Source organism: Erwinia sp. TECH1 (assembly GCF_054057575.1).
The window spans coordinates 1-57671 of the sequence record NZ_JBSRZK010000001.1 but is presented as its reverse complement, the minus strand read 5'-3'; the positions used below and the strand labels follow the sequence as shown (position 1 = coordinate 57671).

Here is a 57671-nt window from a genome sequence, read left to right as displayed (position 1 = left end):
GGTGATTAAGCGCAATCTGCTGCTGCTGAACCGGGGTTCGGCGGAAGAGCTTCAGGATCACAGCTGCGCTATTTTGCAGCCGTCATCCTGATTGTTATCAGACCGGAGTATTAGCCTGCTCCGGCTCATCATCCGCATATTCCGCCGTGGCTATCCAGGCGGCGCAGAACAGCGTCAGACGCGCGAAAAAGTAGAAGAAAGCCATCAGGCCAAGCACGGAGCCGAACGCCGCGCCGGAAGGTGAAGAAGCCAGCTTCGGCAACGTCATGGTCATAATGGCTTTAATCACCTCAAAGCCGATAGCGGCGAGCAGCGTCCCGCGGAACAGCGCCTTTTTACGCGGCTGGTGGCGCGGCAGGCGCCAGAAAATCCACAGAAACAGCAAATAGTTCGCCAGGATAGAGATGGTCAGGGCAATGGTGGTCATCGCCGGGCGCAGCCATTCGATACCGTCCAGCCCCAGCGCCCGCACAATGGCGTCCTGCGCCGCACCAGCGACCGAAGTCAGCATGATGGTAATAAACAGCGCCAGCACCAGGCCTATCAGCGAGATAAAATCGCGGGTGTATTTGAAGTAAATCTTTTCTTTATCCTGCTGGTTACGTTCCCAGACGTCGCGCGACTGCGCGCGGACGGCTTCGCGCAGGTTGCCCATCCAGCTGATGCCGGAATAGAGCGCCACCAGCAGGCCGGTGATCCCCACGGTAGTGCGCTGCTCGACGGCCGTTTTCACGCTGTTTTTCAGCGTAGTGGCCAGCGTAGGATCGCTGATGCTGTTAACCATTCTGTCGATCAAATCCGTCAGCAGATCCTGATTGGAAGCGAGTACGAAACCCACACCCGCAAACGACACCATCAGAATGGGGATCAGCGAAAGAAAAGAAAAATAGGTGATCGCCGCGCCAAACTGGCTGCCCATGCGGTCGGTAAAGCGCTCCCCGGCGCGGATAAAATGCGCCACCGCCGGAATAGCCTGAAACCAGCTTACCAGACGGGAAACGCGCGTAATCGACTTATCAACGGTTTGATTGCCGGTTTTGATATTAATCAGCGGCTTTTCCGCTTTTTTCTCTTCGGGTTTATTTTCCTTCATGGATCCTTCTTCATATCCTTCAAGTGCATGGCGTAAAACAAATTATAGCCGGACGCTCAGGCAACGTAGTTTTTCATTGCCTGGGTCAGCCATTCCATAAAGACCTGAACCCGACGCGTCAGGTTGCGGCGATGGGGATAAATCAGCGAAACGGGCATCGGTTCGGCGCGAAAATGCGGCAGGATCTCGACCAGCTTTCGCTCGGTCAGCGCCTGTTTTACGCCGCGTTCCGGCACCTGAATAATGCCCAGGCCGGCCAGACAGGCGGCGCGATAGGTTTCCGTGCTGTTAACGGTTACCGTTCCACCGGTTTGAATATAGCGGCTATTTTTACCGTCAAAGTATTCAAAGCCCGTCGGCTGCACGCCAATCTGCTGGCTGTAGTGCACCATCGCGTGCGAGACGAGATCGTCCGGCGTGGCCGGCGTACCAAAACGCGCCAGATAGTCAGGGCTGGCGCAGTTAATCAGCGTCAGCTTACCCAAAGGCCTGGCGATCAGGCCGGAACTTTCCAGCACGCCGACGCGCACCACGCAGTCAAAGCCTTCCCGCACCACGTCCACGCGTCTGTCGCTGCTGCTCAGCTCCAGTTCGATGCCGGGATAGTGCTGCATAAAATCCGGCAGCAGCGGCAGGATATAGTCGCACGCCATGCTGATGGGCATATCCACCCGCAGCTTGCCGCTTAGCGTGGCGGGATCGTGCTGGAACAGCGAATCCATTTCATCCAGCGTCGCCAGCACGTCGCGGCAGCGTTCGTAATAGATCAGGCCGTCCTGCGTCAGCTGGACGCGCCGCGTAGTTCGGTGCAGCAGCCGCACGCCCATCGCGTTTTCCAGCGATTGCAGCTGCCGCGACAGGCTACCTTTAGGCAATCCCATGCTGTCGGCAGCGCGGGTGAAGCTCTGAAGTTCAGCGACCCTGACGAAAACCTGCATTGCGTGAATTTTATCCATTTATCCGCCCATTGTTGCTTATAACGAAACAGTGATGCGTAGCCAGGACCATTTATAGATCGCTTTGCGAGCAATATCCTGTTTTTTATCCACAGCGGAACCTACGGAGCGAGAAATGAGCCATAAAATTGCGGTTATTACCGGCGGCAGCCGGGGTTTAGGCAGAAACGGCGCGCTGAAACTGGCTGAAAAGGGCGTTGACGTGATTTTTACCTGGCGCAGTAAAGAACAGGAGGCGCAGGCGGTCGTCAAGGAAATTGAGGCGCTGGGCGCCCGTGGCGTCGCGCTACAGCTGGACGTCGGCGACAGTCAGGCCTTTCCCGGCTTTGTCAGCGAAGTGCAAAAACAGCTAAAAGCGATCTGGCAGCGCGACAGCTTTGATTATTTATTAAACAACGCGGGCACGGCGCTGCATGAGCCTTTTGCGTCGACCACGGAAGCGCAGCTCGAGGCTTTGGTTAACGTCCATTTTAAAGGGCCGTTTTTTCTGACGCAGCAGCTGCTGCCGCTGATAGCCGACGGTGGGCATATCCTTAATGTCTCCAGCGGCCTGACGCGTTTCAGCCAGCCTGGCTCCGGAGCGTATGCGGCGGTAAAAGGTGCGATGGAAGTGTTAACGCGCTATCAGGCGAAAGAGCTGGCGGCGCGGGGCATTCGCGTCAATATCCTGGCACCCGGCGCTATCGCAACGGACTTCAGCGATGGGCGAGTACGCGACAATCCGCAAATTAATGCGTTTATCTCTTCCGTCACGGCGCTGGGTCGCGTGGGGCTGCCGGACGATATCGGCAAGGCGATCGCCATGTTGTTCAGTGACGAAAGCGCCTGGATCACCGGACAGCGCATCGAGGCGTCCGGCGGCATGTTTCTCTGAGGCGTTTCAGGCCGGGAAGCGTCGCGCCTCCCGGCTTTAGCCTCAAAGACGGATCGTGCCGTCTATGACCGTGACCGTCTGGCCGCCAATCCAGGCTGTGCCCGACGCCCAGCTGACGCTCAGGCGACCGGCGCGCTGTAAGGCCGTGCCCTGACGCACGCGGTAATCCAGCTCCACGCCCTGCGCCTGCAGGTAGCGGGCGAGACAGGCGTTGGCGCTGCCGGTCACGGGATCTTCGCACAGCGAGCCGTGCTCCATCAGCAGGCCGCGCACCTCATACTGTTCCGCTACGCCCTGCAAAGGGCCAAACGGCATCACGCCGGTCACGCGGGCTTTTTTCAGCAGCCGTTCAAATTCCGTAACGTTGGGTTTGATCGCCAGCACCGCTTCGGCGGAAACCATTGGCACCAGCAGAAAACGAATGCCCATATCCGCAATCATTACCGGCAGACGGGTTTCTATCGCATCGGTGTTTAACGCGCTGCCCAGCGGCGCCTCGTTAAATTCCGTCAGCGTCGCCTCCGGGGCGGCAAAAGCCAGCGCGCCGTCGTCGGCAATTTTAACCTTTACCAGCCCCAGCTCGCACTGCTGCACAATCTGGCCCGGCTTCTTCAGGCTAATACCGGATTCCAGCAGCGCATGGGCCGTACCGAGCGTTGGGTGGCCAGCGAACGGCAGTTCGCCGTCCGGCGTAAAGATACGCACCCGGTAATCGGCGGCCTCGTTGGTTGCCGGCAGAACAAAGGTGGTTTCCGATAAATGCGTCCAGCGGGCCACGGCCTGCATCTGCTCTGTGCTGAGATCCTCGGCCGCCATGATCACCGCCAGCGGGTTGCCGTTTAAAGGCGAAGAGGTAAAAACATCAACCTGTTTAAAAGCGCGTAGCTGCGTCATCTGTCTCTCCTTTCCATTAATTTTCTTTGACAATATCAGGAATTTTCCCGGTCGGGGTGCTGAAGAGGTGCTATTTTCAGGTTAAGGAGCGCCGTTATCAGTTCACGCTGTAACAGGTAGCCTAAACCCGAACAAAAAAGTGACGGAAATATGCTGAAAATACTGGGGCGTGCATCGTCTATCAACGTCCGTAAAGTCCTGTGGGCCTGTGAGGAACTGGGTATCGCCTCTGCACGCGAAGAGTGGGGCGAAGGCGCCAGATCGCCTCAGGAGGCCGAATTCAGGGCGCTTAATCCCAACGCATTAATGCCGGTTATTCAGGAAGGCGATTTTATATTATGGGAGTCCAACGCCATCATTCGCTATCTGGCAAACGCTTATGAAGGCGGCTGGCTCTACCCACAGGAACCGCGCGCGCGTGGACGGGTCGATCAGTGGATTGACTGGCAGGCCACCGAACTGAATACTTCCTGGCGCTATGCGTTTATGTCGCTGGTGCGGCATTCCCCCGCCCATCAGGATCCGCGCCTGCTGGCCGCCGCCTGTAAAGGCTGGAACTACACGATGGCTATTCTTAATCAGCAGCTGGAAAAAACCGGCGCTTTTGTCGCGGGTGACGCGTTCTCGCTGGCCGATATCCCGATTGGGCTGTCGGTGAACCGCTGGTATGAAACGCCGATGGAGCATCCCGAGCTGGCGGCGGTGCGCGCCTACTACGAGCGCCTGACGAAGCGTAAGGGCTACGCGCACTGGGGACGCAACGGGATGCCGTAACGGCTCAGGCTATGCCGGGCGGGATGCCGCTCATCTCGCAGGCCAGCTCGCCGGTGCGCTTCAGTGCCCAGGTATAGCGTTCGTCAAAGTGGTAGCAGCAGGTCAGCCGGATCGCGCTGTTGCAGCGGTCGCTCAGCGTATAGAGCGCGCCCGGCGTCAGGCAGATTTTCTCCTGCAGCAGGCGGTGGAACAGATCGATGCAGTCGATCTGGCCCGGCAGCTCGACCCAAAAGATAAAGCCGCCGCTGGGCAGCGTCGCTCTGGTGCCCTGCGGGAAATGCCGGGCGATCAGGCCGCGCGCCTCATCCATTAACGTGGCATAGCGGCGACGCATGGTGCGAAGATGACGATCGTAGCCGCCGGATTCCAGAAACAGCCCAAGCGTTTCGCTCAGCAATTTTGATTCCGTCAGGGAAGAAACCGACTTAAGCCGCGCCAGCGCCTGGGAAAAACGTCCCGCTGCTATCCAGCCAACGTGAAAATCGGGCGCCACCGTTTTAGTGAAGCTGGCGCAGTGCAGCACCCAGCCATCCGTATCGAAAGCCTTTACCGCTGGCGACAGCGGCCAGCAGAATTGCAGCTCGTCATAAAGCCCATCCTCGATCAGCGGCACCTGATAATGGTTAACCAGCTTCGCCAGCCGCTTTTTATCCTCCAGCCGCATGGTGCAGCCCAGCGGATTTTGTACCGTCGGCATGGCTACCAGCGCCTGAATGCGCTGCTCACGCAGCACCAGCTCCAGCGCGTCCAGCGACAGACCGTGCTGCGGATCGGTAGGCAGCTCCAGCACCTTCAGGCCCAGGCTCGCCACCAGAGGGAAGAGGTAGAAATAGGTGGGCGTTTCCAGCCCGATGCAGTCGCCGGGCTTGGTGACGGCGCGCAGAGCCAGCTGTAGCGCCTCCATACAGCCGTGCGTCAGCGTAATATCTTCGGCGGTGAGCATCATGCCCAAATCCGCTACGCGCCGGGCGATTTCACGACGCAGACGCTGGCTTCCCGGCGGCAGCGCGTAGCGGCCGATCAGCCCAGGTTCGCGCCGCAGCAGCGAAGCCATAATGCGGCTGATTTTCGCCGTCGGAAAGAAATCGCTGTTTTGCGGGCAGGCCAGCGAAAGGTTGATATAGTCCGGATGGTTTTGCGCCGCAAAGACGGTATCGATCAAATCGAGCTTCTCGCTGCCGGGCGTGCGCACCTGTGACTGGTGGCCGTTGCGCGCCCTTAACGAAGGCAGCACGCCCCGGACATAGTAGCCGGACTGGGGACGCGCTTCGATCAGTCCGCGATCTTCCAGTAGCCGATAGGCCGTCAGCACGGTGTTAACGCTGACCTGATGGATAGCGGCGCAGCGGCGCACGGCGGGAAGGCGGCTACCCGGCAGCCAGGTGCCGTTGTGAATGGCTTCCGCCAGCGTTTCGGCCAGCTGGTGATACAGCGTCTGCTCTTGCGGATCGATAATGGACACAGTCACGTCTCCGGCTAATGGGTACAGTTAATCGATAACAAGGATTGTGCTCATAACAATAGTGGATTTCTGAATCTGTTACCATCATCGCAGACGCCTTACCATGTTCTTCTCATTCACTTGCAGGAGAGCGGCCATGCTCGATCCCTCTTTTTTCAGCTACGTTACCGTTATGTCGATCACGCCTGGGCCGAACAATCTGATGCTTGCCACTTCCGGCGTTAATTTCGGGATGCGCCGCACCGTGCCGATGATGTTCGGCATCACGCTGGGCTGCGCCTTGCAGATAGCGATCGCCGCGCTGCTGCTGGACAGCCTGCTGCTGTGGATGAGCGCCATTCGCCTGCCTTTAACGCTGCTGGGCTGTGCCTATCTGCTGTGGCTGTCGTGGAAGATTTTCCGCGCGGGCGCGCCGGAACTGCGGGAAAAAGCGAGGCCGCTGACGCTGCTGGGCAGCGCGCTGTTTCAGGTGGTCAATCCAAAGGCCTGGCTGATGGCCACCAACGTAGCGCTGATCTATTCCGCCAGCAGCGGCATCCTGCCGATCATGAGCGGTTTCGCCGCGCTGAATCTGCCCTGCATTTTGGTCTGGGCGATGATGGGCGACAGATTGGGCAGGCATTTGCAGGTGGCGTGGAAGCTGCGGGCCTTTAACAGCGTGATGGCGCTGTCGCTGGTGGCCACCATCGGCTGGATGCTGGCAGAGGTGTTAAAGCCATAAAAAAGGGCGGCCCGAAAGCCGCCTTCTGTTTTAGTCGCCGACTTCGCCGCCGCCTTGCTGCGACGGCCACTTCCAGTCCCGGACTTCCGGGATATCCTCGCCGTATTCACGCACCCAGGCGTGATGAGCCGCCAGCTTCTCCTGAAGCTTATCGAGCACGTCGGCGGCTTTCTCCTGTAATCCCGGCACGCGCAGGATCGCTTCCTGCGCCAGGTGGTAACGATCCAGCTCGTTCAGCACCGTCATATCGAAAGGCGTGGTGGTGGTGCCTTCTTCGTTAAAGCCTCTGACGTGGAAATTCGGATGATTATTGCGCTGGTAGGCCAGGCGATGGATCAGCGCCGGATAGCCGTGGAAAGCGAACACCACCGGCCTGTCGCGCGTAAAGATCGCATCAAAATCCTGCTCTTCCAGCCCGTGCGGATGCTGGTCACGGGTTTGCAAAGCCATTAAATCCACCACGTTAACGACGCGAACCGACAGATCGGGCAGATATTGCCGCAGCAGATCGACGGCCGCCAGCGTTTCCATCGTCGGCACGTCGCCCGCGCAGGCCATTACCACGTCCGGCTGTTTGCCTGGCTTCTCGTTGCCTGCCCAAGGCCAGATCCCCATGCCTTTCTCACAGTGCGCGATAGCCTCATCCATGTTCAGCCACTGCGGCTCCGGCTGCTTGCCGGCGATGATCACGTTAATGCGGTCCCAGGTTTTCAGGCAGTGATCGCCGACCCACAGCAGAGTATTGGCATCCGGCGGCAGATAAACGCGAACAATATCGGCTTTCTTGTTGATAACGTGATCGATAAAACCGGGATCCTGATGGCTGTAGCCGTTGTGATCCTGTCGCCAGACGTGCGAGGAAAGCAGGTAGTTAAGCGAGGCGATCGGCTCGCGCCACGGCAGCTTGCGGGAAACCTTCAGCCACTTGGCGTGCTGGTTGAACATCGAATCGATAATATGAATAAAGGCTTCGTAGCAGTTGAACAGGCCGTGGCGACCGGTTAACAGATAGCCTTCCAGCCAGCCCTGACACTGATGCTCGCTGAGGATTTCCATTACCCGCCCATCCGGCGCCAGCTGCTCGTCGTAATCGCGGATCTCCTCCATCCAGGTACGATTAGTGACGTCAAAAACCTTGCTCAGCCGGTTAGAGGCGGTTTCGTCCGGGCCGAACAGACGGAAGTTATCAGGGTTATCGCGGAAGATAGCGCTCAGATAGCTCGCCAGCACGGCGGTAGACTGCTCCTGCGTGTCGCCAGGCTTATCGATTTTTACCGCAAATTCCCGAATATCCCGCGTTTTTAACGGTTTGCGCAGCCGGCCGCCGTTGGCGTAAGGCGTCGCGCCCATGCGCTTTTCGCCCTGTGGCGCCAGCGCCTGCAATTCGGGTTTAAGCCTGCCTTGTTCATCAAACAGATCGTCAGGCCGGTAGCTTTGCAGCCAGTTTTGTAACAGCTGGCGATGCTCGTCGTTTTCCCGACATTCGGAAACCGGCACCTGATGCGCGCGCCAGAATCCTTCCACCTTTTTGCCGTCCACCGTTTTTGGGCCGGTCCAGCCTTTCGGGCTGCGCAGAATAATCATCGGCCATGCCGGTACGCTGTCGCCGGTGTGGCCCTGACGCGCCTGCTGCTGGAAGTCACGGATGCGATCGAAAGCACGATCCAGCGTGTCGGCCATCAGACGGTGCATTTTTTGCGGGTCGTCGCCGCTGACAAACAGCGGTTCATAGCCGTAACCAGCGAACAGCTGCCGCAGATCTTCATCGCTGCTGCGGCCAAGCAGCGTAGGATTGGCAATTTTGTAGCCGTTCAGATGCAGGATCGGCAGCACGGCGCCGTCCCGCGCGGCGTTTAAAAACTTAGTGCCGTGCCAGCTGGCCGCCAGCGGGCCGGTTTCCGCTTCGCCATCGCCGATCACGCAGGGCACGATAAGATCCGGATGATCGAAAGCCGCGCCAAAGGCGTGCACCAGCGAATAGCCCAGCTCGCCGCCTTCATGGATGGAGCCGGGCGTTTCCGGCGCCGCGTGGCTGGGAATGCCGCCGGGAAACGAAAACTGGCGGAAAAGATGCTGCATGCCCTGCGCGTCCGCGCTGACTTTTGGGTAGATTTCGCTGTAGGTGCCTTCCAGCCAGGTATTGGCGACCATGCCTGGCCCGCCGTGGCCGGGGCCGCAGATATAAAGCAGGTTGAGATCGCGCTGGCGAATAATGCGGTTCAGGTGCGCATAGATAAAGTTCAGGCCCGGCGTGGTTCCCCAGTGCCCCAGCAGACGAGGCTTGATATGTTCAGGCTGCAGCGGCTCGCGCAGCAGAGGATTAGCCATCAGGTAAATCTGCCCGACTGAAAGATAGTTAGCGGCGCGCCAGTAACGGTCAAGCAGCGCTAATTCAGTCTCGGTAGCGGAATGGGGTGAAGAGGTGTCCATCAGCTGCTCCTTTTAAATGAGTCAGCTAAAAGCATAGACGCCTGGGGGAGTTGTGCAGGAAGCGGCAAAATGCGCGCGTAAAAAAGGCGGGAGATCCCGCCTTCAGGCTTTACTATTTACCGATTACGGCTGCGGCCACCGCCGCTTCGTCATTGGCCGCGGTAAACGGCGTGTAGTCGAGCTGCAAAACGCGGCTGGTTTCCGCCAGCTGGTGCTCGGTTGCCGCCACGTTGCCGTTCAGCTTCTGGCCGTAAGAGGGCACTATTGCTTTCAGCTTTGCCTGCCATGCCGACGTCGCCATCTGCTCAGCGAACACTTTGCTCATCAGATCGATCATGATAGGCGCGGCCGTGGAAGCACCCGGCGAGGCGCCCAGCAGCGCGGAGATGGTGCCGTCCTGCGACGTGACGACCTCCGTGCCCAGCTTCAGCACGCCGCCTTTCTGCGCGTCTTTCTTGATAATCTGTACGCGCTGGCCCGCCTTAACGCGACGCCAGTCCTCTTTTCTCGCCTCCGGGAAATAATCCCGCAGCGCCTGGCAGCGATCGTCATCGGTCAGCATGACCTGGCCAATCAGGTATTTCACCAGGTTAAAGTTATCCAGCCCGACGTGCACCATTGGCTTAAAGTTCGACGAGGTCATGGAGCCGAACATATCCCACAGCGAGCCTTGCTTCAGGAACTTCGTCGAGAAGGTGGCAAACGGCCCGAACAGCAGCACCTGCTTGCCATCCAGCATCCGCGTATCCAGATGCGGCACGGACATCGGCGGCGCGCCAACGGAAGCTTTGCCGTACACTTTGGCCAGATGGCGCTTCACGATCTCCGGGTTTTCGCTTACCAGGAACTCGCCGCCGACCGGGAAGCCCGCATATTCTCTGGCTTCTGGAATACCGGTCTGCTGGAGCAGCGTCAGCGCCGCGCCGCCCGCGCCGATAAAGATATATTTCGCGCGAATGGTTTTCCGGCGGCCGTTGTTTTTCAAATCGGCCACGGTCACGTTCCAGCTGCCGTCGCCGTTGCGCTTAAAGCCGCGAACCTCATGGCCGGTTTCCAGCGAAAAATGCTGGTTTTTCTGTAGCGATGCCACCATCTGGCGCGTGATTTCGCCGAAGTTCACGTCGGTGCCGGTGGTGATGCGCGTGGCGGCAACGCGATCTTTGTCGTCACGTCCTTCCATCAGCAGCGGTGCCCACGCCCTGATTTGCTCCGGGTCTTCTGAATACTCCATACCGCGAAACAGCGAGCTTTTCTGCAGCGCCGTAAAGCGTTTCTTCAGGAACGCCACGTTGTCGTCGCCCCAGACAAAGCTCATATGGGGAACGGTGTTGATAAAGCTGCGTGGATTGCGCAGGACGCCTTTCTGGACCAGATGGGACCAGAACTGGCGCGAGATCTGAAACGCTTCGTTGATCTCGACGGCTTTTTTGATATCGACCGAGCCGTCTTCTTTCTGCGGCGTATAGTTCATTTCGGCCAGCGCGGCATGCCCGGTACCGGCGTTGTTCCAGCCGTTGGAGCTTTCTTCAGCCACGCTGTCCAGGCGTTCGATCATACTGATGCGCCACTCGGGTTCCAGAGCCTGCAACCAGGTGCCAAGCGTAGCGCTCATCGCGCCTCCGCCGATCAGTAATACGTCTTTTTCTTCATCTGCCGTAGCGGCTTTCGCAGAGCCCATAGCGGCCAGAAGTCCTGCTAATTTTGGCATGAGGCGACTTCTCCGTATGTTGATAAATCAACATGGTGAGCAGGTGAAACGGCGCGATCTCTTTCGGACCGTGGTAGCCGCTTCGCTGAGTACAGTGCGCTTCCATCACAAAAACGGATGATTAACGCGCGTTAAGCGTTGTGGAAATATACCATTGTTACGTAGCAATTAAAAAATTGTTTAAAGATTAAAAATGAGAATGAATAATCAAACAAAATTAGAGGAAGTAATACCAGAGGCTGCTTCAGCGAAACGGCAAAGAGAGTTAGCGGTTATTTATTATTAATTTTCATAAGGATAATTTGGTTTTCTTCGGATGGGGTTGTGCAAAAAGCAGACAGGTAAAGCCTGAAAAGCAGGCGTGAGCAGGGAAGATCGCAGAGAATTTAGTTGTTATTAAATGTTAATTGTTTGTTAAGTGGGAAAGGCCAGCGGATGATCCAGCCGCGTGGCGGGTAAAATGAGGGCGGATATCTCCGTGCGGACAGGCCGATTAAAAAAACCTCCGCGCAGGCCGGGCAAAAAAATGCCTGCTCCGCACGGGCGGAACAGGCGTCACAGATTGATACGTCCGGCATGCTGCCGGACGGAACAGGCACTGTGCTTTATCGGCAGCGTCAGGCTTTTTTAGCCGCTGCGGCAGCCTTAACGATCACCGCGAAAGCATCCGCTTTCAGCGATGCGCCGCCAACCAGCGCGCCGTCGATATCCGGCTGGGCAAACAGCTCGGCCGCATTCTTATCGTTAACGGAACCGCCGTACTGGATAATGACCTGTTCTGCGACAGCGGCATCTTTTTTGGCGATATGGTCACGGATAAATTTATGCACGGCCTGGGCCTGTGCAGGGGTAGCGGATTTGCCGGTGCCGATAGCCCAGACTGGCTCATAGGCAATGACCACGCCGTTGAACGCGTCAGCGCCCTGGGTTTCCAGCACGGCGTCAATCTGGCGTGCGCAAACTTCTTCGGTTTTACCCGCTTCGTTTTCCGCTTCGGTTTCGCCAATGCACAGTACCGGGATCAGACCGGCCGTTTTCAGCACCGCGAATTTTTTGGCAATCAGCTCGTCGCTCTCTTTATGATAAGTGCGACGCTCGGAGTGGCCGATAATGATGTATTTCGCGCCTACGTCTTTCAGCATCTCGGCGGATACTTCGCCGGTGAACGCGCCAGACAGGTTAACGTCTACGTTCTGCGCGCCAAGCACGATATGGCTACCCGAGCTGGCGTGTTTCGCCAGATCCAGATAAATCGTTGGAGGGGCAATGGCTACGCCGCAGCCATCGACGGCGCTCAGCTCATTACGCAGACCGGCAATCAGCTCGTTGACCATGTGTTTGCTGCCGTTCAGTTTCCAGTTACCCATTACTAACGGATGTCGCATTCTATCCTCCACGCTTAGCGCGATACGGTTTAATTACCCTGCCTCAGCAGCGTTGTCTGCCGGACAGTATAGAGATCAAAGCCCTTCAGAGCTTTGCTTTTCGTCATTTTTAAACCCGGTTAGCTGCCGTTCAGGGCGAGTTTTACCGGCTCGATGGCGAAGGTCAGCCCTTTTTCGCCGTTGTCGGCCACCACGTAGCGCAGCGCGCCTTCCGCCTGGGCATAGTAGCGCGAGCCTTTCCCTTTACTCAGCAGATCGTCCAGCCGCTTCTGACTCTGTTCCTGAGTCAGCGTCGGTTCAAAAAACCGCGTCAGCGCAATCATATAGGCCAGCGCTTTATCCCGTGCGGCTTTCTCTTCCGGGCCGGGCACCGGCAGCCAGGTAATCTGTAACGTTTTGATCTTTCCGGTTCCCTGTTCCAGCGCGGTAGAAGAGTAGAGATTTTCATTGATCTTGCTGGCGGCACGGGTCAAATTACTTTTATCACCGCGGCTGTCCGTCGCCCGGTATTCAGCAATCTGTAACTTTGGATTGATAGCATTATACTTTTCGCGAAACTGGCCGATAGTCATATCAAAGGTCGGCGCACCCGCCAGAAGATAGGGCGCTGTAGGCATATGTTCAGCACGCTCCTGAGGATCGGCTTCGGCCCGAACGGGCGCGGTACTCAGCCAGACCAGTAACGTAAAACCCGTGAACAACGCTTTATTCATTATCTGTCGCTCTAACTAATGCAGTTAACGCAAGATTAAAACGGACAATGACCGGCAAAGTCAAAGCCTGACGCTGTTCTGAGGAAGAAAAAATGACCTTACAAGCGTGGTGTTTTTCCTGGCGTGGCAGGCTGGGGCGGCGCGATCTGTGGATTTGGCTGACGCTGTGGCTGGTGCTGCTGACCGTGCTGTTTACCCTGGCCGCGCGAGGCTGGATCAGCACGCAGACCGCCGCCTTCTGCGTGGTCAGCCTGCTGTGGCCGTCCAGCGCCGTGGTGGTGAAACGTCTGCACGACCGTAACAAATCGGCCGCCTGGGCTTTGCTGCTGATCGTGGCGTGGATGCTGCTGGCAGGGAACTGGTCGGCGCTGCCCGCCAGCTGGCAGTGGACGCTGGGGCGCTTTATTCCCACGCTGATCCTGGTGACCATGAGCCTGGAACTGGGCGTCTTCAGCGGCAGCAAAGGCGCCAACCGCTTCGGCAAAACGACGTTGCAGGTGAACTATTTTGGCCGTCGGACGCCCGATTACCAGTAGTGTTCGCTGGTGATATGGCCAGGCTTACGTTTCAGGTGCTTGCGCATGTCGCGCGTCTCTTTCAGCAGCTGCTGGGTGTCTCTGACCATCTGCGGGTTGCCGCACAGCATGATATGGCTCTCTTCTGCCGTCATGGGCAGCCCGACGGCGGCTTCCAGCTCGCCACGCTCTATCAGCGCGGGCACGCGGCCGGTCAGCGACCCCTCGGCCGCTTCGCGGCTGACCACCGTCTGAATACGTAGCTGTCCCTGATAGCGCTGCTCCAGCGCCTGCATCAGCGGCAGATAGCTCAGGTCCTGCGCGTAGCGGACGGCATGGACGAGAACGATATGCTCAAAACGCGCCAGCCCTTTGCCTTCCTGCAGGATAGAAAGATAGGGGCCGATAGCCGTCCCGGTCGCCAGCATCCACAGCGTTTTGCACTCGGGGATTTCATCTATCACAAAAAAACCGGCGGATTCTTTGGTGATCATCAGCTTCTGGCCCGGCTGCAATGCATGAAGTCGCGGGCTTAATTTGCCTTCCGGCACCGTCACCAGGTAGAACTCCAGGTTGGCGTTGCTGGGGGCGTTCACAAAAGAGTAGGCGCGCTGCACGCGTTCGCCGTCGACTTCCAGCGCCAGCTTGGCGAACTGCCCGGCAATAAAGGGATCGATGGGCGCGGTGACGGTAATGCTGAACAGGCTCTCAGTCCAGTCCTGCACCTGCTGTACTGTGGCGTTGACCCACTCGGCCATAGTGCGCTCCTTAGTCAAAACGGTTGAATAGCCTATCTTCGCTACGGAACGGCTTTTTTGCCAGCCTCCGTGTTGCGCAAAGCTCATATCGACAAATCCGGCATCCGACGTACAGTTTCATTTACGCCGCTGAACGCTTTTGCTGACACTTAATTAAAGACCATTTTTCCTTGCCCTCTCGCTTTGTCATGCGTTCCTGATATTTTCCTCGCTATCGAAAACCCTTCTTGGCCAATCGTCCTGTTTAATGGCGATTTAGCCGATAAATTGTGCTGATAAAATGAAGAAAATTGCAAACGGGCATTTGCTGGTGATGCTGATCGCGCTGGTGGCCGTCGGACAGATGGCGCAAACCATTTATGTTCCGGCGATGGCGACCATCGCGCAGGATTTTGGCGTGCGCGACGGCGTGGTGCAGCGCGTGATGGCCGCGTATCTGATGACCTACGGCGGCTCGCAGCTGCTGTATGGCCCGCTGTCGGATAATATCGGGCGGCGTCCGGTTATCCTGGGCGGATTAACTATTTTTATGATCGGTTCACTGGTCGCGCTCGGCGCGCCGACCTTCGATCTGCTGGTGCTGGGCAGCGCCATTCAGGGACTGGGAACGGGCGTGGCGGGCGTGATGGCTCGCACCATGCCGCGCGATCTGTATGCGGGCGGCGCGCTGCGGCAGGCCAACAGCCTGCTGAATATGGGCATTCTGGTCAGTCCGCTGGTTGCGCCGGTGATTGGCGCGCTGCTGACTCATCTGTTTGGCTGGCACGCCTGCTTTATTTTTCTGCTGTTGCTCTGCCTGGGTGTGGGCACGGCAATGCTGCGTTGGCTGCCGGAAACGCGTCCCGCGCCGTTGGAAAAACGCGCGCTTTTTTCACGCTATAAGCCGCTGCTGGCTGACAGCACCTTTGTGCGCTATCTGATTATGCTGATGGGCGCGCTGGGCGGCATCGCCGTGTTTGAAGCCAGCTGCGGCGTGCTGATGGGCGGCGTGCTGGGACTCAACAGCCTCACGGTCAGCCTGCTGTTTATTCTGCCGATCCCGGCGGCGTTTTTCGGCGCGTGGTTTGCCGGTCGCGACAATAAGCCTTTTCAGCAGCTGATGTGGTGGTCGGTCAATAGCTGCCTGCTGGCTGGCGCGCTGATGTGGATCCCGGCCTGGTTCGGCGTGATGACCATCTGGACGCTGGTGGCGCCTGCCGCGCTGTTTTTCTTCGGCGCGGGCATGCTGTTTCCCCTGGCGACCACGGGCGCCATGGAGCCGTGGCCCTATATGGCCGGTACGGCGGGCGCGCTGTTGGGCGGCCTGCAAAACCTGGGATCGGGCCTGGCGGCCTGGCTGTCGGCGCTGCTGCCGCAGAACGGCCAGTTCAGCCTGGGAATGCTGATGTTCGCCATGGCGCTGCTGATCCTGCTGTGCTGGCTACCCTTGTCGAAAAGGCCGGAGATGCACGCGGTATGAAGTAACGGGCCAAACGGCCCGTAAACATCCTACAGAATATATTGATGCAGGCTCGCGTCCTTACGATCCAGATAGTGAATGGACTGGATGCGGCGGATAGTGCGCGATTTGCCGCGCACCAGCAGCGTTTCGGTGGTGGCGACGTTGCCCTGGCGCGTAATGCCTTTCAGCAGATCGCCGCTGGTGATGCCGGTTGCGGAGAAAATAACGTTATCGTTGCGCGCCATGTCGGCCAGCGCCAGCACCTTTCCGGCTTCAATACCCATTGCCCGACAGCGTTGCAGCTCCTGTTCACCCAGCGCGCGGTTTTCCGGCGTATCGCCTTTGACCGCGTGACGCGGCAGCAGGCGTCCCTGCATATCACCATCCAGCGCGCGGATCACCGCCGCCGAAACCACGCCTTCCGGTGCGCCGCCGATGCCATACAGCACGTCCACTTCGCTGTCCGGCATACAGGTCAGGATAGAGGCGGCCACGTCGCCGTCGGGAAAGGCAAAAATTCGCACGCCCAGCTGCTGCATCTCGGCAATCACGCCGTCATGGCGCGGCTTGGCAAGAACGGTGACGGTCAGCTCCGTCAGCGGTTTTTGCAGCGCCCGCGCGATATTTCGCAGGTTTTCCGCCAGCGGCAACGCCAGATCGATAGCGCCTTTCGCGCCAGGGCCAACCGCCAGCTTTTCCATATACATATCGGGCGCGTTCAGAAAGGTGCCTTTATCGCCAACGGCCAGCACGGCCAGCGCGTTGGCCTGGCCCATGGCGGTCATGCGCGTGCCTTCAATAGGATCGACCGCGATATCCACCGCATCGCCCTGGCCGCTACCCACTTTTTCGCCAATGTACAGCATCGGTGCTTCGTCGATCTCGCCTTCGCCGATGACGATTTGCCCATCGATATCGACTTTATTCAGCATGATACGCATGGCGTGCACCGCAGCGCCGTCGGCCGCGTTCTTGTCGCCGCGCCCCAGCCATTTATAGCCAGCCAGCGCTGCCGCTTCCGTTACGCGTGAAAATTCAATAGCGAGTTCTCGTTTCATAATGGGCCTTACGCAAAGTAATGAAGCAGGAAGTCTGGCATGGCGGGGAGGAAAAACGCCAGCATTCTTATCGCCGGGTTCTGAACATCAGGGAGGAGGGGCGGAACAGATGCCCGCAGCCGTGGCGACTGCGGGCGAGAAGACGTTACTCTTCGTGGTCTTCCCATGCCTGAGCGCGGGAAACGGCTTTCTTCCAGCCTGCATAACGATAGTTACGCTCGGTGGTTTCGATGCTCGGACGGAATTCGCGTTCAATGACGGCCTTGGCACGGACTTCATCCAAATCTTTCCAGAAGCCGACCGCCAGCCCCGCCAGATAGGCGGAACCCAGCGCGGTTACTTCCAATACTTCCGGGCGTTCGACGCGGGTGCCCAGGATATCGGACTGGAACTGCATCAGGAAGTTGTTGGCTACCGCGCCGCCATCGACACGCAGAGACTGCAGGCGGGTGTTGGAGTCATTCTGCATGGCTTCCAGCACGTCGCGGGTCTGGAAGGCGATAGATTCCAGCGTGGCGCGAATAATATGGTTCGCGTTCGCGCCGCGCGTCAGGCCGAAGATAGCGCCGCGCGCATACGGGTCCCAGTAAGGCGCGCCCAGGCCGGTAAAGGCCGGCACCATATACACGCCGTTGCTGTCTTTCACCTTGGTGGCGAAGTATTCGGAATCGGTGGCGTCACCGATTAGCTTCATCTCGTCACGCAGCCACTGGATAGACGCGCCGCCGATAAATACCGCGCCTTCCAGCGCATAGTTGACTTCGCCGCGCGGGCCGCAGGCGATAGTGGTCAGCAGGCCGTTAGTGGAGGTGACAGCTTCCGTGCCCGTGTTCATCAGCATAAAGCAGCCGGTACCGTAGGTGTTTTTCGCCATGCCCGGCTGAACGCAAAGCTGGCCATACAGCGCCGCCTGCTGGTCGCCCGCGATACCGGCGATAGGGATACGCGTGCCGCCTTTACCGCCGATATTGGTCTGGCCGTAGACTTCGGAAGAAGACTTCACTTCCGGCAGCATTTCACGCGGGATATCCAGGATATCCAGCATGCGCTGATCCCACTCCAGCTTGTGGATGTTGAACATCATGGTACGCGAGGCGTTGGTGTAATCGGTGATGTGCACCCGTCCCTGCGTCATTTTCCATACCAGCCAGGAATCGACGGTGCCGAACAGCAGCTCGCCGCGCTTTGCCCGCTCGCGCGAGCCTTCAACGTGATCCAGGATCCATTTAACCTTGGTGCCGGAGAAGTAAGGGTTAATCACCAGCCCGGTAGTGTGCTGAATATACTCTTCCAGCCCCTCTTTTTTCAGTCGGGCGCAGTAGTCGGCGGTGCGCGGATCCTGCCAGACGATAGCGTTATAGATCGGCTTGCCGGTCTCTTTGTCCCAGACGATAGCGGTTTCACGCTGGTTGGTGATGCCAATGGCGGCTATCTCGTCCGAACGGATATCGGCGTGGGCCAGCACTTCCACCAGCGTGGAGCTTTGCGACGCCCAGATGTCCATCGGATCGTGTTCGACCCAGCCGGTCTTAGGATAAATTTGCTGAAATTCGCGCTGGGAAACCGCAACAATGTTGGAGTCGTGATCCAGCACCACGGCGCGGGAGCTGGTTGTGCCCTGATCCAGCGCGACGATATATTTTTTATCTGTAGTCATAAATCCTTCCTGATGTGTAAAGGGTTAGCACTTACGCTTTACGCTGTTCAGCACGCGCTATCGTCTCTGGCTTCTTTATCGCAGCTGCGCCAGGCAGGTTACGGGCGATCAGAGAGCGGTAGCCGAATGCACCCACGCAGGCGCCAACAATCGGGCCAAAAATTGGCACGAGGAAATAAGGAATATCGCGGGCGCCGGTGAAAGCAACGTTACCCCAACCGGCCAGCCAGGCAAAGATCTTGGGTCCGAAATCACGGGCCGGGTTCAGGGCGAAGCCGGTCAACGGACCCATTGCACCGCCGATAACCGCGATAAGCAGGCCGATCAGCAGCGGAGCCATCGGGCCGCGTGGCAGGCCGTTGCCGTCGTCGGTCAGCGCCATAATCAGCCCCATCATCACGGCAGTGATCACGGCTTCAACCAGGAAAGCCTGGCCAACGCTGATATGCGGATTAGGGTAGGTAGAGAAAATACCGGCCAAATCCAGGCTCTCGACGCTGCCGCGCACCATATGGTGCGTCTGCTCGTAGTCCAGAAACAGGTTATGGTAGAGCGCATAAACCAGCGCGGCGGAGCAGAAGGCGCCTGCCACCTGCGCCACAATATAAGGAATAACTTTACGGCCTTCAAAGTTGCCAAACAGGCAAAGCGCCAGGGTCACGGCCGGGTTCAAATGCGCCCCGGAAATGGCCGCGCTCAGGTAAACCGCCATGGCAACGGCGATCCCCCAGATGATGCTGATTTCCCACAGGCCGAGTACCGCGCCTGCTACCTTTGCCGCCGCGACGCAGCCGGCACCAAAGAAAATAATCGTGCCGACGCCGAGAAACTCGGCGATGCACTGCCCTTTAAGGGTGGTGGTTGTCTGGCTCATGATGTTGGTTCCTGAAGGCGAGGTTAAATGGTGTACGGCTTTTTTTTCTCTTTCCCTGAGTCGCCCCAATCTTGTGTGGGGTTGTTGTGAATTTATCGTTAACGAGCATAAACGAGAAATAGCGAAATCAAAAGTTGTGTGCTGCTTCAAAAAAATGAGCGTTTTCGCGTCTTTTAACGGAATTTTCCTGCGGCTTTTGGCTTTCGTTTTCCATTTCATGTTGCAATTTGTTAACAATACCCGCGCAGGGATCGCGGGTAAATGTTACAAACACCAGGTCTGCGCTGAAAAACGCGGCTCTCTGCGCCGTAGCAGGTTCGTTGCTGGACTTGGCGGGCCGCTCTACATACAATCGGAACATCGTTGTGAGCCGCAGCGGGTCGGCCAGTGTCGATCGCGCCGCGTCTGCAACATCAACGCCTTGCGATTAGGAGAGGTCATTTACGATGTCATTTGAAGTGTTCGAGAAACTGGAAGCAAAAGTACAGCAGGCGATTGATACTATCACGCTGCTGCAGATGGAAATTGAAGAGCTGAAAGAGCAGAACAACAACCTGAATCAGCAGGTTCAGCAGGCCGCGGGCAACAGCGAATCCCTGGTGCGTGAAAACCAGCACCTGAAAGAGGAGCAGCATGTCTGGCAGGAGCGTCTGCGTGCGCTGTTGGGAAAAATGGAAGAAGTCTGAGTCAGGTTTGACGGCAGGCGGTAAAAGAACGGGTGCCAGTCAGCACCCGTTTTTGCTATATGCCAGCCGGTGGATCTTCTGGAAGGATAAGGTGTGCTATTCGATATCCAGCGGATCTTCGGAAAGGATAATACCGGTATTATCGGCATAAAGATGGTCGCCTGAAAAGAAGGTCACGCCGCCAAAATTGACGCGCACGTCGCTTTCGCCAATGCCTTCGCCAGCGGCGCCAGCCGGGATAGCCGCAATCGCCTGAATGCCGATATCCAGCTCTTCCAGGTCATCTACCTGGCGCACGGAGCCGTAGACCACCAACCCTTCCCATTCGTTTTGCAACGCCAGGCGAGCCAGCGCCGCATCGACCAGCGCGCGCCGTACAGAGCCGCCGCCGTCTACCAGCAGCACGCGCCCGCGTCCGTTTTCTTCCAGCAGATCATACAGAAGCCCGTTATCTTCAAAACATTTCACCGTGGTGATTTGCCCGCCAAACGAGGTGCGGCCACCAAAGTTTGAAAAGAGCGGTTCAACCACGTTCACATCTTCATGATAGATGTCGCAGAGTTCGGAAGTATCGTATTTCATAAGGGGTTCATCTGTTCGCCACAGGGAGACTAAGTATATCGCTTTCTGGCGGTTGTTGGCAAAATCATCAGTTGTTAAAAATTGCGGCAGGTCAGGGACATCGCGATTAGTTCATCGCCAGACCAATGGCGAAAAGCAGATTAACCAGCAGCGTCGCTTTTACCGTTTTCTCCAGCACGGGCCGCATAGCGGCGGCGGCGGTATGTTTGATAACAAAGCGTGCCTGGCCGAACAACAGCGGCGCGCTGAGCAAAAACAGCCAGCCCGACGCGTCCAGCATCGCCAGTTTGGCATACAGGCCAAAGCAAAACAGCGCGCCGGAAAGCAGCATGGCATGGTAATAGCGCGCGTTACAGGCGCCGAGCCGTACGGCCAGGGTGAATTTACCGTTCCGCCGATCGCTGTCGATATCGCGCATGTTATTGACGTTGAGCACGGCGACCGCCAGCAGGCCGCAGCCGGTCGCGGGCAGAAAAGCCAACAGATGCAGGCCGTGCGTTTGCAGATAAAAGCTGCCCACCACGCCCAGCCAGCCAAAGAAAACCAGCACGGAAAGATCGCCCAGCCCAAGATAGCCGTAAGGTTTTTTCCCTACCGTATAGGCGATGGCGGCGACGATGGCCAGCGCGCCCAGCGCCAGAAAGCCCAGCATATCGCCGGGGCTCTGACAGGCGCGCACCACCAGCGTTACGCCTGCGATCAGCGTCAGCGCGACCGTCAGCGTCAGCGCAAAGCGCATCTGCTTCAGGCCGATCAGCCCTTTCTGCATGCCGCGTAGCGGGCCGAGGCGATCGGGCTTGTCGCTGCCTTTTACCGCATCGCCATAGTCGTTGGCCAGATTGGACAAAATTTGCAGCAGCGCCGTGGTCAGCAGCGTCAGCAGCGCGACGGCCGGATCGAAATGTCCCTCACGCCAGGCCAGCGCCGAGCCGGTAATCACTGACGCGCAGGCTAAAGGCAGCGTACGTAAGCGCAAGCTTTCCAGCCATGCGCGGAAAGAGGTAAAAGCCGGAACTGCAGAGATATTGTCGCTCATCAGGCTGGGCCTTTGCTGAAAGAGGATGAATGCCGGAAAGCGACCAGTTTACTGGCTGTCTGCACGCGGAGAATTAATCCACGTCAGGAATTGGGCGGGAAAGCAGAGGCGGTGGACAAAGAAAAACCCCGCGCGTAAGCGACGGGGTTTAAAAAGGCGCGAGCGTGGAAGATTACAGAATAAAGCGGCTGAGATCTTCGTCCGCTACCAGCTCGTCCAGATGTTTACCAACGTAATCGGCATCGATGGTGATCGACTCGCCGTTGCGGTCGCTGGCGTCGTAGGAAATCTCTTCCATCAGGCGCTCCAGCACGGTATGCAGACGACGCGCGCCGATGTTCTCAGCGGTTTCGTTCACCTGCCAGGCTGCGGCAGCGATGCGGCTGATGCCGTCTTCCGTAAAGTGGATATCCACGCCTTCGGTCTTCATCAGCGCCTTGTACTGCACGGTGACGGACGCGCTTGGCTCGGTCAGGATGCGCTCAAAGTCGTGCGTGGTCAGCGCCTGTAGCTCAACGCGGATCGGCAGACGACCCTGCAGTTCCGGGATCAGATCGGAAGGGCTGGCGACCTGGAACGCGCCGGAAGCGATAAACAGAATGTGGTCGGTTTTCACCATACCGTGCTTGGTGGAAACGGTGCAGCCTTCCACCAGCGGCAGCAGGTCGCGCTGTACGCCTTCGCGGGAAACGTCCGGGCCGGAGCTTTCGCCACGCTTACAGACCTTGTCGATTTCGTCGATAAACACGATGCCGTGCTGCTCGACCGCGTCGATCGCTTCCTGCTTTAACTCTTCCGGATTGACCAGTTTGGCGGCTTCTTCCTCGATCAGCAGCTTCATCGCTTCTTTGATCGGCAGCTTACGCGGCTTCTGCTTCTGGCCGCCGATGTTCTGGAACATCGACTGCAGCTGGCTGGTCATCTCTTCCATACCCGGAGGCGCCATGATCTCGACACCCATTGGCGCGGCGGCCAGATCGATTTCGATCTCTTTATCGTCCAGCTGGCCTTCGCGCAGCTTTTTGCGGAAAGACTGGCGGGCAGCAGACGGCTCGGCAGCGGCTTCCGGCTGGCCCCAGTTGTTTTTCGCCGGTGGGATCAGCACGTCGAGAATGCGTTCTTCGGCCATCTCTTCGGCGCGATAGCGGTTTTTCTCAATCGCCTGCGAGCGCACCATTTTGATCGCGGAATCGGTCAGATCGCGGATGATAGAATCCACTTCTTTACCTACATAGCCCACTTCGGTGAACTTAGTCGCTTCCACCTTAATAAAAGGCGCATTCGCCAGCTTGGCTAGGCGACGGGCGATTTCGGTTTTACCTACGCCGGTCGGGCCAATCATCAGAATATTTTTAGGCGTCACTTCGTGGCGCAGCTCTTCGTCGAGCTGCATACGGCGCCAGCGGTTGCGCAGGGCGATGGCAACAGCGCGCTTGGCGCCGTCCTGGCCGATAATAAATCTGTCCAGTTCGCTGACGATTTCGCGCGGGGTCATTTCAGACATAATCAGGGTCCTTACGCTTTAGACGATAATTCTTCGATAGTAAGATTGTGGTTGGTATAGATGCAGATATCGCCTGCAATACCCAGCGCTTTTTCCACGATGTCGCGCGCGCCAATGTCGGTGTTTTCCAGCAGCGCACGAGCGGCAGCCTGTGCGTACGGGCCGCCAGAACCGATGGCGATCAGATCGTTTTCCGGCTGGATCACGTCGCCGTTGCCGGTGATGATCAGCGAGGCGTTTTCGTCAGCTACGGCCAGCAGGGCTTCCAGCTTGCGCAGCATCCGATCGGTACGCCAGTCTTTGGCCAGTTCGACCGCCGCCTTCACCAGATGGCCCTGATGCATCTCCAGCTTGCGTTCGAACAGCTCAAACAGCGTAAAGGCATCTGCTGTGCCACCGGCAAAACCAGCAATGACCTTGTCATTATAAAGACGACGCACTTTTTTGACGTTGCCTTTCATTACGGTGTTGCCGAGCGTAGCCTGGCCATCACCGCCAATTACTACCTGGCCGTTGCGTCGTACACTTACAATTGTTGTCACGGGCAGACCCCTTGTTACAGTCGAAAGATCTCCCCGCAGGCCTACTGCGGGGCAATGATGCGATCAGATATGGGGGGAATCTGGAAGGTTTCAACCCCCCAAAGAGACAGGAATACAATTTGAATGGCCGTTGCCGCGCAGGCGTTTCAGCGTGCTGTCGGCGGCGGTGCGGCTGTTGTAAGGGCCGACGATCACGCGATTCCAGCCGCCGCCGCTGGTGATTTTGCTTTCAAAGCCTTCAAACGCCAGCGAGGCGCGTACGGATTCCGCCTGGTCGCTGCCTTTGAACGAGCCGCACTGCACCATCCAGCGCTGCGTCTTCTCTTTTTCGACTTCTTTTGGCTTCTCGGTTTTCGGCTGCGGCTGGCGGACAGGCTCCTGAGCTACCGTCGGCTGCTGGCTGTGCTGCGGCAGCATGTGCTGCTGCTGTGCCGGCTGCTGACGCGATGGCTGTACCTGCGGCTGCGTTTGAACCTGACGCGGCTGGAGCTGTGGCTGCGTCTGTACCTGACGAGAAGGCTGAGGTTCTGATGAATAGGCGTTCTGCGGCTGGCGCGACTGCTGTTGCAGCTGCGTCTGCTGCTGCTGGCGCTGTAGCGTTTGCTGGCGTTGGGCTGGCGTCTGCTCGTTCCACGGCACTTCGTTCAGCTGGGTAGGCTGCTGGCGCATATCGGCCTGCATCTGCTCCAGCAGCTGGCGCTGTTCGTCGGTCAGTTGCGTAGGCGAATGCACTTCACCGCCTGCCGAAGGCTCGACGGGCGTCGGCACGGTGATTTGACGGTTCTCCAGCTCTTTAATGTAGCGCCAGCGCTCTTCTGGCTTGGGCGGCAAACCGTTGCCGGCTGCTTTGTGATCCGGAATGACCGGCGCCTCTTCCTCTTTTTTATGATGGGCGATAAACCATAAGCCACCGACAAACGTCACCAGTACCGCGACGGCCAGACCTACCATGATCTTTGATACACCCGATCCGCTGCTGCGCTTTTTACTGCCGCCGCGGCCGTTGCTCTTTTTGCGACGCGTCCCTGTCGAACGCCCGCGGCCTACGTAATCTTTTTGTGCCACTATCGTTCCGCTAATAATCAATGAAGAGTAAGGTCGGGCCAGCGCGCTGGCCTGCAGCTCGCCATGTTACTCAAGGGCCGGAAGTTTGACCAGCAGGGATACGATTAAGAATCTGCTGAATCTCGGTTTTGTTGCCCAAAAGGAAAGATTTTGTTCGCGCTACGCTTTTTGCCGCAGCGCGGGCGCCGTGCTGCCGCGAATTTTTATTTCAAAATCCAGCAGCCGGGAACCGCTGTTTACCAGCTTGCCCTGTAGCTGTTCCAGCAGCAGATTCATCGCCTCGCGGCCGATGTTGAATCGCGGCTGGGCAATGGTAGTCAGCTGAGGATCGCTGTAGCGCGACAGTTCGATATCATCAAAACCAATCAGCGACAGATCTTTCGGCACGCGCAGCCCCATTATTTTCGCCTGCGCCATCGCGCCCAGCGCCATGATATCGCTGTGGCAGAACAGGGCGTCCGGCGGCTGCGGCAGCCGCATTAGCTGCTTCAGCGCGCGGCTGCCGGCGTCAAACGTGAAATCGCCGCGCACGATATAGCGCGGATCCAGCCTGATGCCGTTGCGTTGCAGCGCCTGAATATAGCCCTGCAGGCGATACTGACACAGCGGCATCTCCTGCGGCCCGGCGACGCAGGCGATACGCTCGTGGCCCAGCTTAAGCAGATGGTTCACCGCCTCGAACGCCGCCGTCAGGTTATCAATGTGCACGGTCGGCAGCGCCAGATCGGGCGCGAATTCATTGGCCATCACCATCGGCGGCAGGCTGCGCTGCTCTTCCGGCCCGGTTTCAAAAGGCACCTGCGACCCCAGCAGCACCATGCCGTCAATCTGTCGGGTCATCACCAGATTCAGGAAAGCGCTCTCCTGACGGTTTTGGTGCGCGCAGTCGCCAATCAGCACCAGATAGCCTTCTTCGGCCGCCACCGATTCCACGCCGCGAATAATTTCGCTGAAAAAGGGGTCGCAAATGTCGGGCACTATCACCAGGATTGTGCGGGACTCGCTGCGTCGCGGATGGCGCACCATGGCATGAGGCGAATAGCCAACGGCAATCACCGCCTCGTCGACTTTTTGGCGCGTGGCGGCAGAAACCTTTTCCGGACTCATCAGGGCGCGGGAAACGGTCGCCGTCGATACGCCCGCTTTTTCCGCCACGTCTTTCATCGTGGCGCCCACGGTTTCTGGCTTGTGCTCCAACGCTGTTCTCCTCATACCGGCCGGTTGACTGCCCGGCGTCGGCCGGAAATAAAAGGCTTTTTGTCAGCGTTATAGCCGACCCTCACCGTGAAATTAACCAATGCTAATCAATTGCGTTACTTAATTTGCATAAAAATAGTGACTTGTGCGACTTTTTTCGAGCCGGCTCGCAGCAAGAAGACGATATCGTCTGGCATTTCAGCTTTCGGTGGGATCCACATCCAGCGTCCATTTCACCTTGCGCGACTGCGGCAGCGTGCCCATCAGCGGCAGCGTAGCCTTAATCAGCCGCTGCAGCAGCGCGCGGGAAGGATGCTGGAGCAGCAGCTGCCAGCGGTAGCGCCCGCCTCGTTTAGGCTGAAGCGCCGGCACCGGGCCCATAACCCAGAACGCTTCATCCTTAAGCGGGCTGGCTTCCAGCAGATTGCGCAGCTGCTGTAAAAAGAGCGCGGACTGCTGGTTATCGTGATCCTCCGAGCGGAACAGCGCGTGGCTGGTGAACGGCGGCAGAAACACGGTTTTCCTTTCGACCAGCGCCTGCTGCGCAAAAGCGTCGTAGCCCTGATGCAGCAGCGTTTGCAGAAGGGGATGTTCAGGATGATGGGTTTGCAGCATCACTTCGCCCTGTTTCCCGGCACGTCCGGCACGTCCGGCCACCTGGGTATAAAGCTGGGCGAAGCGCTCGGCGGAGCGGAAGTCGGCGGAAAACAGCGCGCCGTCGACATCCAGCAGCGAAACCAGCGTCACGTCAGGAAAGTGGTGGCCTTTTGCCAGCATCTGCGTGCCCACCAGGATCCTGGCGCCGCCACGATGAACGTCGGCCAGATGTTGTTCAAGCGCGCCCTTGCGGCTGGTGGTGTCGCGGTCGATGCGGGACAGCGGCACGCCGGGAAACAGCTCGCCCAGGTTTTGCTCCAGCTGTTCGGTGCCCAGGCCGACCGGCACCAGATGCGTCGAGCCGCACTGCGGGCACTGGTGCGGAATAGGGCGCTGGCTGTCGCAGTGGTGGCAGCGCAGCTGGCGGTGGTGCTGATGCAGCGTGTAGTAGCGGTCGCAGCGCTGGCATTCGGCTATCCAGCCGCACTCGTGGCAGAGCATGGCCGGAGAAAAACCGCGCCGGTTTAAAAACAGCAGCACCTGATTATCCGCCTGCAGGTGCTGCCCTATCTTTTTGATCAGCATCGGCGACAGGCCGCCCTGAAGCTTCACGCCTTTCAGGTCGATCAGCTGCTGCGTCGCCTGACGCGCGTTGCCCGCACGCTTGCTGAGGTTCAGCTGACGATATTTGCCCATCTGCACGTTGTGCAGCGTCTCCAGCGCGGGCGTGGCGGTTCCCATTACAATCGGGATATCTTCCTGACGGGCGCGAAAAACAGCCAGATCGCGCGCCTGATAGCGCCAGCCTTCCTGCTGCTTGTAGGAGCTGTCGTGCTCTTCATCGATAATAATCACGCCCAGCTGCGCAAAAGGCGTGAACAGCGCCGAGCGGGTGCCGATAACGATGGCCGTTTCACCCTGACGGGCGCGCAGCCATACCGCCAGCCGCTCGCTGTCGTTCAGCGCGGAGTGCAGCACGTCTACCGGCGCGTCAAAGCGCTCGCGGAAGCGGGCGATGGTTTGTGGCGTCAGGCCGATTTCCGGCACCAGCACCAGCGCCTGCTTGCCGCTGGCCAGCACGTTCTCCAGCACGCTCAGGTAGACTTCGGTTTTGCCGGAGCCGGTGATGCCGGCCAGCAGCCAGGCAGCGAAATGGTCGTCTTCGGCCCGGATAGCGCCGACCGCCGTGGCCTGTTCGGTGTTCAGCCGCAGCCGTTCGCCTTTGACGGCGTAATGCGTTCGCCAGTCCTGCGGCGCGCGCTGCTGCGTCTGGAGATCGCATAATCCTTTGGCGCGCAGGGCCTGAAGCGTCGCATCGGTAATGTCGTGCTGGCCGATTTCATGGCGATAGAGATTACGCTGGCGCAGCGCCGCCAGCGCCTGCTGCTGTTTCGGCGCGCGCTTCAGGCTTTCCGGGGCGGTTTCCCGACCGGTTTCCGTGATAAACCACTGCCAGAGCGGCGCTTCCCGCGCGGGTTTCCCCTGGCGCAGCAGCACGGGCATGGCGTGAAACAGCACTTCGCCCAGCGGATAGTGATAATAGTCCGCCGCCCACAGCAGAATGCGCCACAGCGAAGCGGGATACAGCGACTCGTCGTCCAGCACTTCATAAACGGGCTTCAGCTGATCGAGGGGAAAGTCGCTGGTATCCGCAAGCCCCACCACCACGCCGACCGCTTTGCGCTTGCCAAACGGCACGCTGACGCGCGCGCCCGGCACCGCCGCAGGCAGATGCGCAGGCAGCAGATAGTCAAAGTTGCGGGCAAGCGGAACGGGCAGAGCGACCTGAACGACGGGCATGAATTTATCCGGATGAAATTATGAGCGGGATAGTGTACACTGTGTCTTCCTGAATGTGCGGATTCGATTGCAGCGAGCGGTTATTTTCTGTATAGTTCGCCGCCGTTGATACGGCATTTTGGTATCAAATCACCTGAATTATTAATCTTCGTGTGGTGCCGGTGCAGGGTTTTCCTGGCACGGGAGAGCGACACGGCCTTAACTGAGGTTTTCCCATGAAAAAAGGTATTCACCCAAATTACGCTGAAGTTACTGCTAAATGTTCTTGCGGTAACGAAATCAAAACCCGCTCAACCGTGGGTCACGACCTGAACCTGGACGTGTGCGGCAAATGCCACCCGTTCTACACCGGCAAGCAGCGTGACGTTGCCAGCGGTGGTCGTGTTGACCGCTTCAACAAGCGTTTCAGCATCCCAGGCAGCAAATAAGTCGCCTGCACGAAGCGGATACCGTTTCGGATGCAATAAAAAACCCAGCTTCGGCTGGGTTTTTTTATATCTGCGAAAAAGCGCTCAATATTCCCAGGTATCGGGATCGACGCCCATTTCCCGCATGATCGCTTTGGCGGCTTCCGGGATTTCGTCGCTGCGCTCTTTACGCAGATCGACATCATCCGGCAGAGGCTGGCCGGTAAAAGCGTGCAGAAACGCTTCACACAGCAGCTCGCTATTGGTGGCGTGACGCAGGTTGTTAACCTGACGACGGGTACGCTCGTCGGTCAGAATTTTTAAAACTTTTAACGGGATGGATACCGTAATTTTTTTTACCTGCTCGCTCTTTTTACCGTGCTCAGCGTAAGGGCTGATATATTCGCCATTCCATTCAGCCATGGGTTACCTTAGTCATCATTAATATTTACTGTGCCGAAATTCAGCTAATTATGCCCGAAGTTGGGCGACGCCACACCGTATTGCGCCCACTTTTTCCAGGGAGCAAAAAGGTAATATTACCGGTTATTGACAGATTGCTCAATCTATACGCAAAGACATTTAGAAGTCCAGATGTATTGACGTCTATCTGTTCCCTGTTATGCTGATGGCTCTTCTTTCTTTCTCCTGCAGGAATTTATGCACCATGACGCGTAAACAGGCAACCATCGCGGTACGCAGCGGCTTGAATGATGACGAACAGTATGGCTGCGTTGTCCCGCCAATCCACCTCTCCAGCACCTATAACTTTACCGATTTCAACGAGCCTCGGGCGCATGACTACTCACGTCGCGGTAACCCTACCCGCGATGTTGTCCAGCGCGCGCTGGCCGAGCTGGAAGGCGGCGCCGGTGCGGTGATGACCAATACCGGCATGTCGGCGATCCACCTGGTTTGTACCGTCTTCCTGAAGCCGGGCGATCTGCTGGTGGCGCCGCACGACTGCTATGGCGGCAGCTATCGCCTGTTTGACAGCCTGAGCAAGCGCGGCGCGTATCGCGTGAAGTTTGTCGATCAGGGCAACGAAGCGGCGCTGCACGCCGCGCTGGCGGAAAAACCGAAGCTGGTGCTGGTAGAAAGCCCGAGCAATCCGCTGCTGCGCGTGGTGGATATTGAGGCTATCTGTAAGGCGGCGGCAGAAGCGGGCGCGGTTAGCGTGGTGGATAACACCTTCCTTAGCCCGGCGTTGCAAAACCCGCTGGAGCTGGGCGCCGATCTGGTGATCCATTCCTGCACGAAATACCTTAACGGCCACTCCGACGTGGTGGCGGGCGCGGTAATTGCCAAAGATCCCGAGCGGGTGAAAGAGCTGGCCTGGTGGGCGAATAATATCGGTGTAACCGGCGCGGCTTTCGACAGCTATTTACTGCTGCGCGGCCTGCGCACGCTGGCGCCACGTATGGCGGCCGCACAGCGCAACGCGCTCGCCATCGTGGATTATCTGAAACAGCAGCCGCTGGTTAAAAAGTTGTATCATCCTTCACTGCCGGAAAACGCGGGCCATCAGATTGCCGCCCGCCAGCAGAAAGGCTTCGGCGCGATGCTCAGCTTTGAGCTGAACGGCGACGAGCAGACGCTGCGTCGTTTCCTGAAGGCGCTGGAACTGTTCACGCTGGCCGAATCGCTGGGCGGCGTGGAAAGCCTGATCTCCCATACCGCTACCATGACCCATGCGGGCATGTCGGCAGAGGCGCGCGCGGCGGCAGGTATTTCGGAAACGCTGCTGCGGGTTTCCGTAGGGATTGAAGATCACGAAGATTTAATTGCCGATCTGGATAATGCATTCCGGATAGCGGCTAAGAGGTAAGCATGAGTCATTCAGCAGTGGCAGCAGGCGCGCGTCAGCTGCATAAATTCGGGGGCAGCAGCCTTGCCGACGCCAAATGTTACCTGCGGGTAGCGGGGATCATGGCGGAATACAGCCGTCCCGGCGACGTGATGGTGGTGTCCGCCGCAGGCAGCACCACCAATCAGCTGATTAGCTGGCTGAAGCTGAGCCAGAGCGACCGCCTGTCGGCGCATCAGGTGCAGCAGGCGCTGCGACGCTACCAGAGTGAGTTAATCAGCAGCCTGCTTCCGGCACAGACGGCGGACGGGCTGATCGGCGAATTCATTCGCGATCTGGAAAAGCTGGCCGCTCTGCTGGATGGCAAAATAACCGAAGCCGCCTACGCGGAAGTGGTGGGACACGGTGAAATCTGGTCGGCACGGCTGATGGCGGCCGTGCTTCAGCAGCAGGATATGGCGGCGAGCTGGCTGGACGCGCGGGAATTTCTGCGCGCCGAGCGGGCCGCCCAGCCGCAGGTGGATGAAGGAAAATCCTGGCCGCTGCTGCAACAGCTGATTGCCCAGCATCCGGGCGAGCGGCTGGTGGTAACCGGCTTTATCAGCCGCAACGACGCGGGTGAAACCGTGCTGCTGGGCCGTAACGGCAGCGACTATTCCGCCACGCAGATCGGCGCGCTGGCCGGCGTGTCGCGCGTTACCATCTGGAGCGACGTAGCGGGCGTTTACAGTGCGGATCCGCGCAAGGTGAAAGACGCCTGCCTGCTGCCGCTGCTGCGGCTGGATGAGGCCAGCGAGCTGGCGCGCCTGGCCGCGCCGGTGCTGCATACCCGTACGCTACAGCCGGTTTCCGGCAGCGATATCGACCTGCAGCTGCGCTGTAGCTACCAGCCGGAACAGGGCTCGACCCGCATTGAGCGCGTGCTGGCTTCCGGCACGGGCGCGCGGATTGTCACCAGCCACGACGACGTCTGTCTGATTGAGTTCCAGGTGCCGCCGCAGCACGATTTCGCCACGGCGCAGAAAGAGATTGAACGACTGCTTCAGCGCGCGCAGCTGCGTCCGCTGGCGACCGGCGTTCATCCCGATCGCCACCTTTTACAGCTTTGTTATACCTCGGAAGTGGTGAACAGCGCGCTGACGCTGCTGCAGGACGCGGGCATTCCCGGACGCCTACAGCTGCGGGAAGACATGGCGCTGGTCGCGCTGGTGGGCGCAGGCGTCTGCCGCAATCCGCTGCACAGCCACCGTTTCTGGCAGCAGCTGAAGGATCAGCCGGTTGAATTTATCTGGCAGTCGGAAGAGGGCATCAGCCTGGTCGCCGTGCTGCGCGTCGGGCCGACTGAACATCTGATCCGCGGTCTGCACCAGTCGCTGTTCCGCGCGGAAAAACAGGTCGGCCTGATGCTGTTCGGCAAGGGCAATATCGGCTCCCGCTGGCTGGAACTTTTCGCGCGCGAGCAGGAAACGCTATCGGCGCGGACGGGATTTGAATATGTTTTAGCCGGCGTGGTCGACAGTCGTCGCAGCCTGCTGAACTACGAAGGGCTGGACGCCAGCCGCGCGCTGGCCTTCTTTGATGACGAGGCGGTGGAGCGGGACGAGGAGTCGCTGTTCCTGTGGATGCGCGCGCACCCGTTCGACGACCTGGTGGTGCTGGACGTGACCGCCAGCGAGCAGCTCGCCGATCAGTATCTGGATTTCGCCAGCCACGGTTTTCACGTGATTGGCGCGAACAAAGTGGCCGGGGCGTCAAGCAGCGACCGCTATCGTCAGATCCGTGACGCCTTCGCTAAAACCGGCCGCCACTGGCTTTACAACGCCACCGTCGGTGCCGGGCTGCCGGTTAACCACACCGTGCGCGATCTGCGTGAAAGCGGCGACAGCATTATCGCCATCAGCGGCATCTTCTCCGGCACGCTTTCCTGGCTCTTTTTGCAGTATGACGGCACCGTGCCGTTTACCGAGCTGGTGGATCAGGCATGGCAGCAGGGGCTGACCGAACCGGATCCGCGCGTCGATCTTTCCGGTCAGGACGTGATGCGCAAGCTGGTGATCCTGGCGCGCGAGGCGGGCTACGATATCGAACCGGATCAGGTACGCGTGGAGTCGCTGGTGCCGAAAAGCTGCGAAAGCGAGTCGGTCGATCACTTCTTTGAGAACGGCGAGGCGCTGAACGAGCAGATGCAGCAGCGCTTTGAGGCCGCACAGGAGATGGGGCTGGTGCTGCGTTACGTGGCCCGCTTTGACGCCAACGGCAAGGCGCGCGTCGGCGTCGAGGCGGTCAGGGACGATCATCCGCTGGCGGCGCTGCTGCCTTGCGATAACGTCTTTGCCATTGAAAGCCGTTGGTATCGCGATAATCCGCTGGTGATCCGCGGGCCGGGCGCAGGTCGCGACGTAACGGCAGGCGCAATCCAGTCCGACATCAACCGGCTGGCGCAGCTGCTGTAGTTTCTTTCGGGGCCGTAAAGCGCGGCCCCGGCTTAAATGATAGCGCGTCATTTTTCTGTGCATTCAGCCCGATCGCGGCGGCCCTTTGATTTTCCTCACTTCTTTTTCCTGCATGAATTTCATTCAACTTTGTTGAGAATTTGTCACGCTGCGGCATCATTTATCTGTTGACGTAAAACTGCGCGATCCGTCATTTTGAATGTCTGGACGTCTAAACGTATAGAAGTTCAACGTGGGCCGTTTTCTTCCGCGATCGATGAGGTAAGCCATGAGTTTTTTCCACGCCAACCAGCGCGAAGCACTGAACCAGAGTCTGGCCGAACTGAACGGGCAGATTAACGTCTCGTTTGAGTTCTTTCCGCCGCGCAGCAGCGAAATGGAACAGACTTTGTGGCGCTCTATCGATCGTCTCGGCAGCCTGAAACCGAAATTTGTTTCGGTTACTTACGGCGCGAACTCCGGCGAGCGTGACCGTACCCACAGCATCATCAAAGGTATTAAGGATCGCACCGGGCTGGAAGCCGCGCCGCATTTAACCTGCATTGACGCCAGCCGCAGCGAGCTGCGCGCTATCGCTCAGGATTACTGGGACAGCGGCATCCGTCATATCGTGGCGCTGCGCGGGGATTTACCGCCGGGCGGCGGCAAGCCGGAAATGTACGGCGCGGATCTGGTGGCGCTGTTAAAGGAAGTGGGCGATTTTGATATCTCCGTTGCCGCCTATCCCGAGGTGCATCCGGAAGCCAAAAGCGCGCAGGCGGATTTGATCAACCTGAAGCGCAAAATTGATGCGGGCGCAAACCGGGCTATCACCCAGTTCTTTTTCGATGTGGAAAGCTATCTGCGCTTTCGCGACCGCTGCGTAACCGCCGGGATCGACGTGGAAATCGTGCCCGGCATTCTGCCGGTTTCCAACTTCAAACAGCTGCAGCGTTTTGCCACGCTGACCAACGTGCGCGTGCCGGGCTGGATGACCAGCATGTTCGCCGGGCTGGATGACGACCCGGAAACCCGCAAAATGGTGGGCGCCAACGTGGCGATGGATATGGTAAAAATCCTCAGCCGCGAAGGCGTGAAAGATTTCCATTTCTATACGCTGAACCGTGCGGAGATGAGCTACGCCATTTGCCACACGCTGGGCGTGCGCCCGGCGGTTGCCGTGCCGGCCTGATAAGTAAAAGCCAGCTGCGGCTTCGTTTACGCGAGGCGGCATTTTTTTTATGATACCTGTTTTCCAGGGCAGGAATCATGAAGAACCCATGCAAAACATTATCAGGGAAATAAAGCGGCTGGGGATAAAAGGCTGTTTACTGATGGCCTTTTTTACCGTAGTGCCTTTGGTGGCGATGGCGTACTGGTCTGCTCTTTCGCGCAACGTCTATCTGGCCGATCCAGATAGCGTTTTCTGGATAGCTGGCGAAGTCGGCGTAGGCGCCGCCTTAGTCATTACCTTAGTGGCCGTCATCTTTTTTCACCATCGCCTGACGCTGCGGCAGCTCCCTAAACTTTTTATCTGTAGCGCTTTTATGATCGGCGTGTTCTCGTTGCAGCTGCCCTCCGCTCTGGTTCGCTATCTTCCCCATCAAAGCAGTCAATATCTCACGGAGTATGACGTCTCTTTTCCCGGCCCGAGCCGGGGCAAATCGGGCCGTTGCGAAATGGGGCTGTGGCTTAAGGATCGTCACCTTAACCGCTGGATACAGTTTTGCAGCAGCAGGGCCTGGCTGGCTGAACATTGCGAAAGAGGCATGGACAGAATGGAAGTGGTGGAAGAGGTCAATAAGTATGGCGTCAGGGTCGTCAACTTCTGGTGCGCGTGGTCGCCCATTAAACCATAAAGGCGTTCATATCCGGCAGATATGAACGCCCTGTACCGCTAGCCCGTATTACGCATGCCCGCCGCGACGCCGGCTATTGTCACCATCAGCGCCTGCTCAACGCGCGGATCCGGCTCTTCACCATTGGTTTCCTGCAGGCGGGAGCGGTGCAGCAGCTCGGCCTGCAGTACGTTCAGCGGATCGGTATAAACGTTACGCAGCGCGATGGATTCGGCAATCCACGGCTGGTCGGCCATCAAATGCGCATCGTTGGCGATGGTCAGCACCGCTTTGATATCGGAATTCAGCTGGTCGCGCAGCTGCCTGCCCAGCGGCCACAGCGTCTGGTCCACCAGCCGCTGATCGTAATATTCCGCCAGCCAGAGATCGGCTTTGGAAAATACCATTTCCAGCATCCCCAGACGGGTGGAGAAGAACGGCCAGTTGCGGCACATCGCCTCCAGCTGATCCTGATGACCCGCCTGCATCGCTTTTTGCAGCGCCGCGCCCGCGCCCAGCCAGGCAGGCAGCATCAGGCGGTTCTGCGTCCAGGCGAAGATCCACGGTATCGCGCGCAGCGACTCGACGCCGCCACTGGGGCGCCGCTTGGCCGGACGGGAGCCCAGCGGCAGTTTGCCCAGCTCCTGTTCCGGCGTGGCCGACCGGAAATAGGGCACGAAGTCGGCGTTTTCACGCACGTAGCCGCGATACATCTCGCAGGAGTCGGCGGAAAGCTGATCCATAATGCCGCACCAGGCCGCTTCCGGTTCCGGCGGCGGCAGCAGGTTGGCTTCAAGGATGGCGCCGGTGTAAAGCGTCAGGCTGCTGATGGTGACTTCCGGCAGGCCGTATTTAAAGCGGATCATTTCGCCCTGCTCGGTCACGCGCAGGCCGCCTTTCAGGCTGCCCGGCGGCTGGGAAAGCAGCGCCGCGTGGGCCGGCGCGCCGCCACGGCCGATGGTGCCGCCGCGTCCGTGGAACAGCGTCAGCGCGATACCGGCTTTTTCGCAGGTTTTAATCAGCGCATCCTGGGCCTGATACTGGGCCCAGCTGGCGGCCATCACGCCCGCGTCTTTTGCCGAATCGGAGTAGCCAATCATCACCATCTGCTTGCCCTGGATAAAGCCGCGATACCAGCCGATATCCAGCAGCTGACGCATCACGTCGTTGGCGTTGTTCAGGTCGTCCAGGGTTTCAAACAGCGGCGCCACCGGCATGGCGAAAGGAATGCCCGCCTCTTTAAGCAGCAGATGCACCGCCAGCACGTCGGAAGGCGTTTTCGCCATTGAGATCACGTAAGCGGCAATGGAACCTTTCGGCACTTCCGCCGCCACGCGGCAGGTATCCAGCACCTCCTGCGTCTCGGCGCTCGGCTCCCACTGACGCGGCAGCAGCGGGCGTTTGGAACTCAGCTCGCTGATCAGAAACGCCTGTTTATCGGCTTCCGACCAGCTGGCGTAGTCGCCCAGGCCTAAATAGCGGGTGACTTCTGCAATAGCGTCGGTGTGGCGCGTGCTCTCCTGACGCAGATCGATGCGCACCAACGGCACGCCGAAGCACTTGATGCGGCGCAGCGTGTCCAGCAGCTGGCCGTTGGCGATAATCCCCATACCGCAGGCCTGCAACGACTGGTAGCAGGCGTAGAGCGGATCCCAAAGCTGTTCGTTGGCAATCAGCAGGTTATCGGGACGCGCAGGCCGCTCGCCCTTCAGGCGGCGCTCCAGATACGCCTGGGTCGCCAGCAGCTGGGCGCGCAGGTTTTTCATGATTTCGCGGTAAGGCTCCAGCGCCTCCGGGTTGCCGCACAGCTCGCGGACTTCCGGCGTACACTCCGACATCGACAGCTCGGAAACCAGCACGGCGATATCGCGCAGGAACAAATCGGTGGCTTTCCAGCGGCTTAGCTGCAGCACGTGGCGGGTGATTTTAGCCGTCACGTTCGGGTTGCCGTCGCGGTCGCCGCCCATCCAGGAGGTAAAGGTCACCGGCACAAAATCTACCGGCAGCTTAACGCCAAACGACGCCTCTACCTGCTCGTACAGCTCGCGCAGAAAGGCCGGGACGCCTTCCCACAGGCTGTTTTCCACCACCGCGAAGCCCCACTTGGCTTCATCGACCGGCGTCGGGCGATATTTACGGATTTCATCGGTATGCCAGGCCTGCGCAACCAGCTGGCGCAAACGACGCATAATCTGCGATCGGTCGTAGTCGGAAAGATCGTTGTGATCCAGCTGTTTCAGACAGCTGTTGACCTCGACCAGCTTGTGGATCAGCGTGCGGCGGGTGATCTCCGTCGGGTGTGCGGTCAGCACCAGCTCCAGAGAAAGCGATTCGATAGCCTCGCGAATTTTGGCTTCCGTCAGGTTGGGCTGCTGCTTCAGGCGCTCGAAGGTTTTCGCCAGCAGCTCCTGGTGATTGGCGCCTTCGCCCTTGGGCGATATGGTGTGGTACTGCTCGGCGACGTTGGTCAGGTTCAGAAACTGGCTGAAGGCGCGCGCCACCGGCAGCAGTTCGTCATTGGATAAATTTTGCAGCGTGGTAAGCAGCTCTTTACGGTGGGCGTCGTTTCCCGCGCGGGAAGACTTGGAGAGCTTACGGATGGTTTCCACCCGATCCAGGATGTTCTCGCCAAGCGCATCCTTAATCGTATCCCCGAGCAGTTTGCCGAGCATACTGACATTACTTCGCATTGCGGAATATTGTTCGTTCATATGACCCCTGACCGTTATTTTTATCACTCTCTACCGTCGCCGGTATAACATTGCCTTTTATCTAGCCACGTTCCCGTCCATCCGTCAATTGACTTAAACGTGTGCAAACCTGTCGCTAACTTGCGGTAATTTAAGAAATTTAACAGCGACGCAGCGAGATAAGTTATTCTTATCGAGAAACAAATGATAAAGCCGGGGTAAAAGGCCGTTTTACTGGCTAAATGCCCCGCTTTTCACTCAGTGATTGCAAAAATGCTGTACGACCTGCGTAATCAATTCGCGGGTAGGTTTAATAAAAGCGGTATCAAGATATTCATCCGGCTGGTGCGCCTGGTTAATCGAACCTGGCCCTAACACCAGCGTCGGGCACAGTTCCTGAATAAACGGCGCTTCGGTGCAGTAGTTCACGATGCTGGTTTCCGTGCCCAACAGCTTTTCCACCACTTTGACCAGCCGATGATCGGCCGGACATTCATAGCCGGGGATCGGCGGATGCAGCTGGCTGACGTTGACGCGGCCCGGCCAGCGTTCGCTGACGGGCGCCAGCGCCTCGTTAATCAAGCCTTCCAGCTCGTTCAGCGTCAGGCCCGGCAGCGGCCGCAGATCCATATGCAGATCGCAGCAGGCGCAAATGCGATTTGCCGCATCGCCGCCGCTGATATGGCCAAAGTTCATGGTGGGATAAGGAATGGCAAAACCGTCGTGACGATAGCGCGTTTTCAGCGTGTCGCGCAGCGCCATCAGCTGCGTGATGGACTCATGCATCAGCTCAATGGCGTTGACCCCGCGTGAAGGATCGCTGGAATGGCCCGACTGGCCTTCAATGCGGATCACGTTCGACATATGGCCTTTGTGCGCCCGTACCGGCTGTAGCGAGGTAGGCTCGCCGATAATGGCGCAGTCGGGCCGCACTGTGGCGTTTTCAGAGAAATATTTCGCGCCCGCCATCGTGGTTTCTTCATCGGCGGTCGCCAGCACGTAGAGCGGTTTCGCCAGCTTTTTCACGTCAACATCGCGCAGCGCATCAAGGATAAAGGCGAAGAAGCCTTTCATATCGGCGGTGCCCAGGCCATACAGCTTGTTATCGTGTTCGGTTAACGCAAAGGGATCGCGCGTCCAGCGACCATCGTCGAACGGCACGGTGTCGCTGTGACCAGCCAACAACAGGCCGCCAGCGCCGCTGCCGGTACGGGCCAGCATATTAAATTTATGGCGCGTGCCGGGAACCGGCTGCACTTCCACCTCAAAGCCAATATCGCGGAACCAGCCTGCCAGCAAACTGATTAAAGCTTCATTACTCTGATCCATCGCGCTGTCGGTGGCGCTGATGGACGGCGTGGCGATCAACTCACGGTAAAGCTCAATAAAAGGCGGTAATTTTGTCTTCACTGTTGACAGTCCTTGCGTTAGGATAGTATCAATATTCATGCATTAATAGTGAATAAAAATACATTAATGGCGTGGGGATGGAAACCAGATTTCCTGCATAACCGGCGCTAACCGCGTGGGAATACGGCATGAAGCCGTCACCCGAAACCCGAGACCGTTATAAGGTGTCCGATGTTAAATACGCTGATTGTTGGTGCCAGTGGCTATGCTGGCGTAGAGCTTGCGACCTACCTGAACCGTCACCCTCAGGTGAACATAACCGCTTTAGCGGTATCAGCGCAAAGCCCTGACGCCGGAAAATTGCTTTCCGATCTGCATCCGCAGCTGAAAGGCATCCTGGACATGCCGCTGCAGCCGCTGACAAGCGCGGCAGAGTTCGCCGACAAAGTGGACGTGGTGTTTCTGGCGACGGCGCACGAAGTCAGTCATGACCTGGCGCCTGAATTCCTGGCCGCCGGCTGCGTGGTGTTCGATCTGTCAGCCGCGTTCCGCGTCAACGAAGAGAGCTTCTTCACCGACTATTACGGCTTCCCGCATCAGCATAAAGCGTGGCTGGCAAAGGCCGTGTATGGCCTGGCCGAATGGCAGCAGAGCCAGCTAAAAGAAGCGCAGCTGATTGCCGTGCCGGGCTGCTATCCGACCGCCGCGCAGCTGGCGCTGAAGCCACTGATTGCGGCGGATCTGCTGAACGAAGCGCAGTGGCCGGTGATCAACGCCACCAGCGGCGTCAGCGGCGCAGGACGCAAAGCGTCCGTGACCACCAGTTTCTGCGAGGTCAGCCTGCAGCCTTATGGCATTTTCACCCATCGTCACCAGCCGGAAATCGCCGCGCATCTTGGCGTGCCGGTGATCTTCACGCCGCACCTGGGCAACTTCCCGCGCGGCATCCTGGCCACCACCACCTGTCGGCTGAAGGCGGGCGTAACGCGTGAAGACGTGGCGGAAGCGTTCCATAACGCCTATCACGATAAGCCGCTGGTGCGTGTCTATGATAAAGGCGTGCCGTCGATCAAAGGCGTGGTCGGCCTGCCGTTCTGCGATATCGGCTTTGCCGTGCAGGGCGAGCACGCGATTATCGTCTCAGCGGAAGATAACCTGCTGAAAGGCGCGTCGTCGCAGGCGGTGCAGTGTATGAATATTCGTTTCGGCTTCCCGGAAACGCAGTCGCTTATTTAATCAGTGAGAAAGCCCATGACCAATCCTTTAATTATTAAACTCGGCGGCGTGTTGCTGGATAGCGAAGAGGCGCTGGCGCGCCTGTTTGACGCACTGGTGGCGTACCGCGAAACCCATCAGCGCCCGCTGCTGATCGTTCACGGCGGCGGCTGCCTGGTCGACGAGCTGATGAAGAAGCTGGCGCTGCCGGTGAAAAAGAAAAACGGCCTGCGCGTCACGCCAGCCGATCAGATCGACATCATTACCGGCGCGCTGGCGGGCACCGCCAATAAAACGCTGCTGGCCTGGTCGAAAAAACACGGTATTGATGCCGTTGGCCTGTGCCTGGGCGACGGTGGCAGCGTCAACGTGGCGGCTTTTGATGAAGAGCTGGGCCACGTGGGCCAGGCGACGCCGGGCAATCCCAAACTCATTACTACGCTGCTGGAAGCAGGCTACCTGCCGGTGATCAGCTCTATCGGCATCACCGAAGACGGCAAGCTGATGAACGTCAACGCCGACCAGGCCGCCACCGCGCTGGCCTCGACGCTGGGTGCCGATCTGGTGCTGCTCTCCGACGTCAGCGGCATTCTGGACGGCAAAGGCCAGCGCATCGAAGAGATGACGACGGCGCTGGCGGAACAGCTGATCGCCCAGGGCATCATTACCGACGGCATGATTGTTAAAGTCAACGCCGCGCTGGATGCCGCCCGCACGCTGGGCCGTCCGGTCGATATCGCCAGCTGGCGTCATGCCGAACAGCTACCAACCCTATTTAACGGCGTGTCGATTGGCACCCGGATCCTCGCTTAACCGGTTCAAGGAAATGACAATGCAAGATAAAAGCATCAAAAAAATCGTTCTGGCTTACTCTGGCGGTCTGGATACCTCCGCGATTATTCCGTGGCTGAAAGAGAACTACGGCGGCTGTGAAGTGGTCGCCTTCGTGGCCGATATCGGCCAGGAGCGTGGCGATCTGGAAGGCGTTGAGCAGAAAGCGTTGCAGTCCGGCGCTTCCGAATGCCACGTAGTGGATCTGCGTGAAGAATTCATCAGCGATTACGTCTATCCCGTGCTGCAAACCGGCGCGCTGTATGAAGGTACTTATCTGCTGGGCACGTCGATGGCGCGCCCTATTATCGCCAAAGCGCAGGTTGAGCTGGCGCTGAAAGTCGGCGCGGATGCGCTGTGCCACGGCGCAACCGGTAAAGGCAACGACCAGGTGCGTTTCGAAACCACCTACACCGCGCTGGCCCCACAGCTGAAAGTGGTTGCGCCATGGCGCGAGTGGAACCTGCGTTCCCGTGAGGCGCTGCTCGACTATCTGAAAGAGCGCAACATCCCGACCACCGCGTCGCTGGAAAAAATCTACAGCCGTGATGAAAACGCCTGGCATATCTCTACCGAAGGCGGCGTGCTGGAAAGCCCGTGGAATGCGCCAAACAAAGACTGCTGGGTCTGGACTGTCGATCCGCTGGAAGCGCCGGACCAGCCTGAGCAGGTGACGGTATCCGTGGAGAAAGGCCGCGTGGTTGCCGTAAACGGCGAAGCGCTAAGCCCGTTCGGCTGCCTGGAAAAACTGAACGTTATCGGCGCGAAACACGGCGTGGGCCGTATCGATATCGTCGAAAACCGTCTGGTGGGCATCAAGTCTCGCGGCTGCTACGAAACCCCTGGCGGCACCATTATGGTCAACGCGCTGCGTGCGGTTGAGCAGCTGGTGCTGGATCGCGACAGCTTCAAATGGCGCGAACAGCTGGGCCACGAGATGTCCTACGTGGTTTACGACGGCCGCTGGTTCGCGCCGCTGCGTAAATCCATTCAGGCCGCTGCCGAATCGCTGGCGGAAGAAGTCAACGGCGAAGTGGTGCTGCAACTTTATAAAGGTCAGGTTACGGCGATCCAGAAAAAATCCGCTAACAGCCTCTATTCAGAAGAGTTTGCGACCTTCGGCGAAGATGAAGTGTACGACCATCGTCACGCGGGCGGCTTTATCCGTCTGTTCTCGCTCTCTTCACGCATTCGTGCGCTGAACGAGAAAAAGTAAGCCGGTATTTAGCCTGGCGAAATAAGGCGGCGCAGGCCGCCTTTTAAAGAAAACTCAACGAATTTAAGGGAGCACTGACATGGCACTTTGGGGTGGACGGTTTACTCAGGCAGCAGATCAACGTTTCAAACTGTTTAATGACTCGCTGCGCTTTGACTATCGTCTGGCAGAGCAGGACATTGTCGGGTCCGTAGCCTGGTCCAAAGCGCTGGTGACGGTCAATGTTCTGACTACAGAAGAGCAGCAGCAGCTGGAAACCGCGCTGAACGTGCTGCTTGAGGAAGTACGCGCTAATCCGCAGCAGATCCTGGAAAGCGATGCGGAAGATATTCACAGCTATGTTGAAGGCAGGCTGATTGAGAAAGTCGGCGCGCTCGGCAAAAAGCTGCATACCGGCCGCAGCCGTAACGATCAGGTCGCCACCGATCTGAAGCTCTGGTGCAAAGCGCAGATCGGCGAGCTGCTGATCGCCACGCGTCAGCTACAGCAGGCGCTGGTGGCCACGGCAGAAGCGAACCAGGACGCGGTCATGCCCGGCTACACCCATTTGCAGCGCGCGCAGCCGGTGACCTTTGCGCACTGGTGCCTGGCTTATGTCGAGATGCTGGCGCGGGATGAAAGCCGCCTGCAGGATACGCTGAAGCGTCTGGACGTCAGCCCGCTGGGCTGCGGCGCGCTGGCCGGCACGGCTTACGAGATCGACCGCGAGCAGCTGGCCGGCTGGCTGGGCTTTGCCTCCGCCACGCGCAACAGCCTGGACACCGTTTCCGACCGCGATCACGTGCTGGAGCTGCTTTCCGACGCCTCTATCGGCATGGTGCATCTTTCCCGCTTCGCCGAAGATCTGATTTTCTTCAATACTGGCGAGTCAGGCTTTGTCGAGCTGTCCGATAAGGTTACCTCCGGCTCTTCGCTGATGCCGCAGAAGAAAAACCCGGACGCGCTGGAGCTGATCCGCGGCAAGTGCGGCCGCGTGCAGGGCGCGCTGACCGGCATGATGATGACGCTGAAAGGCCTGCCGCTGGCCTACAACAAAGATATGCAGGAAGACAAAGAAGGCCTGTTCGACGCGCTGGACACCTGGTCCGACTGTCTGCATATGGCCGCGCTGGTGCTGGACGGCATTCAGGTGAAGCGTCCGCGCTGCCAGGAAGCGGCAGAGCAGGGCTACGCCAATGCGACCGAGCTGGCTGACTATCTGGTAGCTAAAGGCGTCCCGTTCCGCGAAGCGCATCATATCGTGGGCGAAGTCGTTGTGGCGGCAATTGGCAAAGGCGTGGCGCTGGAAGCGCTAAGGCTGGAAGAGCTGCAACAGTACAGCAAGGTGATTGGTGAAGACGTCTATCCAATCCTGTCGCTGCAATCCTGTCTGGACAAGCGTAATGCGAAGGGTGGCGTTTCGCCGCATCAGGTGTCGCTTGCGATTACCGACGCGAAAAATCGCCTGGCGTAAGCAAAAAAAAGGCGGGCATCAGGCCCGCCAACTAATTTCGACTTATATTTTTATTTTAGGCACATAAGAGGGCGGGCGATGGCTCGCCTTCTTAATTCTTAGGCTAAAAAGAACTGTTCCAGATCGTCGCTGCCGCCGATGTGGCGTCCGCCGATAAAGACCTGAGGAACGGTCGCACGGCCGGTTACAGCGCGCAGGCTGACGGTGGTGGCATCCTGGCCCAGCACGATTTCTTCGTACTGAATACCGCGATCCAACAGCATCTGCTTGGCTTTAGCGCAGAACGGGCAGCCCGGCTTGGTGAACAGGGACACGGACTCCTGCACCTTAAATTCCGGTGCCAGATAGCGCAGCATGGTGTCGGCATCAGACACTTCAAACGGGTCGCCCGGCTTGTTTGGCTCAACAAACATTTTCTCTACCACGCCGTTGCGAACCAGCATGGAGTAGCGCCATGAGCGCGGGCCAAAGCCCAGATCCGCTTTCTCGACCAGCATTTCCATGCCGCGAGTAAAATCGCCGTTGCCATCCGGGATAAAGGTAATGTTGTTAGCGTGCTGATCGGCTTTCCATGCGTTCATAACGAAGGTGTCATTGACCGATACACACAGAATATTGTCCACGCCATGTTTTTTGAAAACGTCTGACAGCTCGTTATAGCGTGGCAGATGGCTCGATGAACAGGTTGGCGTAAACGCGCCTGGCAAAGAGAACACGATGACAGTTTTGTCTTTAAACAGCTCATCAGTCGTGACGTCTACCCAGCTGTCGCCCTGACGCGTATGAAAAGTGACCTGCGGGACTGACTTACCTTCCTGACTTGCAAACATAAACTACCTCTTGATTAGGGGTAAAAGTGACTCATCTCTCGAACGGGTGACATTATTATCATCCGGGCTTGATAGGGCTAATCGTTGATTGCTATTCTATCTATCGCCATGAACTATCGTGGCTCGGAGGAAAAGATGAATATTCGCGATCTTGAGTATCTGGTAGCGTTGGCTGAACATCGGCATTTCCGACGGGCAGCTGATTCCTGCCACGTCAGTCAACCTACGCTCAGCGGTCAGATCCGCAAGCTGGAAGATGAACTGGGCGTTATGCTGTTAGAACGCACCAGCCGTAAAGTGCTTTTCACTCAGGCTGGCCTGTTGCTGGTCGACCAGGCGCGCACCGTGCTGCGCGAGGTCAAGGTGCTGAAAGAGATGGCCAGCCAGCAGGGCGAGGCGATGTCCGGACCGCTGCATATCGGGCTGATCCCGACCGTGGGACCTTATCTGCTGCCGCAGATTATCCCGACGCTGCACAAAACCTTTCCCAAGCTGGAGATGTATCTGCACGAGGCGCAAACGCAGCAGCTGCTGGCGCAGCTGGACAGCGGCAAGCTCGACTGCGCGATCCTGGCCCTGGTGAAAGAGTCAGAAGCCTTTATCGAGGTGCCGCTGTTTGATGAGCCGATGAAGCTGGCGATCTATCAGGATCATCCGTGGCACGACCGCGATCGCGTACCGATGTCGGATCTGTCTGGCGAGAAGCTGCTGATGCTGGAAGACGGCCACTGCCTGCGCGATCAGGCAATGGGCTTTTGCTTTCAGGCCGGGGCAGACGAAGACACGCATTTCCGCGCCACCAGCCTGGAAACGCTGCGTAATATGGTGGCGGCAGGCAGCGGCATCACGCTGCTGCCCGCGCTGGCGGTGCCGAAAGAGCGCGTGCGCGACGGCGTTTGCTATCTGCCGTGCTACAAGCCGGAACCGCAGCGCACCATCGCGCTGGTGTACCGGCCAGGCTCGCCGCTGCGCGGCCGCTATGAGCAGCTGGCAGAGGCGATCCGCACCCATATGCAGGGCTATATGAACAGCGCGTTAAAACAGGCGGTTTAACCCGTTCAGCGCGGCCACGCGGTAGGCTTCGGCCATGGTGGGATAGTTAAAGGTGGTATTCACGAAGTATTCAATCGTGTTGCCGCCGTTTTTCTGCTCCATGATGGCCTGGCCGATATGAATGATCTCGGCAGCGCGTTCGCCAAAGCAGTGGATCCCCAGGATCTCTTTGGTTTCACGGTGGAAAAGGATCTTCAGGCTGCCAACGTTCATCCCCACAATCTGCGCGCGCGCCAGATGCTTAAACTGCGCCCGACCCACTTCGTAAGGCACCTTCATCGCCGTCAGTTGCTGCTCCGTTTTGCCCACCGAACTGATTTCCGGAATGGTATAAATACCGGTTGGGATATCCTCAATCAGGTGCGCGTTCGCTTCGCCTTTCATCAGCGCCTGAGCGGCAATGCGGCCCTGATCGTAAGCGGCAGAAGCCAGGCTTGGATAGCCGATCACATCGCCTACGGCATAAATATGCGGCTGGGCGGTCTGATACATGCTGTTGACCTTCAGCAGGCCACGGCCGTCCGCCTCCAGCCCGACGTTTTCCAGCCCCAGCGCATCGGTATTCCCGGTACGGCCGTTGGCGTACAGCAGGCAGTCGGCCTTCACTTTTTTGCCGGACTTCAGATGCATGATCACGCCGTCGCTGACGCCTTCGATTTTCTCGAACTCTTCGTTATGGCGGATAACCACGCCGCTGTTCCAGAAATGGTAGGAAAGCGAATCTGAGATTTCCTGATCGAGAAACGCCAGCAGATGATCGCGCGTGTTGATTAAATCAACTTTTACGTTCAGTCCACGGAAGATAGAAGCATATTCGCAGCCGATCACGCCCGCGCCATAAATAATCACGTGGCCAGGTTCATGATGCAGATTAAGAATGGAATCGCTGTCGTAAATGCGCGGATGGGTAAAGTCCACGTCTACCGGATGATAAGGACGCGAGCCGCAGGCGATAACAAATTTCTCAGCGGTCAGTCTTTCCACGCTGCCGTCGTGCGTAACGATTTCGATAGTGTTGGCGTCAACGAAACGGGCGTCGCCCTGATACAGTTCGCAGCGGTTGCGCTCGTAAAAGCCCTGACGCATCCGCGTTTGCTGACTGATAACGTTTTCCGTATGGTTCAGAATGTCAGCAAAAGAAGAGCGCAGCAGGCGGGTGTGATCGCTGTAAAGCGGATTCTGGTTAAATTCGATAATGCGGCTGACGGCGTGGCGGAGTGCTTTTGATGGAATGGTTCCCCAATGGGTACAACCGCCGCCGATATTGTGATAACGCTCGATAACGGCAATGCGCGCGCCCTGTTTAACCAGGCCCATCGCCGCGCCTTCGCCGCCAGGACCGGAACCAATCACGATGGCGTCGTAATCATAAGACTGTTGCATACCAATACGTCCTATATTCTTATACAAATTTTCAACTTTATTCTAACATCTCGTGAGCGGGTTCCCAATTTTAACTGTTCAATTTGCCATTTATTGACAAAGCGGAAGGTTAACAGGCGTACACAAAGTTGATACCGCTGTACGCTGAAAAGTTTGATATAGTGCAAATCTGGCAGGCAAAACAGGCACAAACATGGGCGTCAGAGCGCAGCAAAAAGAACGGACACGGCGTTCGCTGATCGAAGCGGCATTCAGCCAACTGAGTGCCGAGCGGAGTTTTGCCAGCCTGAGCCTGCGGGAAGTCGCCAGGGAAGCGGGCATCGCGCCGACTTCCTTTTATCGTCATTTTCGCGATGTTGACGAGCTTGGGCTGACAATGGTGGATGAGAGCGGCCTGATGCTACGCCAGCTGATGCGCCAGGCGCGTCAGCGTATCGCTAAAGGCGGCAGCGTCATCCGCACCTCGGTGTCCACATTTATGGAATTCATCGGCAATAATCCCAACGCTTTCCGCCTGCTGTTGCGTGAACGCTCCGGCACGTCGGCCGCGTTTCGCGCCGCGGTAGCCCGTGAAATCCAGCATTTTATCGCCGAGCTGGCGGACTATCTTGAAGTTGAAAATCGTATGCCGCGCAGCTTTACCGAAGCGCAGGCGGAGGCGATGGTTATTATTGTCTTTAACGCCGGGGCCGAGGCGCTGGATATCGACGTGGCGCAGCGACGCCAGCTGGAAGAGCGGCTGGTGTTGCAGCTACGGATGATCTCTAAAGGCGCTTACTACTGGTATCGACGCGAACAGGAGCGGCTGGCGGTGTCGCCAGGCGCCCATGATTAGGAGAGTGAGATGAGTTTAGCGACTGGCCGGGACAAGGGTACGCTGCTGCTGGCCTTTCTGACCGGGCTATCCATTAACGGCTCGTTTTCGGTGCTGTTCAGTTCGATAGTGCCGTTTTCCGTTTTCCCGCTTATCGCGCTGGGCCTTTCCGCCTGGTGCCTGCATCAGCGCTATCTTAACCGCGCGATGCCGGACGGCATGCCTTCTCTCGCCGCTGCGTTTTTCCTGCTCGGCATCCTGGTTTACAGCGCTATCGTCCGCGCGGAATATCCTGAAATCGGTTCTAACTTCGTGCAGACTATTTTGATGGTTGCGCTAATTTTCTGGATTGGCCTGAAGCTGCGGGCGCGCAGAGGCGGCTAACGCCCGACGGTGCAATAAAAAGAGCGATGCCTGGCATCGCTCTTTTGCGTTTAGCGCCGCGTCAGCAGAACGCCGCACTCCATATGATGGGTATAGGGGAACTGGTCAAACAGCGCCAGCCGTTCAACGTCATGGGTGGCGGAAAGCGTAGCCAGATTGTCGCACAGCGTCTGCGGGTTGCAGGAGATATAAAGGATGCGCGGGTAAGCCTGCACCATTTTTACCGTCTCTTCATCCAGCCCGCTACGCGGCGGATCGACAAAGATAGTCTCGCACTCGTAGCTGCTGAGATCGATGCCTTCCAGACGGTTAAACTGGCGCGTGCCGTTCATCGCCTGGGTAAACTCTTCTGCCGCCATGCGGATAATCTGCACGTTTTCAATATTGTTGACGGCAATATTGTACTGGGCGGAAGCGACCGACGGTTTGGCGATCTCCGTAGCCAGCACGCGACGGAAATTGCGTGCCAGCGCTAAAGAGAAGTTGCCGTTGCCGCAGTAGAGTTCCAGCAAATCGCCGCTGGCGTCTTTTGTCACGTCCAGCGCCCACTCCAGCATTTTAATGTTCATCGCCGCGTTCGGCTGGGTAAAGCTGTTCTCTACCTGACGATAGATCAGCTCTTTTCCGGCTACCGGTAAACGCTCGTCCACAAAATCCCGATCCAGGCAGATTTTGGTTTTAGTGGCGCGGCCAATCAGATGCAGATCGAAGCCTTCCGCACGCAGCTCGTCACGCAGCGCCGTGGCCGCCTGCTGCCATTCATCCGTCAGCGCGCGATGGTAAAGCATGGAAACCACAATCTGCTTGCTCAGCGTGGAGAGATAATCAATCTGGAACAGCTTATGGCGCAGCACCGGCTTATCGCGCACGGCGTCAATCAGGCGAGGCATCAGCTGATTGATCAGTTCACTGGCCGCCGGAAAGCTGTCGACGCGGATACGCTGGCGCGTCTGCTGGTCAAAAATAATATGGTAGAGGTCGTCGCCGTCGTGCCAGATCCGGAACTCAGCGCGCATACGGTAGTGGCTGACTGGCGAACGGAAAACTTCGACATCCTGTGCGGTAAAAGGAACCATCAGCGTTTGCAGACGGGCTACTTTCTCTTCCAGTTGGGCATCGTAGTGTTCGATCGGCAGCTGTTCGGGAGTCATGGTCATTCCTGGGTTAAGGGCCTTAAAAGCCCTGCGATTGTAGGCATCCGCCGCGTAATGTCCAGCGTTGTCCGGTGCTGGCATCGTTTGGATGCGCGGGCGTCTGGAATTCTGTATGGGTTAACCATAAAATGCGCTGCCGGCCTTTCAATAAGTTAAAAGGGAATCCAGTGCAAAGCTGGAGCTGACGCGCAGCGGTATGGAATGTCGTCGTGGGTGCCTGACACTGTCTTTGGATGGGAAGTCTGCACCGTTTCATGATTCCGAGCCCGAAGACCTGCCGGTGATTACGTCGCAACTCCTACGAGCGCGTTCTTTCTCGTATGCCTGCGGCATCTGCATGATCTACCGGATGCTCTGACACCATGATAACGAAACCGAAGCTGTTCGCCTTCAGCACTACGGCACTTTCCCTCTGGGCGCAATATGGCTTTGCGCAGGATGCCGACAGCACGTTGGTCACCACCGCAAACCGTTTTGCACAACCCGTTTCCTCCGTGCTTGCGCCCACCACGGTCGTCACGCGCGAGGAGATAGATCGCTGGCAGTCGAAAAGCGTTGCCGATGTGATGCGTCGGCTGCCGGGCGTGGATATCGCGCGCAACGGTGGGCTGGGGCAGCAAACCTCGCTGTTTATTCGCGGCACCAACTCCAGCCACGTGCTGGTGCTGATTGACGGCATTCGCCTGAATCAGGCCGGCATCAGCGGCTCTTCCGACCTCAGCCAAATCCCGATCTCGCTGGTGCAGCGTATTGAATACGTGCGCGGCGCGCGCTCGGCCGTTTATGGCTCTGATGCGATTGGCGGCGTGGTTAACATTATTACCGGGCGGGAAAAACCGGGCACGACCTTAACGGCCGGAGTCGGTTCAAACGGCTATCAGGCTTATGACGGCGCCACGCAACAGATGCTGGGGGAAAACACGCGTGTGACCCTGGCGGGTAACTATACCTATACCAAAGGGTATGATGTGGTGGCGAACTATCCGGATGCTTCAGGCAACGAGCGGCAGAAAGATCGCGATGGCTTTATGAGCAAAACGCTTTACGGCGCGATTGAACAGCAGATCAATGACGAGTTCAGCGGTTTCGTGCGCGGCTACGGCTACGACAACCGCACGGCCTACGATGGCTACTCTACCTATGTTAAGCCGGATACCTATGTCGATACGCGTCAGCTTTACAGCCAGACGTGGGATGGCGGCCTGCGCTTCAATAACGGGCTTTACTCTTCTCAGCTTGTCGCCAGCTATAGCCACTCTAAAGATTACAACTACAGCCCAGGCCTGGGACGGTATGACGGATCCGCTACGTTAGACGACTCGCAGCAGTACAATCTGCAATGGGGCAATAACATTGTGGTAGGCAACGGCAGCGTTAGCGGCGGCGTCGACTGGCAGAAGCAAACCATCGAGCCCGGCACGGCCTACGTTACCGACAGCCACGAAGTAACAAATACCGGCCTTTATGCAACAGCCCAGCAGGCGTTCGGTTCACTGACGCTGGAAGGCGCGGTGCGCGGCGACGATCATGCCGAGTTTGGCTGGCATAACACCTGGCAAACCAGCGGCGCATGGGAGTTCGCAGAAGGCTATCGCGTTATCGCCAGCTATGGAACGGCCTTTAAGGCGCCAACCATCGGCCAGCTTTACGGCTCCTTTGGCGGCAACAGCGATCTCGATCCGGAGCAAAGCAAGCAGTGGGAAGGGGGCTTCGAAGGCCTGACCGGCCCGGTTACCTGGCACGTGTCGGGCTATCGCAACGATATCGATAGTCTGATCGACTACAGCAACGTAACCAGCAGCTACTACAACGTGAATAAAGCCACGATTAAAGGCGTGGAAACCACGGCGTCGTTTGATACCGGCCCCGTCAGCCACACGCTTTCCTATGACTATACGGATGCGCGTAACGGTGAAACCAACGAAATCCTCTTGCGTCGCGCCAAACAGCAGGTGAAGTATCAGCTTGATTACACCCTGTATGCCTTCGACTGGTCGCTCAGCTATCAATATCTGGGCCAGCGCTACGATAAAGAGTATTCACAGGATGTCAGCGGCAAAATTGTGAAGCTTGGCGGCGTCAGCTTATGGGATCTCGCGGTTTCGTATCCGGTCACATCCCGGCTGACCGTTCGTGGTAGAATAGCCAACCTGTTTGATAAAGATTACGAGACAGTTTATGGCTATCAAACTCCAGGAAGGGAGTATTACCTCAGCGGCAGCTACACCTTCTAATCCGCGACCCACCGTGCTGGTGTTTGATTCCGGCGTCGGTGGGCTTTCCGTCTGCGAAGAGATCCGGCAGCTGCTGCCGGATCTGCACTATATCTACACCTTTGATAACGTTGCCTTCCCCTACGGTGAAAAAAGCGAAGCTTTTATTGTTGAACGCGTGCTTGAAATCGTGACCGCCGTTACGCGTCTGTATCCGCTGTCGCTGGTAGTTATCGCCTGTAACTCGGCCAGCACCGTTACGCTTCCCTCCCTGCGCGAACGTTTCAGTTTTCCTGTCGTCGGCGTGGTGCCGGCAATTAAACCCGCTGCGCGCTTAACGCGTAACGGCGTAGTCGGCCTGCTGGCGACGCGAGGGACGGTAAAGCGTCCTTATACCCATGAGCTGGTTAAGCGCTTCGCCGGTGAATGCAAAACGGAAATGCTGGGTTCCGCAGAGCTGGTGGAGCTGGCGGAAGCCAAGCTGCAGGGTAAAGAGGTGCCGCTGGAGCAGGTAAGACAGATCCTGCAACCCTGGCTGCGGATGAAAGAACCGCCCGATACGGTGGTGCTCGGCTGCACGCACTTCCCTTTATTGGCGGATGAACTGCAACAGGTATTGCCTGAAGGGACGCGATTAATCGACTCCGGCGCGGCTATCGCGCGTCGCACCGTCTGGCTGCTGGAAAATGAGTCGCCAAAAGTCTTCTCCGAAGAAAGTAATCTGGCCTTTTGTCTGGCAATGACGGAGCAGGCAGTACAATTAATGCCCGTTTTACGGCGTTATGGCTTCGAAAAGCTCGAAAAACTGGCGCTTTAGCCCGGCTTTGCATAAAAAAACAACGGTCGGAAAATTTTTTAAAAATAGGGGTTGTCAGCCGTCAGAAACTCCCTATAATGCGCCTCCACTGACACGGAACAACGGCCTGACGGTCACCGGGTCAGAAGGTTCAGGAAGCTGAATCGCCGGAGAAAACTTCTGAAAAAGTGGTTGACTCTGAAGGAGGAAAGCGTAATATACGCCACCTCGCGGCAGGAAGCGAAAGCACTGGCCGCAACGCTCTTTAACAATTTATCAGACAATCTGTGTGGGCACTCGCAGGATTGATATCAAGCGTCTCCGGACGCAAAAAAATATCAAGTCTTAAGAGTGAACACATAATGAAATTCATTATGACGTTTTACACTTGAGCATCGCTGCACTTGTTGCAGCAAATCGAACTTTTAATTGAAGAGTTTGATCATGGCTCAGATTGAACGCTGGCGGCAGGCCTAACACATGCAAGTCGAACGGTAGCACAGAGAAGCTTGCTTCTTGGGTGACGAGTGGCGGACGGGTGAGTAATGTCTGGGAAACTGCCCGATGGAGGGGGATAACTACTGGAAACGGTAGCTAATACCGCATAACGTCTTCGGACCAAAGTGGGGGACCTTCGGGCCTCACGCCATCGGATGTGCCCAGATGGGATTAGCTAGTAGGTGGGGTAACGGCTCACCTAGGCGACGATCCCTAGCTGGTCTGAGAGGATGACCAGCCACACTGGAACTGAGACACGGTCCAGACTCCTACGGGAGGCAGCAGTGGGGAATATTGCACAATGGGCGCAAGCCTGATGCAGCCATGCCGCGTGTATGAAGAAGGCCTTCGGGTTGTAAAGTACTTTCAGCGGGGAGGAAGGCGATGCGGTTAATAACCGCGTCGATTGACGTTACCCGCAGAAGAAGCACCGGCTAACTCCGTGCCAGCAGCCGCGGTAATACGGAGGGTGCAAGCGTTAATCGGAATTACTGGGCGTAAAGCGCACGCAGGCGGTCTGTCAAGTCAGATGTGAAATCCCCGGGCTTAACCTGGGAACTGCATTTGAAACTGGCAGGCTAGAGTCTTGTAGAGGGGGGTAGAATTCCAGGTGTAGCGGTGAAATGCGTAGAGATCTGGAGGAATACCGGTGGCGAAGGCGGCCCCCTGGACAAAGACTGACGCTCAGGTGCGAAAGCGTGGGGAGCAAACAGGATTAGATACCCTGGTAGTCCACGCCGTAAACGATGTCGACTTGGAGGCTGTTCCCTTGAGGAGTGGCTTCCGGAGCTAACGCGTTAAGTCGACCGCCTGGGGAGTACGGCCGCAAGGTTAAAACTCAAATGAATTGACGGGGGCCCGCACAAGCGGTGGAGCATGTGGTTTAATTCGATGCAACGCGAAGAACCTTACCTGGCCTTGACATCCACGGAATTCGGCAGAGATGCCTTAGTGCCTTCGGGAACCGTGAGACAGGTGCTGCATGGCTGTCGTCAGCTCGTGTTGTGAAATGTTGGGTTAAGTCCCGCAACGAGCGCAACCCTTATCCTTTGTTGCCAGCGATTCGGTCGGGAACTCAAAGGAGACTGCCGGTGATAAACCGGAGGAAGGTGGGGATGACGTCAAGTCATCATGGCCCTTACGGCCAGGGCTACACACGTGCTACAATGGCGCATACAAAGAGAAGCGAACTCGCGAGAGCAAGCGGACCTCATAAAGTGCGTCGTAGTCCGGATCGGAGTCTGCAACTCGACTCCGTGAAGTCGGAATCGCTAGTAATCGTGGATCAGAATGCCACGGTGAATACGTTCCCGGGCCTTGTACACACCGCCCGTCACACCATGGGAGTGGGTTGCAAAAGAAGTAGGTAGCTTAACCTTCGGGAGGGCGCTTACCACTTTGTGATTCATGACTGGGGTGAAGTCGTAACAAGGTAACCGTAGGGGAACCTGCGGTTGGATCACCTCCTTACCTGAAGATACCTTCGTGCGCAGTGCTCACACAGATTGTCTGATAGAAACGTTAGAGCAAGACGGCTGCGAAGCCGACACGACAGTGTCCCCTTCGTCTAGCGGTTAGGACTCCGCCCTTTCACGGCGGCAACAGGGGTTCGAATCCCCTAGGGGACGCCACTTGCTTGGTGACAGGTGAAAGGTGTCTCCACGAAGTATCTCAAAACTGACTTCACAGTCACGTTTGAGATATTTGCTCTTTAACAATCCGGAACAAGCTGAAAATTGAAACGACATGTCGTTTTCATTCTCCGTAATAAGAATGAAATTAACGATATGTTCGAGTCTCTCAAATGCTTGCAGCTGACAACCGTCTTTCGGGACGCTTGTGGGTTGTGAGGTTAAGTGACTAAGCGTACACGGTGGATGCCCTGGCAGTCAGAGGCGATGAAGGGCGTGCTAATCTGCGATAAGCGTCGGTAAGGTGATATGAACCGCAATAACCGACGATACCCGAATGGGGAAACCCGGTGCACTTGTGCATCATTGCAGCATGAATACATAGTGCTGCAAGGCGAACCTGGGGAACTGAAACATCTAAGTACCCAGAGGAAAAGAAATCAACCGAGATTCCCCCAGTAGCGGCGAGCGAACGGGGAACAGCCCGGAACCATCATCAGTTTGTGTGTCAGTGGAAGCGTCTGGAAAGTCGCAGGGTACAGGGTGATACTCCCGTACACAAAGGCATGCTTATTGTGGGTTCGAAGAGTAGGGCGGGACACGTGATATCCTGTCTGAAGATGGGGGGACCATCCTCCAAGGCTAAATACTCCTGACTGACCGATAGTGAACCAGTACCGTGAGGGAAAGGCGAAAAGAACCCCGGCGAGGGGAGTGAAACAGAACCTGAAACCGTGTACGTACAAGCAGTGGGAGCCTTCTTTATGGGGGTGACTGCGTACCTTTTGTATAATGGGTCAGCGACTTATATTCTGTAGCAAGGTTAACCGTATAGGGGAGCCGCAGGGAAACCGAGTCTTAACTGGGCGTTAAGTTGCAGGGTATAGACCCGAAACCCGGTGATCTAGCCATGGGCAGGTTGAAGGTTGGGTAACACTAACTGGAGGACCGAACCGACTAATGTTGAAAAATTAGCGGATGACCTGTGGCTGGGGGTGAAAGGCCAATCAAACCGGGAGATAGCTGGTTCTCCCCGAAAGCTATTTAGGTAGCGCCTCGTGAACTCATCTTCGGGGGTAGAGCACTGTTTCGGCTAGGGGGCCATCCCGGCTTACCAACCCGATGCAAACTGCGAATACCGAAGAATGTTATCACGGGAGACACACGGCGGGTGCTAACGTCCGTCGTGAAGAGGGAAACAACCCAGACCGCCAGCTAAGGTCCCAAAGTCATGGTTAAGTGGGAAACGATGTGGGAAGGCACAGACAGCCAGGATGTTGGCTTAGAAGCAGCCATCATTTAAAGAAAGCGTAATAGCTCACTGGTCGAGTCGGCCTGCGCGGAAGATGTAACGGGGCTAAACCATGCACCGAAGCTGCGGCAGCGACGCGAATGCGTTGTTGGGTAGGGGAGCGTTCTGTAAGCCGTCGAAGGTGGACTGTGAGGTCTGCTGGAGGTATCAGAAGTGCGAATGCTGACATAAGTAACGATAAAGCGGGTGAAAAGCCCGCTCGCCGGAAGACCAAGGGTTCCTGTCCAACGTTAATCGGGGCAGGGTGAGTCGACCCCTAAGGCGAGGCCGAAAGGCGTAGTCGATGGGAAACAGGTTAATATTCCTGTACTCGGTGTTACTGCGAAGGGGGGACGGAGAAGGCTATGTTGGCCGGGCGACGGTTGTCCCGGTTTAAGCGTGTAGGCTTGTGTTCCAGGCAAATCCGGAACACTTCAAGGCTGAGGCGTGACGACGAGGCACTACGGTGCTGAAGCAACAGATGCCCTGCTTCCAGGAAAAGCCTCTAAGCTCCAGGTAACACGGAATCGTACCCCAAACCGACACAGGTGGTCAGGTAGAGAATACCAAGGCGCTTGAGAGAACTCGGGTGAAGGAACTAGGCAAAATGGTGCCGTAACTTCGGGAGAAGGCACGCTGGCGCGTAGGTGGAGGGACTTGCTCCCCGAGCCGAGGCCAGTCGAAGATACCAGCTGGCTGCAACTGTTTATTAAAAACACAGCACTGTGCAAACACGAAAGTGGACGTATACGGTGTGACGCCTGCCCGGTGCCGGAAGGTTAATTGATGGGGTTATCCGCAAGGAGAAGCTCTTGATCGAAGCCCCGGTAAACGGCGGCCGTAACTATAACGGTCCTAAGGTAGCGAAATTCCTTGTCGGGTAAGTTCCGACCTGCACGAATGGCGTAATGATGGCCAGGCTGTCTCCACCCGAGACTCAGTGAAATTGAAATCGCTGTGAAGATGCAGTGTACCCGCGGCAAGACGGAAAGACCCCGTGAACCTTTACTACAGCTTGACACTGAACACTGGTCCTTGATGTGCAGGATAGGTGGGAGGCTTCGAAGCGTGGACGCCAGTCCGCGTGGAGCCGTCCTTGAAATACCACCCTTTAATGGCTGGTGTTCTAACGTGGCCCCGTAATCCGGGGTGCGGACAGTGTCTGGTGGGTAGTTTGACTGGGGCGGTCTCCTCCCAAAGAGTAACGGAGGAGCACGAAGGTCAGCTAATCACGGTCGGACATCGTGAGGTTAGTGCAATGGCATAAGCTGGCTTGACTGCGAGAGTGACGGCTCGAGCAGGTGCGAAAGCAGGTCATAGTGATCCGGTGGTTCTGTATGGAAGGGCCATCGCTCAACGGATAAAAGGTACTCCGGGGATAACAGGCTGATACCGCCCAAGAGTTCATATCGACGGCGGTGTTTGGCACCTCGATGTCGGCTCATCACATCCTGGGGCTGAAGTAGGTCCCAAGGGTACGGCTGTTCGCCGTTTAAAGTGGTACGCGAGCTGGGTTTAGAACGTCGTGAGACAGTTCGGTCCCTATCTGCCGTGGGCGCTGGAGAATTGAGAGGGGTTGCTCCTAGTACGAGAGGACCGGAGTGAACGCACCGCTGGTGTTCGGGTTGTCATGCCAATGGCACTGCCCGGTAGCTAAGTGCGGAAAAGATAAGCGCTGAAAGCATCTAAGCGCGAAACTTGCCTCGAGATGAGTTCTCCCTGTGGCTTTAAGCCACCTGAAGGGACGTTGAAGACGACGACGTTGATAGGCCGGGTGTGTAAGCGCAGCGATGCGTTGAGCTAACCGGTACTAATGACCCGTGAGGCTTAACCTTACAACGCCAGAAGCGTTCTGGCGGGCGTCTGAGAGACGCAGACAATTTTCAGCCTGTTCACGGATAAACCCGCGCGGCCTCAGGGCGGCGTGGGAAACAGAATTTGCCTGGCGGCTTTAGCGCGGTGGTCCCACCTGACCCCATGCCGAACTCAGAAGTGAAACGCCGTAGCGCCGATGGTAGTGTGGGGCCTCCCCATGCGAGAGTAGGGAACTGCCAGGCATCAAG

46 protein-coding genes, 1 tRNA gene, 3 rRNA genes, 1 pseudogene and 1 riboswitch (1 of these 52 running past the window's edge) are annotated in these 57671 nt (G+C 57.6%); of the genes and pseudogenes, 26 read left to right on the top strand and 25 right to left on the bottom strand.

The genetic code is table 11. The features are described 5' to 3' along the window. A protein-coding gene (locus tag ACVWZ0_RS00255) for a CDP-diacylglycerol diphosphatase (protein ID WP_253457043.1) crosses the window boundary here: on the top strand, nt 1-91 show its end. The gene continues 668 nt to the left of window position 1, outside the view; 91 of the gene's 759 nt are visible here — the last part of the coding sequence; its start codon lies off the left edge, out of view; its stop codon occupies nt 89-91. Between the two features lie 6 nt (nt 92-97). Here the strand turns inward: ACVWZ0_RS00255 and yhjD are convergent, their stop codons facing one another. Both yhjD and ACVWZ0_RS00245 read right to left on the bottom strand, forming a co-directional pair. Further along, nucleotides 98-1093, bottom strand: a complete 996-nt coding sequence (gene yhjD, locus ACVWZ0_RS00250) for an inner membrane protein YhjD (protein ID WP_253457045.1) — start codon at nt 1091-1093, stop codon at nt 98-100. A 56-nt stretch (nt 1094-1149) separates the two neighbouring features. Continuing rightward, nucleotides 1150-2049: a LysR family transcriptional regulator gene (locus ACVWZ0_RS00245; protein WP_253457048.1), complete on the bottom strand. Its 900-nt coding sequence runs from the start codon at nt 2047-2049 to the stop codon at nt 1150-1152. Between the two features lie 115 nt (nt 2050-2164). On the opposite strand from ACVWZ0_RS00245, the gene ACVWZ0_RS00240 reads away from it, so the two are divergent. Continuing rightward, the gene (locus ACVWZ0_RS00240; RefSeq protein ID WP_253457052.1) at nt 2165-2923 is read left to right on the top strand and encodes an SDR family NAD(P)-dependent oxidoreductase; all 759 of its coding nucleotides are present in this window, start codon (nt 2165-2167) and stop codon (nt 2921-2923) included. Between the two features lie 42 nt (nt 2924-2965). Here the strand turns inward: ACVWZ0_RS00240 and ACVWZ0_RS00235 are convergent, their stop codons facing one another. Then, nucleotides 2966-3817, bottom strand: a complete 852-nt coding sequence (locus ACVWZ0_RS00235; RefSeq protein ID WP_253457054.1) for a PhzF family phenazine biosynthesis protein — start codon at nt 3815-3817, stop codon at nt 2966-2968. Nucleotides 3818-3967: 150 nt separating this feature from the next. Here ACVWZ0_RS00235 and ACVWZ0_RS00230 point away from each other — a divergent pair, with 150 nt between their 5' ends. After that, nucleotides 3968-4591 (top strand): glutathione S-transferase family protein, encoded by a 624-nt coding sequence (locus ACVWZ0_RS00230; RefSeq protein WP_253457057.1) that lies wholly within the window; start codon nt 3968-3970, stop codon nt 4589-4591. Between the two features lie 4 nt (nt 4592-4595). Here ACVWZ0_RS00230 and ACVWZ0_RS00225 read toward each other — a convergent pair whose 3' ends face one another. After that, nucleotides 4596-6053: an aminotransferase-like domain-containing protein gene (locus tag ACVWZ0_RS00225; protein WP_253457060.1), complete on the bottom strand. Its 1458-nt coding sequence runs from the start codon at nt 6051-6053 to the stop codon at nt 4596-4598. A gap of 136 nt (nt 6054-6189) precedes the next feature. Here ACVWZ0_RS00225 and ACVWZ0_RS00220 point away from each other — a divergent pair, with 136 nt between their 5' ends. After that, entirely contained in the window at nt 6190-6774 is a 585-nt protein-coding gene (locus ACVWZ0_RS00220; protein WP_253457064.1) for a LysE family translocator, read from the top strand. Between the two features lie 30 nt (nt 6775-6804). Here the strand turns inward: ACVWZ0_RS00220 and ACVWZ0_RS00215 are convergent, their stop codons facing one another. The 4 genes and pseudogenes from ACVWZ0_RS00215 to ACVWZ0_RS00200 form a co-directional block, all read right to left on the bottom strand. Further along, on the bottom strand, nt 6805-9204 hold the full coding sequence (locus ACVWZ0_RS00215) for a phosphoketolase family protein (RefSeq protein WP_253457066.1): 2400 nt from the start codon (nt 9202-9204) through the stop codon (nt 6805-6807). 151 nt (nt 9205-9355) lie between these two features. After that, a pseudogene (mqo, locus tag ACVWZ0_RS00210) lies at nt 9356-10912 on the bottom strand (malate dehydrogenase (quinone)); the annotation flags it as partial. Between the two features lie 617 nt (nt 10913-11529). After that, nucleotides 11530-12297: a triose-phosphate isomerase gene (gene tpiA / locus ACVWZ0_RS00205; protein WP_253457069.1), complete on the bottom strand. Its 768-nt coding sequence runs from the start codon at nt 12295-12297 to the stop codon at nt 11530-11532. A gap of 119 nt (nt 12298-12416) precedes the next feature. Beyond that, a complete protein-coding gene (locus ACVWZ0_RS00200; RefSeq protein ID WP_125290582.1) occupies nt 12417-13010 on the bottom strand; it encodes a YiiQ family protein in 594 nt (197 codons plus the stop codon). A gap of 92 nt (nt 13011-13102) precedes the next feature. On the opposite strand from ACVWZ0_RS00200, the gene ACVWZ0_RS00195 reads away from it, so the two are divergent. Further along, nucleotides 13103-13546: a DUF805 domain-containing protein gene (locus tag ACVWZ0_RS00195; protein ID WP_253457073.1), complete on the top strand. Its 444-nt coding sequence runs from the start codon at nt 13103-13105 to the stop codon at nt 13544-13546. Here the strand turns inward: ACVWZ0_RS00195 and fpr are convergent. After that, on the bottom strand, nt 13537-14283 hold the full coding sequence (gene fpr, locus ACVWZ0_RS00190; RefSeq protein ID WP_253457076.1) for a ferredoxin--NADP(+) reductase: 747 nt from the start codon (nt 14281-14283) through the stop codon (nt 13537-13539). The genes ACVWZ0_RS00195 and fpr overlap by 10 nt on opposite strands. A gap of 280 nt (nt 14284-14563) precedes the next feature. Between fpr and emrD the strand changes: the two genes are divergently transcribed. Beyond that, nucleotides 14564-15742 carry a multidrug efflux MFS transporter EmrD gene (emrD, locus tag ACVWZ0_RS00185; RefSeq protein WP_253457079.1) on the top strand — a complete coding sequence of 393 codons (1179 nt, stop codon included), beginning with the start codon at nt 14564-14566 and terminating at the stop codon, nt 15740-15742. Between the two features lie 29 nt (nt 15743-15771). Here emrD and glpX read toward each other — a convergent pair whose 3' ends face one another. The 3 genes from glpX to ACVWZ0_RS00170 form a co-directional block, all read right to left on the bottom strand. Then, nucleotides 15772-16782: a class II fructose-bisphosphatase gene (glpX, locus tag ACVWZ0_RS00180; protein WP_253457082.1), complete on the bottom strand. Its 1011-nt coding sequence runs from the start codon at nt 16780-16782 to the stop codon at nt 15772-15774. A 145-nt stretch (nt 16783-16927) separates the two neighbouring features. Further along, entirely contained in the window at nt 16928-18439 is a 1512-nt protein-coding gene (glpK, locus tag ACVWZ0_RS00175; RefSeq protein WP_253457085.1) for a glycerol kinase GlpK, read from the bottom strand. A gap of 31 nt (nt 18440-18470) precedes the next feature. Next, nucleotides 18471-19313 (bottom strand): MIP/aquaporin family protein, encoded by an 843-nt coding sequence (locus tag ACVWZ0_RS00170; RefSeq protein ID WP_253457088.1) that lies wholly within the window; start codon nt 19311-19313, stop codon nt 18471-18473. On the opposite strand from ACVWZ0_RS00170, the gene ACVWZ0_RS00165 reads away from it, so the two are divergent. After that, a complete protein-coding gene (locus tag ACVWZ0_RS00165) occupies nt 19312-19770 on the top strand; it encodes a hypothetical protein (protein WP_253457091.1) in 459 nt (152 codons plus the stop codon). The two genes, ACVWZ0_RS00170 and ACVWZ0_RS00165, sit on opposite strands and share 2 nt — an antisense overlap. Beyond that, on the top strand, nt 19760-19999 hold the full coding sequence (zapB, locus tag ACVWZ0_RS00160) for a cell division protein ZapB (RefSeq protein ID WP_125290575.1): 240 nt from the start codon (nt 19760-19762) through the stop codon (nt 19997-19999). The genes ACVWZ0_RS00165 and zapB overlap by 11 nt, the downstream gene beginning before the upstream one ends. A 96-nt stretch (nt 20000-20095) precedes the next feature. Here zapB and rraA read toward each other — a convergent pair whose 3' ends face one another. From rraA to priA, 7 genes are all read right to left on the bottom strand, one after another. Continuing rightward, nucleotides 20096-20581, bottom strand: coding sequence for a ribonuclease E activity regulator RraA (gene rraA / locus ACVWZ0_RS00155; protein WP_253457093.1), 486 nt, complete (start codon nt 20579-20581; stop codon nt 20096-20098). Between the two features lie 106 nt (nt 20582-20687). Then, nucleotides 20688-21617 (bottom strand): 1,4-dihydroxy-2-naphthoate polyprenyltransferase, encoded by a 930-nt coding sequence (locus ACVWZ0_RS00150; protein ID WP_253457096.1) that lies wholly within the window; start codon nt 21615-21617, stop codon nt 20688-20690. Nucleotides 21618-21789: 172 nt separating this feature from the next. Then, entirely contained in the window at nt 21790-23121 is a 1332-nt protein-coding gene (gene hslU, locus ACVWZ0_RS00145) for an HslU--HslV peptidase ATPase subunit (RefSeq protein ID WP_125290572.1), read from the bottom strand. Nucleotides 23122-23132: 11 nt separating this feature from the next. Then, entirely contained in the window at nt 23133-23663 is a 531-nt protein-coding gene (gene hslV, locus ACVWZ0_RS00140) for an ATP-dependent protease subunit HslV (RefSeq protein ID WP_012439891.1), read from the bottom strand. A 90-nt stretch (nt 23664-23753) separates the two neighbouring features. Further along, nucleotides 23754-24728, bottom strand: a complete 975-nt coding sequence (gene ftsN / locus ACVWZ0_RS00135; RefSeq protein ID WP_253457099.1) for a cell division protein FtsN — start codon at nt 24726-24728, stop codon at nt 23754-23756. Between the two features lie 159 nt (nt 24729-24887). Next, complete coding sequence (gene cytR / locus ACVWZ0_RS00130; RefSeq protein WP_253457102.1) at nt 24888-25925, bottom strand: DNA-binding transcriptional regulator CytR; 1038 nt, start codon at nt 25923-25925, stop codon at nt 24888-24890. Between the two features lie 198 nt (nt 25926-26123). After that, nucleotides 26124-28322 carry a primosomal protein N' gene (priA, locus tag ACVWZ0_RS00125; RefSeq protein ID WP_253457105.1) on the bottom strand — a complete coding sequence of 733 codons (2199 nt, stop codon included), beginning with the start codon at nt 28320-28322 and terminating at the stop codon, nt 26124-26126. Nucleotides 28323-28537: 215 nt separating this feature from the next. Between priA and rpmE the strand changes: the two genes are divergently transcribed. Continuing rightward, nucleotides 28538-28750: a 50S ribosomal protein L31 gene (gene rpmE / locus ACVWZ0_RS00120; protein WP_024966154.1), complete on the top strand. Its 213-nt coding sequence runs from the start codon at nt 28538-28540 to the stop codon at nt 28748-28750. An 84-nt stretch (nt 28751-28834) separates the two neighbouring features. On the opposite strand, the gene metJ is transcribed toward rpmE, so the two are convergent. Next, on the bottom strand, nt 28835-29152 hold the full coding sequence (gene metJ, locus ACVWZ0_RS00115; RefSeq protein WP_125290568.1) for a met regulon transcriptional regulator MetJ: 318 nt from the start codon (nt 29150-29152) through the stop codon (nt 28835-28837). Between the two features lie 244 nt (nt 29153-29396). Between metJ and metB the strand changes: the two genes are divergently transcribed. The 4 genes from metB (at nt 29397) to ACVWZ0_RS00095 (ending at nt 34827) form a co-directional block, all read left to right on the top strand. Further along, a complete protein-coding gene (gene metB, locus ACVWZ0_RS00110) occupies nt 29397-30557 on the top strand; it encodes a cystathionine gamma-synthase (RefSeq protein WP_253457108.1) in 1161 nt (386 codons plus the stop codon). Nucleotides 30558-30559: 2 nt separating this feature from the next. Continuing rightward, the gene (locus ACVWZ0_RS00105) at nt 30560-32989 is read left to right on the top strand and encodes a bifunctional aspartate kinase/homoserine dehydrogenase II (protein ID WP_253457111.1); all 2430 of its coding nucleotides are present in this window, start codon (nt 30560-30562) and stop codon (nt 32987-32989) included. A 268-nt stretch (nt 32990-33257) separates the two neighbouring features. Next, nucleotides 33258-34160: a methylenetetrahydrofolate reductase gene (metF, locus tag ACVWZ0_RS00100; RefSeq protein ID WP_253457115.1), complete on the top strand. Its 903-nt coding sequence runs from the start codon at nt 33258-33260 to the stop codon at nt 34158-34160. 88 nt (nt 34161-34248) lie between these two features. After that, nucleotides 34249-34827, top strand: coding sequence for a hypothetical protein (locus ACVWZ0_RS00095; RefSeq protein ID WP_253457119.1), 579 nt, complete (start codon nt 34249-34251; stop codon nt 34825-34827). Between the two features lie 38 nt (nt 34828-34865). Here the strand turns inward: ACVWZ0_RS00095 and ppc are convergent, their stop codons facing one another. Both ppc and argE read right to left on the bottom strand, forming a co-directional pair. Next, nucleotides 34866-37517: a phosphoenolpyruvate carboxylase gene (gene ppc, locus ACVWZ0_RS00090; RefSeq protein ID WP_253457121.1), complete on the bottom strand. Its 2652-nt coding sequence runs from the start codon at nt 37515-37517 to the stop codon at nt 34866-34868. Nucleotides 37518-37754: 237 nt separating this feature from the next. Beyond that, the gene (argE, locus tag ACVWZ0_RS00085) at nt 37755-38906 is read right to left on the bottom strand and encodes an acetylornithine deacetylase (RefSeq protein ID WP_253457124.1); all 1152 of its coding nucleotides are present in this window, start codon (nt 38904-38906) and stop codon (nt 37755-37757) included. Between the two features lie 171 nt (nt 38907-39077). Between argE and argC the strand changes: the two genes are divergently transcribed. From argC to argH, 4 genes are all read left to right on the top strand, one after another. Next, the gene (gene argC / locus ACVWZ0_RS00080) at nt 39078-40082 is read left to right on the top strand and encodes an N-acetyl-gamma-glutamyl-phosphate reductase (protein ID WP_253457127.1); all 1005 of its coding nucleotides are present in this window, start codon (nt 39078-39080) and stop codon (nt 40080-40082) included. A gap of 15 nt (nt 40083-40097) precedes the next feature. Further along, complete coding sequence (gene argB / locus ACVWZ0_RS00075; RefSeq protein WP_253457130.1) at nt 40098-40874, top strand: acetylglutamate kinase; 777 nt, start codon at nt 40098-40100, stop codon at nt 40872-40874. 19 nt (nt 40875-40893) lie between these two features. Then, the gene (locus tag ACVWZ0_RS00070) at nt 40894-42108 is read left to right on the top strand and encodes an argininosuccinate synthase (RefSeq protein WP_125290558.1); all 1215 of its coding nucleotides are present in this window, start codon (nt 40894-40896) and stop codon (nt 42106-42108) included. A gap of 79 nt (nt 42109-42187) precedes the next feature. Beyond that, complete coding sequence (gene argH / locus ACVWZ0_RS00065) at nt 42188-43561, top strand: argininosuccinate lyase (protein WP_253457133.1); 1374 nt, start codon at nt 42188-42190, stop codon at nt 43559-43561. Nucleotides 43562-43659: 98 nt separating this feature from the next. On the opposite strand, the gene ACVWZ0_RS00060 is transcribed toward argH, so the two are convergent. After that, a complete protein-coding gene (locus tag ACVWZ0_RS00060) occupies nt 43660-44391 on the bottom strand; it encodes a glutathione peroxidase (RefSeq protein ID WP_125290556.1) in 732 nt (243 codons plus the stop codon). 135 nt (nt 44392-44526) lie between these two features. Here ACVWZ0_RS00060 and oxyR point away from each other — a divergent pair, with 135 nt between their 5' ends. Then, a complete protein-coding gene (gene oxyR / locus ACVWZ0_RS00055; protein ID WP_253457136.1) occupies nt 44527-45444 on the top strand; it encodes a DNA-binding transcriptional regulator OxyR in 918 nt (305 codons plus the stop codon). Here the strand turns inward: oxyR and sthA are convergent. Beyond that, nucleotides 45427-46827, bottom strand: coding sequence for a Si-specific NAD(P)(+) transhydrogenase (gene sthA / locus ACVWZ0_RS00050; protein ID WP_253457139.1), 1401 nt, complete (start codon nt 46825-46827; stop codon nt 45427-45429). The genes oxyR and sthA overlap by 18 nt on opposite strands. Nucleotides 46828-47020: 193 nt before the next feature. Between sthA and fabR the strand changes: the two genes are divergently transcribed. Together fabR and ACVWZ0_RS00040 are read left to right on the top strand one after the other, a co-directional pair. Next, nucleotides 47021-47662, top strand: a complete 642-nt coding sequence (gene fabR / locus ACVWZ0_RS00045) for an HTH-type transcriptional repressor FabR (RefSeq protein ID WP_253457141.1) — start codon at nt 47021-47023, stop codon at nt 47660-47662. 9 nt (nt 47663-47671) lie between these two features. Beyond that, entirely contained in the window at nt 47672-48025 is a 354-nt protein-coding gene (locus ACVWZ0_RS00040; protein ID WP_253457144.1) for a YijD family membrane protein, read from the top strand. Nucleotides 48026-48075: 50 nt separating this feature from the next. Here ACVWZ0_RS00040 and trmA read toward each other — a convergent pair whose 3' ends face one another. Beyond that, complete coding sequence (gene trmA / locus ACVWZ0_RS00035) at nt 48076-49176, bottom strand: tRNA (uridine(54)-C5)-methyltransferase TrmA (protein WP_253457149.1); 1101 nt, start codon at nt 49174-49176, stop codon at nt 48076-48078. A gap of 126 nt (nt 49177-49302) precedes the next feature. Then, nucleotides 49303-49475, top strand: a riboswitch (cobalamin riboswitch). Between the two features lie 66 nt (nt 49476-49541). Between trmA and btuB the strand changes: the two genes are divergently transcribed. The 6 genes from btuB to rrf all read left to right on the top strand — a co-directional run bounded on the left by btuB (nt 49542) and on the right by rrf (nt 57665). Then, entirely contained in the window at nt 49542-51413 is a 1872-nt protein-coding gene (gene btuB, locus ACVWZ0_RS00030) for a TonB-dependent vitamin B12 receptor BtuB (RefSeq protein ID WP_253457152.1), read from the top strand. Beyond that, entirely contained in the window at nt 51358-52209 is an 852-nt protein-coding gene (murI, locus tag ACVWZ0_RS00025; protein ID WP_253457155.1) for a glutamate racemase, read from the top strand. The genes btuB and murI overlap by 56 nt, the downstream gene beginning before the upstream one ends. Nucleotides 52210-52614: 405 nt before the next feature. Next, nucleotides 52615-54156: ribosomal RNA gene (locus ACVWZ0_RS00020) — 16S ribosomal RNA — on the top strand. Between the two features lie 86 nt (nt 54157-54242). Then, a tRNA-Glu gene (locus tag ACVWZ0_RS00015) sits at nt 54243-54317 on the top strand. A gap of 219 nt (nt 54318-54536) precedes the next feature. Continuing rightward, nucleotides 54537-57443: ribosomal RNA gene (locus tag ACVWZ0_RS00010) — 23S ribosomal RNA — on the top strand. 106 nt (nt 57444-57549) lie between these two features. Next, nucleotides 57550-57665: ribosomal RNA gene (rrf, locus tag ACVWZ0_RS00005) — 5S ribosomal RNA — on the top strand. The 16S, 23S and 5S rRNA genes sit together here with 1 tRNA gene alongside, the layout of an rRNA operon. The last annotated feature ends 6 nt before the right edge of the window (nt 57666-57671 follow it).

Coding starts and splice junctions, on each gene's coding strand:
- yhjD (WP_253457045.1), bottom strand. CDS start 1,093: ATGAAGGAAAATAAACCCGAAGAGAAAAAAGCGGAAAAGCCGCTGATT.
- sthA (WP_253457139.1), bottom strand. CDS start 46,827: ATGCAACAGTCTTATGATTACGACGCCATCGTGATTGGTTCCGGTCCT.
- ACVWZ0_RS00215 (WP_253457066.1), bottom strand. CDS start 9,204: ATGGACACCTCTTCACCCCATTCCGCTACCGAGACTGAATTAGCGCTG.
- priA (WP_253457105.1), bottom strand. CDS start 28,322: ATGCCCGTCGTTCAGGTCGCTCTGCCCGTTCCGCTTGCCCGCAACTTT.
- ACVWZ0_RS00170 (WP_253457088.1), bottom strand. CDS start 19,313: ATGAGCCAGACAACCACCACCCTTAAAGGGCAGTGCATCGCCGAGTTT.
- metB (WP_253457108.1), top strand. CDS start 29,397: ATGACGCGTAAACAGGCAACCATCGCGGTACGCAGCGGCTTGAATGAT.
- ACVWZ0_RS00200 (WP_125290582.1), bottom strand. CDS start 13,010: ATGAATAAAGCGTTGTTCACGGGTTTTACGTTACTGGTCTGGCTGAGT.
- rraA (WP_253457093.1), bottom strand. CDS start 20,581: ATGAAATACGATACTTCCGAACTCTGCGACATCTATCATGAAGATGTG.
- ACVWZ0_RS00060 (WP_125290556.1), bottom strand. CDS start 44,391: ATGTTTGCAAGTCAGGAAGGTAAGTCAGTCCCGCAGGTCACTTTTCAT.
- ACVWZ0_RS00150 (WP_253457096.1), bottom strand. CDS start 21,617: ATGAGCGACAATATCTCTGCAGTTCCGGCTTTTACCTCTTTCCGCGCA.
- ACVWZ0_RS00105 (WP_253457111.1), top strand. CDS start 30,560: ATGAGTCATTCAGCAGTGGCAGCAGGCGCGCGTCAGCTGCATAAATTC.
- glpK (WP_253457085.1), bottom strand. CDS start 18,439: ATGACTACAGATAAAAAATATATCGTCGCGCTGGATCAGGGCACAACC.
- glpX (WP_253457082.1), bottom strand. CDS start 16,782: ATGAAACGAGAACTCGCTATTGAATTTTCACGCGTAACGGAAGCGGCA.
- argB (WP_253457130.1), top strand. CDS start 40,098: ATGACCAATCCTTTAATTATTAAACTCGGCGGCGTGTTGCTGGATAGC.
- btuB (WP_253457152.1), top strand. CDS start 49,542: ATGATAACGAAACCGAAGCTGTTCGCCTTCAGCACTACGGCACTTTCC.
- metJ (WP_125290568.1), bottom strand. CDS start 29,152: ATGGCTGAATGGAATGGCGAATATATCAGCCCTTACGCTGAGCACGGT.
- metF (WP_253457115.1), top strand. CDS start 33,258: ATGAGTTTTTTCCACGCCAACCAGCGCGAAGCACTGAACCAGAGTCTG.
- ACVWZ0_RS00220 (WP_253457064.1), top strand. CDS start 6,190: ATGCTCGATCCCTCTTTTTTCAGCTACGTTACCGTTATGTCGATCACG.
- ACVWZ0_RS00040 (WP_253457144.1), top strand. CDS start 47,672: ATGAGTTTAGCGACTGGCCGGGACAAGGGTACGCTGCTGCTGGCCTTT.
- argC (WP_253457127.1), top strand. CDS start 39,078: ATGTTAAATACGCTGATTGTTGGTGCCAGTGGCTATGCTGGCGTAGAG.
- ACVWZ0_RS00195 (WP_253457073.1), top strand. CDS start 13,103: ATGACCTTACAAGCGTGGTGTTTTTCCTGGCGTGGCAGGCTGGGGCGG.
- emrD (WP_253457079.1), top strand. CDS start 14,564: ATGAAGAAAATTGCAAACGGGCATTTGCTGGTGATGCTGATCGCGCTG.
- oxyR (WP_253457136.1), top strand. CDS start 44,527: ATGAATATTCGCGATCTTGAGTATCTGGTAGCGTTGGCTGAACATCGG.
- fabR (WP_253457141.1), top strand. CDS start 47,021: ATGGGCGTCAGAGCGCAGCAAAAAGAACGGACACGGCGTTCGCTGATC.
- tpiA (WP_253457069.1), bottom strand. CDS start 12,297: ATGCGACATCCGTTAGTAATGGGTAACTGGAAACTGAACGGCAGCAAA.
- ppc (WP_253457121.1), bottom strand. CDS start 37,517: ATGAACGAACAATATTCCGCAATGCGAAGTAATGTCAGTATGCTCGGC.
- rpmE (WP_024966154.1), top strand. CDS start 28,538: ATGAAAAAAGGTATTCACCCAAATTACGCTGAAGTTACTGCTAAATGT.
- argH (WP_253457133.1), top strand. CDS start 42,188: ATGGCACTTTGGGGTGGACGGTTTACTCAGGCAGCAGATCAACGTTTC.
- ACVWZ0_RS00245 (WP_253457048.1), bottom strand. CDS start 2,049: ATGGATAAAATTCACGCAATGCAGGTTTTCGTCAGGGTCGCTGAACTT.
- ACVWZ0_RS00230 (WP_253457057.1), top strand. CDS start 3,968: ATGCTGAAAATACTGGGGCGTGCATCGTCTATCAACGTCCGTAAAGTC.
- ACVWZ0_RS00165 (WP_253457091.1), top strand. CDS start 19,312: ATGATGTTGGTTCCTGAAGGCGAGGTTAAATGGTGTACGGCTTTTTTT.
- hslU (WP_125290572.1), bottom strand. CDS start 23,121: ATGTCTGAAATGACCCCGCGCGAAATCGTCAGCGAACTGGACAGATTT.
- trmA (WP_253457149.1), bottom strand. CDS start 49,176: ATGACTCCCGAACAGCTGCCGATCGAACACTACGATGCCCAACTGGAA.
- zapB (WP_125290575.1), top strand. CDS start 19,760: ATGTCATTTGAAGTGTTCGAGAAACTGGAAGCAAAAGTACAGCAGGCG.
- ACVWZ0_RS00235 (WP_253457054.1), bottom strand. CDS start 3,817: ATGACGCAGCTACGCGCTTTTAAACAGGTTGATGTTTTTACCTCTTCG.
- fpr (WP_253457076.1), bottom strand. CDS start 14,283: ATGGCCGAGTGGGTCAACGCCACAGTACAGCAGGTGCAGGACTGGACT.
- ACVWZ0_RS00070 (WP_125290558.1), top strand. CDS start 40,894: ATGCAAGATAAAAGCATCAAAAAAATCGTTCTGGCTTACTCTGGCGGT.
- ACVWZ0_RS00240 (WP_253457052.1), top strand. CDS start 2,165: ATGAGCCATAAAATTGCGGTTATTACCGGCGGCAGCCGGGGTTTAGGC.
- murI (WP_253457155.1), top strand. CDS start 51,358: ATGGCTATCAAACTCCAGGAAGGGAGTATTACCTCAGCGGCAGCTACA.
- ACVWZ0_RS00095 (WP_253457119.1), top strand. CDS start 34,249: ATGCAAAACATTATCAGGGAAATAAAGCGGCTGGGGATAAAAGGCTGT.